The organism is Arthrobacter sp. 10T44 (genome assembly GCF_056393885.1).
The window spans coordinates 222,134-279,804 of sequence record NZ_JBFTGT010000003.1 but is presented as its reverse complement, the minus strand read 5'-3'; the positions used below and the strand labels follow the sequence as shown (position 1 = coordinate 279,804).

Sequence of the window (57,671 nt, the reverse complement as noted above, 5' to 3'; positions counted from 1 at the left end):
TGGAGACATTGACCACCACTCCCCCGGGCCGGACGGCGTCGAGCATGGTGTCCAGCACCGCGTTCACGCCGGCGCATTCGAAGGCCACGTCCGCGCCGGTGCCGCCGGTGAGTTCCAGCACCCGGGCCGGGACGTTCTCCAGGCTGGGGTCCAGCACGTGGTCCGCCACCCCGCTGGAGAGGGCCTTTTCCTTCCGCGCCTGCGTCAGCTCGCTGATGATCGTCGTCACGCCCATGCCCTTGAGGACGGCCGCGGTCAGCAGCCCGATGGGGCCCGACCCGCCCACCAGGGCCACGTCGCCAGCCTTGGCGCCGCTGCGCGCCACCGCGTGGTGGGCCACGGAGAGCGGCTCGATCAGGGCCGCCTCATCCAGCGGGATGTCGCCGATCGGGTGCACCCACCGTTGATCCACCACGATCTTCTCGCTCAGGCCGCCACCGCCGCCGGAGAGCCCGATGAAGCCCATCTGCCGGCACAGGTGGTAGCTGCCGGCCTGGCACATGTCGCAGTCGCCGTCCACAAAATACGGTTCGACGACGACGTTGTCCCCCACCGCGAGGCCCTCCACCCCGTCGCCGACCTCGGACACAGTCCCGGAAAACTCGTGCCCCAGGGTCACCGGTGACTCCTCGTGCGAGAGCGGGTGCGGGTGCCCCGGCGCCGGGCAGAAGATGGGGCCCTCCAGGTATTCGTGCAGGTCAGTGCCGCAGATCCCGCACCACGCGACGTCGATCTTCACCGCGCCGGCCCGGAGCTCCGGCTCCGGGACGTCCTCGATCCGGATGTCCTTGCGGCCATGGAAACGTGCTGCCTTCATGATGGTCCTTCCAATCAGTGGAACGGATATGGGGTTTCACCGGGCCGGCCGGTGGCCGCCGGTCGGGTCCAGCCGGCGGCCGCCGATTGAGCCCGGTCAGCGGGTGTGGTGACTTGGCTGCAGTTCGTAAACAGGCGTTTCGAGTCCTTCCATCCGGGCCTTCAGCTGCAGGGCCAGGTAGGCGGAGTAGTGCCGGCTCTGGTGCAGGTTGCCGCCGTGGATCCACAGGCTGGGTACATTGGTCGGCTTCCACATGTTGCGCAGCTCACCCTCCCATGGACCAGGGTCCTTTGGCGTATCCGAGCCGTATCCCCAGCATTTTCCTACTTTGTCCGCGATTTCGGGAGAGACCAGGTCCGCCAGCCAGCCGTTCATCGAGCCGTAACCGGTGGCGTAGACAATAAGGTCCGCCTCCAGCTCGGTCCCGTCGTCCATCACGACGGCGTTGCCGGTGATCTTGGCGACCTGGCCGGACTTCAGCTTCACCCGCCCGTCGATGAGCAGCTGGGAAGCGCCGACGTCGATGTAGTAGCCCGAGCCGCGCCGCAGGTACTTCACGAACAGGCCGGACCCGTCCACGCCGAAGTCCAGGTCGAAGCCGGCGGCCTCGAGCTGGGAGTAGAACTCCGCGTCCCGCTCGGCCATCTGCTGGTACACCGGTACCTGCGCGCCGGGCAGCACCCGCATGGGAAGCGAGGCGAACAACAGGTCCGCCTTCTCAGTGGTGATGCCGTTGGCGAGCGCCCGCTCCGAGTAGAGATCACCCAGCGCCAGGTCCATCAGCGACTCGCTGCGGGCAATGTGGGTGGAGGACCGCTGCACCATGGTGACGTCGGCGCCGTGCTCCCAGAGATCCGCGCAGATGTCGTGCGCTGAGTTGTTCGAGCCGATCACCACGGCCTTCTTGCCCGTCCAGTCCCCGCCGCCGGGGTGTTGCGAGGAGTGGCGCTGCTCGCCGAGGAAACTTTCGGCGCCGTCGAAGGCGGGGATGCTCGGGTAGCCGGAGACGCCCAGGGCAAACACCAGCTGCTTGGGCCGCAGCGTCACCGGTTCGCCGTTGCGGACGACGTCGACCGTCCATTCCTGCGCGCCGTCGTCGTACGCCGCTCCCACGCACTCGGTGCCGGACCAGTAGTTCAGCTCCATGATCCGGGTGTAGTGCTCCAGCCAGTCCCCGATCTTGTCTTTGGCGGCGAAGACCGGCCAGTCGTCCGGGAACTTCAGGTACGGCAGGTGGTCGTACCAGACGGGATCGTGCAGGTGCAGGGACTTGTAGCGGTTCCGCCAGGAGTCGCCGGGGTTCTGGTTCTTCTCGATGATGATGGTGGGCACGCCGAGGCGCCGCAGCCGGGCGGCGAGGCCGATGCCGCCCTGCCCGCCGCCGATGATCACGCAGTACGGCTGCTCCTCGTAGCCGAGCCGGGCCTCCTGCTCTTCCTTCAGTTCCAGCCAGGACCGGCGGCCGCGGACGATCTGGTGGGCCACGCCCTGCTCACGGCGCGGGCCTTTCTTCTCCTCGAAGCCCTTCAGCTCCTGCATGGTGGTCAGCAGCGTCCAGCACTTGCCGTTCCGCAGCCGGAGGTGGCCGTAGCCGCGGGCGTCGCCGGTCTCGAACGTGATCCAGGCTTCCACGGCGTCGGCGTCCCCGGTGGCGTCCTCCGCGAGCGCCCAGCCCGCGGGCTGTACGCGTTCCAGTGTCGCTTCCAGCATGCGACGGATGTCCGCCTTACCCTCGAGGGTCTTCAGGTTCCAGGTGAACGCCACGAAGTCGCGCCAGTAGCTGTCATCCTCGAAAAGCTCCAGTGCCGCATCCACGTCGCGCCGTTGCAGCGCGTCATCAAAGCGCGCCAGCCAGGCCTGCGCGGCAGCGGTTGGTGTTCCGGTCATCTCCACTCCTTTGTGATGTTGCCAGGTGAGCCCCGTCCCGCCGGTACCCTGCGATATGCTGGGGCGAGCGTGAGCTGCATCACCATTGGAGCGCGCCGGGGGTAACAGCCGCGTTACACGCCCACCGGTCCGGCACTGCCGCCGACTGCGGGGAGGAGCTGAGTGGACTACGGCCTGAGGTTCTCTGACCCGGCACGGTATGCACGGACCCTGCGCCGCGCACATGAACTCGTCATCTCCGGTGTCCCGCGCCCCGAAATCCCCGCCAGCCTGGCCGATTCATGGCACCGGGCCATGGCCTTGGGCATCAGCCCGGACCAGCACAGCCCGCGCCACCTGCACGAGGTGTCCGAGGTGCTGGAACTCCGGCGGGAGCACCGGCTGCAGCGCGTGATGCCGGCCCTGCATGAGCTGCTGGCCGACGATTCCAGGAGCGGCCGGCACTTGCTGGTGTTGACCGATGCCAGCGGCGAGATCCTGTGGCGGGTGGGCAGCCCGGCCGTCCTGCGGCAGGCTGACCGGCTGGAGTTCCTGGAAGGGGCCGACTGGTCCGAGGCCGGGATCGGCACCAACGCCATCAGCGAGGCCCTGGTCACCGGTAGCCCGGTGCAGCTGTTTTCCGCCGAGCACCTGGTCCGCACGCACCACGAGTGGGCGTGTTCGGCGGCGCCCATCATGGATCCGGCGACCGGGCGGGTGCTGGGGGTGCTGGACGTCTCGGGGCCGCTGGACACGATCAGTGCGGACACCCTGCGGATGGTGCGGTGCGCCGTGCGGGTGGCGGAGTCGCTCCTGGGGACGCCCGACGGCGGGATGGCCGACGGCGGGACTTCCGCGGGTGCGCCGTCGGGCCCGGGCGGGCAGCGCCCCCGCGAGCGCCTTCGCGGCCCGGTTGACCCGCTGCCGAGGGCGGCGGTGGCGTCCCTGGAACTGCTGGGCGACAAGCCCGCGGCGGTGCTGGCCGACGGCAGCCGCGTGAGGTTGACGCCGCGCCGCGCGGAGATCCTGGCGCTGCTGGACTCCCGCGCCCAGGGCTGGGCGGCGGAGGAACTGGCCTATGAACTGCACGGCGACGCCGGGACTCCGCAGGCCATCCGCACCGAGATGTTCCGGCTCCGCTCGCTGCTCGGCGAGGCGGTGCTGTCCAACCCGTACCGGCTGGCGGCGGACGTGGCCGGCCGGTCCGACTCGGGGCGTGTGCTGGGGCAGCTGCGCGAGGGCCGGGTGGCTGAAGCGCTGGAATCCTACCGGGCTCCCCTCCTCAGCCGGTCCGGCGTTTTAGCGGTCCAGCTGCTCCGGGACCAGTTGGACCTGGCCGTGGGATCGGCCGCACGCGCCAGCGCCGACCCCGGGCTCCTGATGCGCTGGCTCTCCACGGACATGGGATCCGCCGACGCCGAGGCGGCGGAGGTACTGGGAGCGCTGCTGGGTCGAGGCGACCCGCGGTACCTGGCGTTCCGCGCCTCCGCCGGTGCCTGACCGGGCCCGGAGACAGGCTGCCGGGGCTGGTGGCGAAGCAGAACCCATTGGCCGAAGGGGCAAGGCGGGGGCCGCGCAACAGGTTATTGACCGCCGTATGGGGCGGGGGTAATTTACGAATAGCCGTGCTGTAACCCGTTGAGACGAGGGCGAACCCCGTCTCGGAATCACGCCAAGGCAAACCGCGCAACGATGCTGGGTTGCCAAGGTGCATTAGGTCTCCGCCGCTGTGGAAGCCTGCGGCATAGGCTTTTGCCCTCCACGACCCAGGGCCCCATCGGCTGCTAAACCCATTACCCGGCACGACCCAGCGGCCGTGCCCAGTTGCCCGGGCATGCCCGGCCCGGGTGAATCGGAGTACACGGTGGACAACAGCTCTTTCCAGGCCCTCCAGGAGAAAGTGCGGGGCCAGGTCATCACGAGCGATCACGCGGACTACGACACCGCGCGTGCCGTCTTCAACGGAATGATCGACAAATGCCCCGCAGCCATTCTGCGCGTGTCGCAAGTCGCGGACGTCATTGCAGGCGTGAACTTCGCGCGGGACACCGGATTGGACCTGGCGCTGCGCGGCGGCGGCCACAGCGCACCCGGGTTCGGGACCTGCGACGGCGGCCTCGTCATCGACTTCACTGGCTGCCGGGGCGTGCGCGTGGATCCTGCCAATGCGACAGCACGGGCCGAAGCCGGAGTGACATGGGCAGACTTCAACCACGCCACGTGCGCCTTCGGCCTTGCCACCACCGGAGGCATCATTGGATCAACGGGCGTTGCTGGACTGACCCTCGGCGGAGGCATCGGCTACCTCGCCCGCAAGTACGGGCTCTCGTGCGACAACCTGAAATCCGCGGACGTAGTGACCGCCGACGGGAAGTTCCTGGTCGCCAGCGACACGCAAAACGAGGACCTCTTCTGGGCGCTGCGCGGCGGGACCGGCAACTTCGGCGTCGTGACTTCCTTCGAGTTCAACCTTCACCCGGTGGATGTTCTCTACGGCGGAGTGATCATCTACCTTCTGGAGCACGCCGACGCGGTGGCACGGCTCTACCGGGATTACATCGCCACCGCACCGGAGGAAATGGGAGTGTTCCTGGGCTTCCACCAGGGGCCGCCTGTCCCCTTCCTGCCTGAGGAATATCACGGAAAGCCCGTGGTGGTACTGGTGGGCGGCTGGGCGGGCCCCCACGACGAAGGGGAGCGTCAATGGCAGCCGTTCCTCGACGTCGCGCCCGCCGCCGGCTCCTTCCTGGGTCCCATTCCGTACACGGTGCTAAATACACTCTTCGACCCCATGTATCCCAAGGGCCTGCAGGCCTACTGGAAGTCCGCGTTCCTGCCCCGCCTGACCGACGACGTCGTCCGTGTCGCTGAGAAGTTCGGCGAGGCCATTCCGAGCGTCCAGACGGCCAACCACTTCTATCCCATCAACGGTGCCGTCCAGCGGGTCGGGCGGGACGAGACCGCGTTCCCCTACCGCGACGCCGACTTTGCAGTGGACATTGCCTGCCACTGGGAGGATCCGGCCGACAATGAAGCCAACAGGAAATGGGTGCGCGACTACTATGCCGAACTCCACCCCCTCGGCTCCGGTGCGGGTTACGTGAACTTCCTCGACGCCGACGACCAGCCACACATCGAGGACACCTACGCGGGGAACTACGCCCGCCTCGCCCAAGTCAAGGCCAAGTACGATCCCGGCAACCTCTTCCACATCAACCAAAACATCAAGCCGGCAGGCTGACACTTCAAACAACCCGGCGAGTGCATGCGGTTGGTGCGCCGGGTGGGTCACCGGTTCCCAGGAGCTGAGCATGTGGGAGCAGCAGGACATTGTTGTCATCGGCGGCGGTCAGGCCGGGCTCGCAATGAGTCGGGTGCTGCACCAGCAAGGCCGCGACCACGTCGTCCTGGAGCGCGGGCGGGTCGGCGAGCGCTGGCGGACCGGTTGTCTCGGGGGCGCCCTCCCTACAGGTAGTCCCCGGCGCGTTCGCGGGCGATTTCCAGCAACGTGGAATGGAAGGCGACCTCTGCCGGGGCGTAGACCTTGTCCTGGCGTTGGGCCAGGAGTACCCGCCGCAGGGGCGCGGCCTCGCCGAGGCTGATCACCCGGACGTCCGGGTGCTGCAGGGCCACGGCCGTCTTCGGCACCATGGCCACGCCCATGCCGACACTCACCATCGCCTGCGCTTCCTGGTAGTCGTTGGCCAGGAAGCCGATGGTCGGTTCGAAGCCGGCTTCATGGGCGGAGCGCTGCAGCACTTCGACGACGGGGTGCGCCTCGGCCCGCACGATCCAGGATTCCTTGCGGAGCTCTTCCATCCGGATCTCGTCGCGGTCGGCTAGCGGATGGCTGCGGGACACCAGCAGGACCGTGCTTTCCTGGAAAACCTCCGTGATCCGGATGGAATCGTCGTGAAAGCGGTTCCAAGGGTAGTCCCACAGCAGGCACAGCCCGGTCACTCCGGACTGCAGGTCGCTCACCAGCTCATCGAACCGCGCGCTGCGGAGGGACAGGCCGATCGCCGGGTACCTCTTCTTGAAGGCCCGGATGACAACCGGCAGGAACGAGCCGGCGAGCGTCGGAAAGGTGCCAACCGTCAGCGAGCCCCGCTTGAGGCCGGCGATCTGGTCCAGGTCCGACTGGGCGGCGCGCATCTGCCCGATGACCTTGCGCGCGTGGCCGGCGAGGATCTGCCCCGCCTCGGTGGGCACCACCCCGCGGGAGCGGCGGTTCAGGAGCGGCTGCCCCACTTCCTGCTCGAGTTTGCGCAGCTGCTGCGAAACGGCGGAGGGCGTGTACATCATCAGCTCAGCCGCAGCAGTAATCGATCCCTGCTCCACCACCTCCACCAGCAGAGCAAGGCGCCGGACATCAAACAATTCCTTATCAGGATCGTTAAGCAACGCTTGGCCCTTCTGTTGAATCCGTTCATTCTATACATCCACGCTCCCTTGCGTGGGGTGGCGGGAGCAATTTCCGACGGCGGCAACCCCCGCCGCGGGATCGTGCAAGCCTCAGTGGCAGTGAATTAAGCATCGCTACACTCCCTTGCAGAAATCCAACCTTGTCTTCATTTGTGATCTGGATCAATCTCGAATCAAGCCCTTGAACACCATGGGGGGCAGATCGAAGCAGAACCGAAGCAAGGAACAGACCATGAAGATCGAAGCGGAGTGGATGCGCGGAGGCACCAGCAAATGCTGGGTCTTCGAAACGGAGCAGCTGGGTGAAACCGGGACCAGCCCGGACGTGCTGCTGCCCCGGCTGTTCGGCAGCCCCGACCACCGGCAGATCGACGGGGTGGGCGGCGCCACCTCCACCACCAGCAAGGCGATGATCCTGCACCGCCCCGCCGACGCCGGCATCGACGTCGAATTCACCTTCGCGCAGGTGGGCATCGAAGAGGCCGCCGTGGACTGGGGCAGCAACTGCGGGAACTGCTCGGCAGTGGTTGGCCTCTACGCCATCGAAAAGGGCTGGGTGGTCCCCACCGGGGACGTCACCCGGATCGTCACCCGCAACACCAACACCGGCCAGATCATCATCCAGCGGGTCTCGACGCCGGCCGGCGCCCTGCCGATCGTCCCGCAGGCCCAGATGCCCGGCGTCCCGTTCCCGGGCTACCGGGTGGGGCTCGGCTTCCTCGACCCGGCCGGCAAGACCACCGGCCGGCTGCTCCCCACCGGCTCCGCCACCGACACCATCACCGCCGGCGGCACCCGCTGGACCGTTTCCATGGTCGACGCCGGAGCCCCCGTCGTCATGCTGCGCGCCGAGGAGCTGGGACTCGACCCGGAGCGCCACGCCAGCTGGACCGCCGGACTGGACCTGCAGCTGGACACCCTGGAACACATCCGACGCCAGGCCGCCGTGCGGATGGGGCTCGCGGCGACGCCCGGCGAGGCGGCCCGCGCTGTCCCCAAGGTCGCCGTCGTGGGCGCCCCCGCCCCGTCCGACGCCGAGTCCGACGTCGCCGTCGTCATGCTCTCGATGGGCAAGCCGCACCCGGCCCTGGCCATCACCGGAAGCATCGCCCTGACCCTCGCGGCCCGCACCCCGGGCACGCTGCTGGCCGACATCACCGGCGGCCCCGCCGGCGCCACCCTGCGGCTGCGCACCCCGGCCGGGGTGATCGAAACCTGGAGCGAGGAACGGGACGGGCAACTGCTCGTCGGCGTCGACCGCACCGCCCGCACCATCGCCACCACCACCATCCACCTTCCCGAGGCCCTCGGCACCGCCGTCGACGCCTCCTTTGCCAGCGCTACTCGATGAGGAGAAAGCATCATGACTAACATCGCAGAAAAGACTGCAGAAGAAACCGTAGAAAAGGCGCCGCACCGGGCCGCACCCGGCGACACCCGCGTCGAGCGCTCCCGGCGCCCGGACCGGCGCCGCCGTATCCTGCTGGTGACGGTAGCCGCGATCGCCGTCCTGGGTCTGGTCGCCCTCCTGTTCGGAGGTGGCCTGTTCAACCCCGCGGCCGCCCCTGACTCGGAGCCGACCATGACCGCCACCCAGATCATCCCGCTCGTCATCCTCGTGGTGATGTTCGTCGTCGCCACCAAATGGCCGCTGAACATCGGCGTCATGGGGCTGGTGGCGTCCTTCGGCGTCGGCTACTTCATGCTCGGCATGAGCGACAAGGAAATCCTGGAGGAGTTCCCGGCCAGCATCGTCCTAACCATCATCGGCGTGACCTACTTCTTCAGCATGGCGCAGCGGAACGGGTCGATCGACATCATCGTCCAGACCTGCGTGCGCCTGGTCCGGGGCAAGACCATGCTGCTGCCCTGGGTGTTCTTCCTCCTGGCCGCGGCGCTGACGGCGCTGGGCACCTTCTCCCCCGCCGCGGTGGCGCTGCTGGCGCCGGCGGCGCTGGGCCTGGCGTACGAGTCGCGCATCCACCCGGTGCTGATGGGCGCCTTCGTGATCAACGGCGCCCACGCCGGTGGCTTCTCGCCGCTGTCCGTCGCCGGTGTGCTGGTGCACGACATCGCCCTGAAGAACGGCTTCCCCATCTCGCAGGGCTCGCTCTTCCTGGCCAGCTTCGCGCTGAACTTCATCCTGTCCGCGCTGACGATCGTGCTGTTCGGCCTGCTGGGCAAGTTGCGCGACAAGCACGCCAATGAATACGCCGGCCTGGAGACGCCCCGCCCCGGCCGCCCGAGCGGACAGCAGCTCTTCACCCTGGTCCTCATCGCCGCGATCCTGGTCTGCACGCTGGTCTTCCACATGCCGATCGGCTTCGTGGCCCTGTCCGCCGGCCTGCTGCTGGCCTTCGTCAACATCAAGGAACACAAGACCTTCATCGGCGGCGTGTCCTGGTCCACGGTGCTGCTGGTGGCCGGCATGATCACCTACGTTTCGCTGCTCCAGCACGTGGGCGTCATCGACACCCTCGCCGAGATGGCCCTGGCGCTGGGCGCGCCGCTGCTGATCGCCCTGGTGCTCTGCTACGTGATCGGGGTCGGGTCGGCGTTCGCGTCCTCGACGGCGCTGCTCACCGCGTTCATCCCGATGGCCGGGCCGCTGCTGGCCACCAGCTCGCTCAGCGCCTCCGGCACCGTGGCAGCCCTGGCCATCGCGGCCACCGTGGTGGACGTCTCCCCGTTCTCCACGGACGGCGCCCTGGTGGTGGCCAACGCCCGCGACAACGACCACCAGCGCGTGTACAAGCAGCTGATGATGTACGCCGGAGGCGTGGTCCTGGTGGCTCCCGCCCTGGCCTGGGTGCTGCTGGTGCCGACGGGGGTTATGTAGGCACGCTCGTACCCGCAAGAGGCAGGCCGGCTTTCGGAGCCAGCCTGCCTTTGCCTTGTCGCGACCTTGCGGAGTTGGTGGCGGGCACACCGCCGGCGACGCCGCGTATTGCGAGCCCCCGCCGCTACGGGTGCACCAGCACCTTCACGGCGGTGTCTTCGTGGTCGATGAGGGTGTCGAAGCCCTGCTCTACCCGGTCCTCCAGCGCGATCCTCCAGGTGACTAACGGTTTGAGGTCCATCTTGCCTTCCTGCACCATCTTGATCACCGCGGGATGGTCCCGGCCATCGGAGATCGTGCCGCGCAGGTCAATCTCCTCCAGCACCAGCTTTTGACAGAGGACGGCCGGAATGAGTTTGCACTCCCCCTCGGTCCGCGTCCACAACGCTTTCTGGGCTCTATTGGTTCACGCCCGCGAGATGTGTAGCGAGTAAGCGAGTGTGGGGGACCTGTTCATCACAGTCCCGCGTCAAGAAGCCGCCGCACAATGTCTGTTCCGATCCGGATGCGGTCAACCGTGTCGATTCCGTCCCTCTGTTTGGTCTCGATAATGCCACCCTGGGACGTACCGAGCTCGCGCCGGAGCGAATCGTACAGCTCCGCGAATTCGTCCAGCGCGGGTCCTGACAGTTCGAAGCCCGTCGAAACTGAGCGGATCGCGACGCCGCTGCGCGTGAGCCGCAACCATCGCGGAATGGTCTCGTATCCGGTGAACCAAGGGTCATCGACGTCGTGTGGGTTACCGAGATTACGCCAAATTGCAAGGAGGTAGGGATCCCGGTACTTGCTGTTGAGTGTGCTCGTACCACCGCGGAGCATGCACAGCGAGTAGCCGAGCGCTCCGCCTTCTGAGTAGTAGATTCCTGAGCCCCCCTCGCGCATGGCTGAATATTTCACCATGTAGTACCTCCAATCGAAGTGGAGCTCCGATTCACGCTGGGCGAGCCACTCTGATTGCACAGCCGCTAACGTCGGCTTCAAATCGTCCCCATCATGGACGGCATCTAAGAGCTTGGCAAGAGCGGAGCGCGTTGCGGAGAGCGCCTCACGGTCTGCGCCGGTAAGCAATTCTCGCCAGGCGTTCTCGAAACGCCTGGAGCCCGTTCCGAATTGAAACTTCCTATTGTTTGTCGTCCGTTGATACTCGCCGGCCGCGAGGAGCGCACCCGTGGCCTCAAGCCAGGACTCGGGTTCTGACGCCAGGCGAAGAAACGCGTCGGACCGAGCGTCGAACTTCGCTGGATCTAGCCAGAAGGCGACGATCGATCCACGCAGAAGTTCATGGTCTTCCAAGCGATGAAGTGTCTCAGTGAGCTCTGGGCTTGCGGCTAGGAACTCGCGTTTCAGCAATTCGTCCTCGACCTGCTGCTTGTTGAAGCCGTCAATTTCGTCGAGAGCGCCGTCACGCATAATTCGTTCGACATCTTGGAGCAACCTGGGCATCCGGTCTATGCGTAGCTCGTTCGTGGAAGCTTCTATGAGATTACGCAGGGAGCGGATCCGGGCCTGAAGCGCGTCTGTCTTATCCATGAGATGGAGGAGAATCGCAAAGAGAAGGAGGCTCTGACCGAACGTGAAGACCCTTGTTCTGCCTCTTGTATCTCCAAAGGTGCGGCAGCAGGCGTCAAACAGGTCAATCCGCTGGTCGCGGAAGAACAGCGCAACGCGGTCGGCTTCAACCCCGTCCGGCCGCTCGCTGGCACTCCTGAAGAGCCCGCTAAATACGCCGGTAACATCGCGGCCGACCCATACGTCGAACGCCTTAAACAGGAAGTCCAATGACTCGGCCCGCTTGAGATTGGACCCACCAAATACCCGCTCAGTGCGTCGGCTGAGACGTTCGCGTCGCTCACGAACGTCGGCATCAGGATCGCGCCACTCGCACAACTCGGTGATGAAGCCGATATAGCGTATGAATTCGTCGTCGACTAGGTCGTCTTCACCGCGGAATCCCCAGAGTAAGTCTGACCACACGCCGTCAACTTTTTGCGCAAACTCCTTGGCGCGGTCGGTGGACTCAATGGATTTCTCAAAATGCGCCTTGAAGTTCTCGAACTCAGTCAAGGGCTTCCCACGTGAGTTCATCTTGATGTAAAGGTCCGCAGCCGAGCCCATGTCAGGCCGTGCGAGCAAGAGAAAGGAAACCGCCGGCTCGACCGGGTCTAGGAGCCGAGCCCAGGCCATCTTGGCGTCCGTGGTCCGAAATTGAGTGTGGATTGCGTCGAGCATGACAAGCATGGACTGGATTGTCGGATCGTGGCGCCAGACGAAGAGGTACCACGGCTGATCAATGATCCATGCTGATGGCAGCCCAACGGTGTCTGGCAACGGGGCCATCACAAGCCGTTCACAGAATAGCCGAGCACTCGGCCTGGTGGAGTAAGAGAACTTCGTCCATGCCTGAGGAGAACGAAGCTCCCCCGCTAGCGATGCGAGATACCAGTGCAGCAGAAACAACGTGGTGAGCCGCTGCTGGCCGTCGAGCGGCTCCAGCACACCGGACTTCACTTCGCCGTAAACGAAGTCAAGGTCGACCGGAGCGGGTTTCTCCCCAGCGACGGCCAGATGCAGAACGTCGATGAAGTTCTTGCGGATCTCGCCGACGGTGGCACTCTCGCGGCCCTGCGCATAGTCCCGCTGAATTAGAGGAATCTCGATCGCACGAATCTCATCCCTGTTGTTGGGCAAGAAGAGGCCGGTGAACGTCGTGGACCGGCTTTGGATACTCATGCTTCGCTCGCTTCTTCCGTCAGATACGCGCCGATCTCATCGCGGAACGCGTCGAGATAGGCGCGACGATCCGAGGCGCTCCAAAAGTGGACCTGCTGGGCACTCTCTTCTGTGTAGTACTTCAGGAACACATTTCGCGTACACACAGGTATATACGAACCCATGCGGTCCCTTCGGAGGATTTCAAGCCGCTTTACTTCGAAGACCGCGTTACTCAGCGCGCTATTGTCTCGGCTGTCGAGAAGAGCAAGGTTGTCAATGACGTGCACGTCGCCCTCCGCGCCCTCATCACCGGAAGAGAAGATCATGTTCACCTCGCGCTCCAGTTCCCGGAACGTTTCTCGGCTGATCGTCGGGATCGCGTCGTCAATCCGACGGATAAGGTCGCGACGAGTGCTCTCATCGAGCGGCAAGCCGACTAACGCGTCACGATGCAATCGGAGCCAGCTCGACCACTGCTCGCCCGTATTAAGTGCTTCGGCATTCTGTGCGTGGATGTGCTCCAGCGACCAGGTGCCTGCCGCGTGAGCACGGAACGAATAGCGCTCCGAAGAATGCTGCATTTTGCGAATTGTTTCGACGTTCATCAAGAGCAGTGCCTGTGACGCCTTCTCCCGTCCCGCGTCGCTCTCGTAGGAGAGCCCGGATAGCGCTGTATCCGTCAGGGCCAATTTCGTCTTGATCATGTCATTAAGCGTTATTTCGAAACTGCTCCTGGTCTTGCCCTCCGCGGCGACAACGAGCTCGCTAAAGGGCGTCCTTGTCGCGACCAGATACCCGACCTTATGGTACAAATTTCGGTCCTCGAACCAGCCGAGGATCAGGGAGTGGAGATCAATGACTCTGTTCCAGAAAGTCTTGTAGTTGGCATCGATTTCCGCTCGCAGCGCACTAAACGTGTGAAAGAGCGGACGGTCGCGTCCTCTCGGCCCGCCTGCAAGGGTGTCGAGCAACAGGCTAATGTGAGTCGCCTGGCTGTTCGCGTGGCCCGCGACGAACGCCCAAACCTCAGGCGTGCGGAGATCGCGCTCGAGTGTGTCCCACTGCGCGGCGATCTCCTGCGACCGGTTGGGCTGTCCCGGCGAGCCCATGGCGCGTGTCAGCAGGAGCGCCTTGACGAGTTCGGCATCGGTCAGCGGGATGCGGCCGATGTTCAGCCGAGTGAATAATTCAGTCGCGTTCGTAGCTTCCGGCGCCTCGTACCAGATCACCTTCACGCGGCGTGAAAGATCTGTGTAGAAGTCGATCGCCGCCTGAATCTCCCCGGGCCCCAGTGCCTCAAACCACGATCTGATTATAGAAGCAGCCTGGTGGATGTGGAAGAAGTCGATATTGCGCGTGCTTCCCGCTTCATCGGGGTCCTTCAGATAAGCCTGGCTCCCGGCTCGAGTCTCGTACTCGAGTTCGAACCGCGCATTCGCCGACGGTAGGGATCGACGGATGTCCTGCAGAATCAGGAACAATGTCGTAAGCCGTTGCTGGCCGTCCACAAGTTCCCAACGACCGTCGGTCATGCGTTTCACGACGATCGGTTGCAGATAGTACGACGACTGCTCACGACTATTGGCGACATCTTCGAGGAGACGGGTGACCTCGTCGACGCCCCACCGATATCCGCGCTGATAGGCCGGGATAAAGAACTTGCCTTCTATATCGCCTACGAATCGCTCTTCGAGCAAGCCTGGTGTCGTCACAGTCGTCCGCATGTACGCATGTACGCAACTGTACCCAGTGCTTCAGACATTGAATGCAAGTTCAATAGCGTTTCACCTTTGCTCGCTTTTTGGAGTCCGGCAACGCCGCACCGCCGCGTTCCAGGCCTACTACGAGAACATGCCGCTGCGGGCGTCGTCCGTTCCGGAACAAGCAATCACGTGTGACGCCCCCCCCCTGTGCCACGCCTCCCAGAGAACAGGCCAAAGCGGTCTCTATGGAAATCGAGACAACAGCCATCTTTTGTGCCATCGCAAGTCTTAAGTCGCAGGTCCAGCCGCCACAGCGTGGGCGAACGGCGCGTGAAGTACACGCTCACTCTGGTATAAATCGTTTTCTGCCGCTTAAGCAGATCTAGTTGGTGCTGAGAACGGTTGCCGTGACCGGTCGGTAATCAAGCACGTATTCACTGTCGTCGACCTTATAAATACTGGCATACCGATTACCAAAGGCATCCAAGTCCTCAATCCGGACCTTCGCTCCGCCCGAGAGTCCCAATCGATCACGGAAGTACTTTCCGATCAGGGCGTTGCTCTGGGTACTCTCGAGCGCCTTGTTTCCCTCTTGCGCAACGGCCATTAACATCGACTTTCCGTCGGTTGTGACCAAGTTAAAGTGGACGCCTTTGGGAGGAAAGAAACCGGACCTCGCTACTTCGACCGGAACGGGAATATAGGCTTGGTTCGGCTCCCGCCCTGGGCGCTGCCCCCAGTTCAGCCCACTCCTGTCATGGACCGTTCCCTTGCCAGCTCCTCGGGTAATGAACAGCGGCAGGTCAACGTGATCCAAGCTGGAGAGTGCCACCTGTGCCGACTCGTCACTGCGAGCTGTCTGCACGCTATTGGGCTCTATTTGGGTGTAGAACGACACCAAGTCATCAACATTTTCCGCATCGCACCGTACTGTTTTAAGGGCAGTGGACGCAAAGTAAGCCAGGGCGTCGGGTGCGGATGTCGGCGACATTACCTCAAAATGCCTCGAGCTACGGGTGCCTACGCCAAATCCGTTTTGCGTATAGTTCGCCGACCCCGTCCATGCCGCAACAGGCTCGCCCTTGCGTGTCCATACGTAGAGCTTTGAATGAACGGACACCCCTGCTGTTACATATGAGCAAGAGAAATCGCTTGGATCAGACTGACTTGCAATGCTCTTGAAACCCATGTGCGAGTGGATGGGCAACCCGTCGTAGCCGGTCATGCCTACTATCAGATCCAGGGCCATTCCCCGTTTCGAGATGTCCTTGGCTGCTTCGACATGCCTAGTCACCATAGCGGGAGATGCATAACCAGAAACCGCAAGTAGCCGGTCAGCCCCGTTACGGAAAGGCTCCAGCAGAACCTCGTCAAACAACGATTCAGTCAATAACCCAGTCACAATTGCATCCTACGCGCTAACGACTTCTTTAAGGGCCTCAGGTTCTTTCAGAACATGTACCAGATTAGGCTCCGTTACTGGATAACTAACACCAGCAAAAGATCTAAAGAGCGCTTCGAAGACCACTTTGGCACCCTCAACCGGGACTGCCATTCCGATCTGCTTTCGAACGCTCTCTTTGGCGCCACAGAACTCGAAGTCATCGGGGAACGTCTGGATCCGTGCGCGTTCGCGGTTCGTGAGGGCCCTGGGCTCCTCCCAGTGGTAGACGTGGGTGCCGCCACCCCCGGATCCGGTGACGGTGTAGGAGGGCTTGTCCCGCTCGAGTCGTTTGTAGATTTGGCTGATTTTGGCTCCGGCGACGTTCAGTCGAAGGTCCTCTGGAAGATTTGCCGTGAAGGCGTTCTGTCCCGGAAGGATATGCTGAAGCCTCCGAACCACAGTCGGTGATTGCCGAGTCAATTCATGGTTATAAGCATCCGGACGGATGGGCGGGATGGTCAGGCGGCTACCAACAGAATTGTCGATGTGTGAGTACGCTTCGGTAGCCGGGATACCAAACTGGACATCTAAATCTCGTCTGATACCGACGATGAGAACCCGATGACGTCTCTGGGGGATTCCGTATTGTTCAAATCGGTAGAAATGGGGATAAAGCTCGTATCCGCCCATGGATCCGGCCTGAGCCAAACGGTCCAATATCGTGACGAACGCCAAGCCGTCATTAGAATTTCGAAGCCCGCCCACGTTCTCTGCGACAAACCATTTGGGAGACGAGGAATCCAGGACTCTCGCACCGTACTCGTACAAGGGCCCGAAAGTCCCGTCCATCCCTTTCTGCTCGCCGACTACACTGAAGTCATTGCACGGAAAACCAAAAGCGAACCCATCAACAGGCTTTAGAGCTGCAATGTCGAGCTTTCGAACGTCCTCATGAATTACGGTCGAACCGGTGGCCCCGGGGATATTCCTCAGATAGGTCGCGCACGTATCCTTGTCGTAGTCATTGGCCCAGGCATGCTCCAGCTCGATTCCGCCGACTGCCTCTGCCGCTTGGTGGGCTCCTAGCGCCATCCCGCCCGGTCCACAAAACAGCTCACCCATCTGAAACTTCATTCCACGCTCCTAAAATCAAGTGCCATCATCTCACGGCTGTGAGGACTCGCCCGCGCAGACCTGGTGAGTGGCCAAGCGCCGCGTGTGCCTCTCACGCTGCCTTCCTATCTTCCTCGTCGTCCTGCCACGGCTCGGCGGTAAGTCTTTCCGCCCTGTATACCTCGGAGCTGAGACAATTCCCACGACGACCTTCTTCTCCGCAGGAACCATCAATGTCTGGTCCAGTCGCGTCGGCCCAGATCATCCCGGCGTTCGGCCCTCCGAGGCAAGACCACCACCGGCCCCTCGCCCGGCCGGGTAATGATTCCCCTAACCTCGCCCGCTGAGACTGTCGCCGCTGTCGTCTTAGACAATTTCGCCCGGCCATCACCCGCCAGGCTGTCAGCGTCTACTACCGTTTGAGAGTAGGCCACGCGCGCGACCACGGAGCCCCTCGGCGGGGACTTGGAACTCTGGCGGCGAAAGGCCCTCAGCGTTCAGCGTCACCGATCCAGATGACCTACCCCTCCTGAACACTTATCTACGCCGCTTTGGGTATATTCCATGAGGTCGATGCCGGTCACCCTTGCTGACCGCGGGAACCCAAATTTCCTGGCGGTTTTCCCATTGACGTCCCGCTAGGGCAATCTCTCGGCGACTATCTCCTGTTGGTAGCGCCGCAGCTTCTCCTGGAGTTCGGCGTGATGTCGTCGGAGTGCGTGGCGGGTCGTGAGCGCAACTCCGGCGAGGGCAGCAACCGCGGAGAGGGTACTCGCGATTAAGGTGTCCAGAAGGCGTCAGTCGTGGCTCCAAGTATCGCCTTCAACTTGAACGGTTCGTTTCACAACAAGGACGCCGTCCGCTGGGGCTTTCCGCTCGCTGCCTTGGACGGGCAACGCAGGATGAGGTTGACGTCGTGGCTGGGACTAAGAAGCAGCCAGCGCGATGTCGACGATGGCACGCGCTTGATGGCGAAGCCAAAGCGTCCCTCGAGGCGCATGCTCACTAGGTCGTGCGAGAAATTGGTTTCCTGAGCGGTCCAGGGCCAGCATCGCGACATTACGAATGACGATATGGGCCTGCTGCCAGTCATCAAGGAACCCAGTGCTCGGCGCTAGGTCGTTCGAACCGACCCGCGGTACCCTCCACAGCTTCTCCGCCCCATCGCCCAGCAGGTACTTCCCGGCGGCCCCGGGCTCCCGGAGCAGGTCCAAAGCCTCTGCCTCGACGGGATCCAATACGAGCGCGGCGCCGGGCACTGGCAGTTCATGTACCGAAACGAAAACGGTCCTGGCAAGCGTGAGTACCCGCGGGGGGGGTACGACGTCGGTGATATCAGCTTCATGGCGACCTCATGGCGACAGTGACAATCATGCAGGAGAAATGAAGCACCCAATCACCAAATTCGCCGGAATACTGCTTACCCATGGCGCCACCGCGACCGCGGCTCAGTCGCACGCACCAAGTCTTCCAGCGACTACCGCCCCTGTGCGACCCGGCACTAGCCCAAATTCAAAACGGCAAGGCTGCGTAGCGCGTTCATGACTTGGCGATGTCAGGCCAGCAATGTCCTGACTCGCGAACGAGAACACTTACACCAAAACGCCTGTCTTCACGACTCGCCGTTCCGCGTCGGATTGATCTTCAGCCCCTGCTCATCCAACGCAGCCTATCCTACAACAATGGCCATCATAAGAGCACTTCTTCCAGGCGATGGAAACGCACGAGAAAACCTCACCGAGGTCGACTGCAAATACCAGGTCGTGTCAACAGATTCGCGAGGGTCACTAATTCATTTGGCCACTTATGGTTCTGATTCCCGGCGATCTGAGCCGAAAGTTAGTCAGGTGATCCAGATGGATGAGAACGTTGCCTGGCAACTCGTGGACCTCATAATGAGGACCTACAAATGGCCAGCTGCCGCTGGTGAGGAGGCAGGCTCCTGACCTTTGTCATTCCAAGCAGCGGAATTGATAGGGACGGCGAAGTCGACGAAATAGGCTGATCGTGCAAGCCTCGTTAAATCCACGAATGTTCGGTCCTAACGAACCGGGGGTTCAGGTGTCACCAGTTCTCCGGAAGCCAGTCCGAGTCTGCCTCTGACGTAGGCACCGGAAGCATCTGAGTGTATGCGGCGTCGGCTGGAAGAACTTCAGCCATCTACGAACTTACTAAGATGCGCCGCAAGCGCGCTGCGGCTCGGGGCACTCTGGGAGCGGCAGGACACCTGGGCATCACTGAGCAGACTGTACTCGGTCTGGGTCAATGCCTCGCATACCCGCACCGTCATTGAACTGGGATCGATTGCAATCTGATTTCTCGTAAACAGTTCGGCCACGTCCCTGCGCAGCATCAGGACGTTGAATCCGTCGTCGAGCTTTGCTGGCAACATCCGTTCAATCGGTGTTGCGACGAGGACCGCGTCAACTTTGGACCCCGTGACTGCACACTCTCGCTCAAGCATTCCATGGACGGCTGACGGAACGACCGCACGTCCTTGATCGCTCCTGCCTCTCGCCTCTACCTGACGCGACTCTGGTTCTCTCCCCTGCCTCTCATCGACGACTTTCGAACCCGCAGGGACCAGACGCACCACTTCTTCCGACGAGGACGTGTAGGTTCCCAGGTAGTCATACACCGGACTCGGCGAGTCCATTCGCTTTCTTAGAAACACGAGCACCTGGAGCCCACGCGCATGGTGCTGTGCCAGCAAACGCGCAGTGTCGGCGGGGAAACCGTCGAGAAGCCGGAAGGAGTTCCCCTCTATCGAACAGGGAAACTCCAAACCAACAGCGGCTCCTTGTTCAGCGAGAAATATCCATATGGAGCTGAACCCACTCGGGAGGAAGCAGTCATTGATTACCACGGACCGTGGAACGGAGAACGCGTCCCGAAGCTGCCTTCGGGTGTAGCAGTGTCCTGGCTCCAAGCGCTCCGATGTTAGCTTTACGTTGAGAAATCGGCCTCCAGTCATGACGCCTCCCTTCAGTCGGTGATTCTGTCAGATCTGTACGACACAATACGATCCGGCCGCCACGTTGGCGGGCGCGTCGCGCACCAACAGAGGCACTTGCAAGATGCGGCCGCCTATCATGTGCGAGAGAGCAAGAGTCTGCTGTGCCCGCCGATGGTGGGTTTCAGCACGAGATTGGGGTAAAAACTTTGCAGCAAGAAGTCGTTCAGATCGTTCCGAACGCGAAGCGTTTGGTCCAGGGGTATCGGGACATCGGTTACACGTTCAACGGAGCCGTGGCTGATCTAGTTGACAACTCGATTGCGGCCCAAGCTACTGAAGTCCGAATCGACATGGTATGGGAAGGTCACAACAGCTATCTGGTAATTTCCGACAACGGCGACGGAATGACCCCGCCTCAACTTGAAGAGGCAATGAGGTTGGGGTCCGATCAAGATTATGATACGGACGACCTGGGCAAGTTCGGCCTCGGACTTAAGACAGCCAGCATCTCCCAATGCAAGGTTCTTCAAGTCGGTTCAAGGCGACGCGGCACTGAGCACGCAGTGGACGTTCTCCGGTTCGATATTGACCACATCGAGACGACGAACAATTGGGAGGTCATCCGGCAGGGAACTGAGTCGTTACCAACCATTGCTAGCGACTGGCTGGCCACGACGCACGGAACTGTGATCGTCTGGTCGAACCTGGATCGACTGCTGGGCGGCACAAACAGTATCGACAAAGCACGCAACGCCTTCTTCGATCACCACAACGGGCTCGGCCTGCACCTCGCCATGGTCTTCCATCGTTTTCTGTCTGGAGATGCGCGAACGAAGCATCAACATCCTGATGAGTTCCGCATCATCCTAAATGGTTTGGTGCTAGACCCGTGGGATCCTTTTGCCACTTGGCATGAAAAAACGCAAACCTTGGCCGCTCAGGAGTTCCCTCTTGCAGGCGTGGGGTGGGGCGGCATCGTGGAGATGCAACCGTACATTTTGCCGGCAAGAGAACAGTTCAACGACCCCAAAGAACACGAGCTTCTTTCGGGACCTAAGAAGTGGAACAACCAACAGGGGTTCTACATATACCGTGCAAACCGACTCATTCAGTCGGGTGGCTGGTGCGGGCTTCTGACACCGAACGAACACTACAAGCTGGCCAGGGTGTCGGTCGATTTTCCGCCGCAACTGGATAATGCGTTCGGCATTAACATCGCCAAGATGAGAGTGACACTGCCGGCTCAGATAAAGGACGAAGTGAAGGCCTTTGTGGGGCCCATCCGGAAAGCCGCCGACCTCGCTTATAACGCCAAAGAACGAAAAAAGCTTCCCCCGACAAGTCCGGGTAAAACTCCGCCTCCTTTGACGCCACCGAAACGGCCCGGAGGAGCCATGCCCGGAACTCTGACTGGGACTCCGCAGCAGGGCACCCTCGGACCGTTCGCGCCTTGGCCGGTTGCGACTCTGCAGGAGACTGAACAATCCCGACGCCGGTTGGCCCTTGAATCTGCTGCTAAGGTCACCGGAAATGAATCGGCCCTAGAAGCAATTCTGAAGGCCCTGGCATCAACTGATGAGAGGACTGCACGTGAACTCGGTTGGTGAATTTCAAGAAACCCTGGACAAGTGGCAACGCGTCATCACGGTTCACACAGATGCATTTGGCGGAACCTATTCCGACCATCTGCATCTTGCCCCGACGAACATCCACGATGACCTCAAGCGCAGGTTTGAGGCTCCTCCTGGCAATGAAGACGATGAGACCGAATTTCTCGAACCGATTTCGCTGGTGCCCCGAGGTGGGGGCGCGCGTCCCTGGTTCAAAGACCACGAGTCGTCAGAGGGCTACTACTGGGATCGGCTTCGGACCTTTCTGATAGACAAGAAAGGACGGTCCCTCGACGAGGTCAATTCGTTGCACAAGGAGTCGGACCTGGTGCTCAGCCATCTTGAGGACCCTCTCCTCATAGATCCTCAGGGCGCCCTCGCTCCCTTTGACGTCCGAGGGTTGGTCCTCGGGTATGTCCAGTCTGGAAAGACGGCTAACTTCACAGCGCTTATCGCGAAGGCCGCTGACCGGGGCTACAAACTGGTTATCGTCCTTTCGGGAATCCACAATAGTCTGCGGCAACAGACGCAGATTCGGTTGGACAGAGAACTGGGCCTCGTCGACGGCCCGGACAGCGTAGGCTATCCGACTGCCGTTCAAGAATGGTGGGGCATAACATCTTCTGAAGAAGGCGGTGATTTCAAGCCCGCGACCAATCCGGGACCCCTGGCCCAGGGGTCCCGCGGCCTCATGGTGGTCAAAAAGAACGCGACTGTGTTGCGCCGGCTTGCTAAGTGGCTGGAACGAGTGCCGGCCGACACGCCTACGCTGATAATCGACGACGAAGCTGATCAAGCTTCAATCAATACGGGTACGCCTCTCGCCGAGCAGACCGATCTGACCGCCGAGGACGTGGACGAAACAAGTGATGCCAGCGAAATTGACCCGTCAACCATCAATGGCCTCATTCGCGAGATTACGAACAAGTTTCGACGTGTATCCTATGTCGCCTATACTGCAACCCCGTTTGCCAACGTACTTATAGATCCGGACGCCAGCACCGCTACGCACGGTAAGGACCTGTTCCCAAGCGAGTTCATAATTAGCTTGAGTCGGCCCGCCACATACTTCGGAGCTTCACGCTTCTTTGGAAACGGCGAAGAACGTGAGGGGCAATCCAAACTCAACGTTGTCCGTTTCATTCCGGATGATGAGGTAGCCTCATTGGCCCCGCCGACGTCCATGGCCAGATTGTGGAAACCCACGGTTTCTGATTCCCTGATGTCGGCCCTTCTGAACTGGATTCTCGCGTCTGCTGCTAACGATTACAGGAACGGTACTCAGCTCAGTAGCATGCTGATACATACCAGCTCCAGCATTCAAAAGCAGAATGATTTAAAGACCGCACTTGTGGGCCAGTTCGCAGAGCTAGTTAATCAATGGACCTACTCGCGTGATAAGTTGTCGCAGACCTTGCATGCCATGTGGGATCAGGACTTTGTGCCTACTTCTGCAGATTTCAACAAGTTTCCCCCCATCTCCTTTGAGGACTTGCTGCCGGGGATCGATCATCTGTTGGGATCGCGAACGCCCGTCAAGGTGCTGGCTCTCAACAGCTCCTCCCAGGACATGCTTGACTACGACGCCGACCCTCACCAAAAGCTGATCCTTGTCGGTGGAAACCGACTTAGTCGCGGTCTCACCCTCGAAAACCTGCTAGTTAGTTTCTACGTACGGTCCAGTACGGCCTACGACACTCTGCTACAAATGGGACGCTGGTTCGGATATCGCGGCAAGTACGCCGACCTGACGCGCCTATGGACGAGTGAAGAAATATACGAAAAGTTTAGGCATCTGTCCCTCGTTGAAGATGACCTCCGCGACGAGATAAGCGCGTACGCTGCGCGTGAATTGACTCCGCTGGATATGGCACCGAAAATTCGCGCCCATCCAGCCATGTTGGTGACTGCCCGAAACCGGATGGGGACCGGTTCCCATGTGAAGCTGTCTTATTCTGGTCAACTGATCCAAACCATCCATTTTGATTTGGAGCGGGTGGACATCCTGGAAGCAAATCTTTCGCTCACCAGTCAATTCCTTGGTTATCTTGGTTCACCCGCGGCCGTCGAGAACAACCGGCCTATGTGGCTTAATGTTCCTGTCGATTACATTGTTCCATTCCTCCAACGCTTCCAGGCCGCGAAAGGCAACGAAGGCTTTGACATGGCGAACCTGTCAAATTACGTTCTTATGCAGGCGCAGAAAGCCGAAGAACTGACCAACTGGACCGTTGCCATTGCCGGGAACGCTAGCCCTAACTCCAATTTAGGAACAGAAACCTTCGGAGGCGATTCCTTGCTCCAGGTGAACAGGATCAGCCGCACGCGTTTGAACAGCTCAAGTCAGTCGGTCGGTGCCCTGGTCACCGGCGCCAGCGGCCGGCGTCTTGGCAACTATGTCGAGGCCTGGGGGCTGGACTCAGCACAGTTGAAGAACGCCCAGGCTCTTATAGATGGTGGCAAGGTTACAAAGGTCGGCGCAGCAGTGCGCCTCAGCAGATCGCCAAGTCAAGGCCTGCTTGTGATTTATCCGATCAGCCCATACTCGAACCCTTCTGACAACAGGGACAACCGTGCGCCTTTATTCAGCAACCCCAATAGTTTTCCGACTGTCATTGGAATGGCCTTGTCCTTCCCAACCTCGACCAACGACTTGTCAGTCGACTACGTCGTGGGGCGACCTAGCGCGCGTGCCATGTCGAATCTGCGGGTCACCTCATGAGTGCTGAAAGTAGCATATGGTCTGAGCTAGCCGCTCCAACCGCAGCCTTAAGGGCCAAGCGGCACCCACTGAACCGCCTAGTATGGCTGGCCGTCGATCAGGACTCGCGACGACACATCCTAGTTTCTACGACTTCGAACGAAGCCGGGCAGGCATTACTTCAGACAAAGGCGGTTCGAGCCACAACTCGGGAGCTCCGCATCGCCTCGGAGAACTCCTTGGTCTGGATAGACATTGAATCGCTTGACCCTTCGCAACACGAGGCTTTTTCTAGCCTTGCTTTCGACCTCGCCTCCCGCATCGCGACCGGTGATGAAGCGTTTAAAAGCGCACTACAGGTGTTACATTCCTGGAAGGCCTTCTGGGAAGTAGAAAAGAATAGCCTTTCCGTCCAACAAGAGGCGGGAATCTTCGCCGAGCTGTGGTTCATCCGCTACTGGATGGGTGACACGGCTCCAATTAGCTCTTGGACGGGCCCGGAGATGGCTATTCACGATTTTCGCTGGCCCGGCAAAGCCGTGGAAGTAAAGGCGACCTTGAGTAGGTCCGACGGCTTCCCTGTCCACAGAATTTCCAGCCTGGATCAGTTGGATGACGTCGCTGACTCCACTCTGTACCTATTCAGCATGCAATTAGCCACTGATAGTCATTCTGGTCATACTGTAGAGAGCTTGGCTACCGAGATTGTGGCGGGGCTGGGCTCACGCCACCTGGATATTTCTGAGTTTAGGCGTCGTCTGGCGTTCTCCGGATACAGCGGGGAAGCCAGTGGACCGCGCCCCTCCTTCAGGGTTCTCACGGAACGACTTTATGAAGTAACTCCTGGATTTCCACGATTGACCCGAAGGTCTCTGAGTGGCCCGCTGCCCTCAGGTATCGAGGATGTCGGCTACGCCCTTGACCTAGCCGCTTGTAGCGAGTGGTTGCGAGCAAGCCAACCATCGGAGTTCCGCTCCGTTGGCACCTCTGAATGTAATGAGTCCGATGAAGCCAGTTGAAAGCGTCGTATTTGACGTTGAAGACGCACACGACTCTTGGCAGCTGTCACTGTGGCCTGATGGAGTTGGCCGTATCGTGGGTCGGTCAGGCGAGTTCTCAGGTAAATGGGCCGGACAGCTCCCACTACGTCGTGTTCTGCACGTGTTTTCTGTAGTTTCGACCTTAAATGAACCCTATTTAGCGACTGGTCAAAGTCTTGGTAAGAATTCCCTCCGGACACTAATAACTTTTGCGGGCGAAGATTCCCCCCCGCTCGCCGTGGACACCGATCTGGATGAAGCAGGAGCAGTTCTGTGGACGTTGCGTCAGATGATCAGTGGCCTCATAAAGGAAGGACAATGGTACCCAGAGAAAGGTTACGGCCTTCGGAGCGGTGCCGCATTCGTAAACGCGGCACGGTTTAGACTCTCCACCAAGAATGCCGATGCCACCGCACTGATAAATGGGGACGGAGTTGTAGTCCTGGCGGGGTCAAGGGCAAGCACAGTAACTATGACTTCCCTTAGTGACACCCTTAAAACTCTTCGTGAGCGAATGGTTGAATGGGAACTCTGGGAGACGTTGAACGACGATCAATACGTCATAAGCGCCCACATGTTTTTCCCTACGCCCTCCCAAGCTGCGAGTGCTTTGTGTGGGTCATTGACGAACGGCCTCGACGCGTGGACCGACCCAGACGGCACTAGTATCAGAACTCTCGGCAGCCCCAGTTGACCGGTATAAGCCATTCAAGCGACCCCGCGGGAAGAGCAGATGTTGCGACGCTAGGTGACTACGAGGACGTCCTGGCAGTTGTCTCGCTGTTGCGCGAGACCGACCGGGCTTGGAGGGAGCAAACCCTACAAACTGCTAGATGGGATTCGAGCCACTCACCAGTTTCGGGGGATCCCGATGGACCTTCTCAATCGATCGCCTTCAAAATCGAGCGGTGGTTGCGTGACACAAATCCGGAAGCGTCCGCGGCGGACCCTGTGGAAGGGGACGTCCCCCCTCCCGATGCAGTGCCTACGAACCGCCACAATGACCCCGCCCCTTCAAGAACTCACGCGTCGGGGCCTAACCCTCATACTGAAGGCGACGGCCACGAAACCGACACGACGGGAAGTCTCGAGACGCCCTGGCTCATTTCGCCAGACTCTGATGACGATATACCGCTACAACAGACCATGTCGGCCGGGGCCACCGCTGACCCCGTGAGGGACTACCTGAAGCAGATCGTCAAATTTTCACTCTTAGAAGCCGATCAGGAAGTGGACCTGGCCCTGCGGATCGAGGCTGGGTTGCTGGCGGAGAACAAGCTGGCAACGGACGACGGAATCCTAGACCGGACGTCCAAACGCGAGCTCATGTTCCTCGCCTATGACGGAAGGCGCGCCAAGAACCACCTCTTAGAGGCCAACCTCCGCCTCGTCGTCTCGCTGGCCAAGCGCTACACGGGCCGCGGCATGCTGTTCCTGGACCTGATCCAAGAAGGCAACCTGGGCCTGATCCGTGCGGTTGAGAAGTTCGACTACACCAAGGGCTTCAAGTTCTCCACCTACGCCACGTGGTGGATCCGCCAGGCGATCACCCGCGCCATGGCCGACCAGGCCCGCACCATCCGCATCCCGGTGCACATGGTGGAAGTCATCAACAAGCTGGCCAGTGTCCAGCGGCAGATGCTGCAGGGCCTCGGCCGCGAACCCACGCCGGAAGAGCTAGCACTCGAACTCGACATGACCCCGGAAAAGGTCATCGAGGTCCAGAAGTACAGCCGCGAGCCCATCTCCCTGCATCTCATCGTCGATGAACGCGAGACCGAGCTTGGAGACATCATCGAGGACTCCGACGCCCTGAGCCCGGCCGAGGCTGTCAGCTTTGCCCTTCTGCGGGAACAGCTGCACTCAGTGCTGGATACACTCTCTGAGCGCGAAGCTGGTGTGGTTGCGATGCGCTTCGGCCTCACCGACGGACAGCCGAAAACTCTGGAAGAAATAGGGCAGGTCTATGGACTTACGCGAGAGCGTATCCGCCAGATCGAGGCAGCAACAATGGAAAAGCTTCGCCACCCCTCCAGGTCGATGGTGTTAAGGGATTACTTGGACTGAGGCAGGAAGAGACGATGCCACGTCGAAAAAGCTTAGCGGTGCTGACTTTGTCTTGGCGAACGACGTTCCGTAGGTGAAAAACAAAACACCCCCGGTCCGAAGACCGGGGGTGTCGTCGATGTCGTGACATCGCGTTGTGCGCGGAGGGGGACTTGAACCCCCACCCCCTTTCGAGGACTAGCACCTCAAGCTAGCGCGTCTGCCATTCCGCCACCCGCGCAAGTGGTGTCCCGGGGTCTCTTTCGCTTTGGGCTTACCAGATCCTCCGAAACAGCGGCAACGAGCATAACACGAAGCTACCAGGGCGGGTTTCGTTGTTACATGCCCGAAATGATCGACGACGACCTCCACCAGGCTGTTGGACAGTTCATATGACTGGATGTTCTGCGATATCGGGCCCGCCACGGCCGCGAGCACCTTGGCGAAGCCCACGGGGGGCCTCTGCTTGCGAGGGCCAGCCTGTCCATCTCCCGTAGATTGACCAGGCATACTGTAGGTGGGAATCGACAGTTGAATGTAACGGCGGCTTCCCCCTCTCGCGGCGAATGAGCGGCGTGGAGGCGAAGCTAGCCCAACGCTCCTGACCGCGAAGGGCTTTCCAGCGTTCCTTCCGATAACTTCCGCGCCGTTGCCAGTCACAGATGCCTCCTGCCTCAGAGTGAGACGCCCTCAGCGACATCAGGGTGGAGGGACGCACTTCGCGATCTGGTCACCAGCGGTGAGCTCTCCAGGATGCTCCGGAGGGCCGCGGTCGCAACGCTTCAGAAGAAAGCTTGACTGTGAATAAGGCGCTGTCTAGTGCGCCTTCGTCGGAATCCATTCTCAGCTGGTAGCGGCGGGGCGAGACAGGGCTCCAGTCAAAGTGTCTGATAAACAGAATCCATGACTCAGCCGCACGTCTTCGTAGCCATGGCCGACATCTTGAACCTCCGGTGTGACGCGTGGCTGCTACCGACGGATTCCATGGTCACGATTGAGCAGCACTGGCTGCACGCCCATCCAGACCTGCGGACTATAGCGGCGGCGTCGGCTTCGGCGGAATTCCGAAACGGCAACGCGCTGGCCGAGGCCATCCACCCGTGGCACCCGGCTGAACCGTTGCCCATCATCACTGCCGTCCCCGACGACAGCAACTGGGGTCCCGCCGTCGTTGCCGAACGTCTGGAAGCGTTCGTGCGAAGCGCCGTGTCTGCTCTTCCGAATCCAGACGACCGGCCGTACCGCCTCCTGGCGTTGCCGTTTTTTGGGACCGCCGGGGGCGGCGCCGGGAACCACCTTGGCGCAACCCTGCGCTCGATCCTCGACGCCGCCACCGAACTGGCGGCCCGCTACGGCGTCGACCTCGTCCTGGTCCTGCGGGACCGGGCAGCGTTTTCGTTGGCCCAGAAGCTGAGGCGGGAGGAAGTCGACTGCTCGTCCTGGCCTTCCCTGGGCGCCCTTCTACAGGAGAAAGCCAGGTCGCTTGGCCAGATTGCACGCGCCGGACACCTGGTGCCCTTTCTCGGCGCAGGCATCAGCGTCAGCGCCGGAGCTCCGAGCTGGGGCCAGCTTCTTGACAAGCTGAGGACCGGCATCCATCTCAAGGAAGCCGAAGCAGACGCCTTTCACAGGCTCGGCCCGCTAGACCAGGCCGGGGTACTCGAGCAGCTCTATGCCGACCAGCATGAGGGCCCCGAGGCCTTCGGTCAGGCGGTGGCCGACGCTGTCGACTTGCCGAGATACGGTCTGGCGCCGGCGCTTCTCGCCGTTCTCCCCTCCACAGGGGCGATCACGCTCAACTATGACCGGCTTTTCGAGACCGCCTGCAGCGACGCCCAACGCCCAAGGACTGTCGTCCCGGAAAACATTCCCGCCGTCGGCAATGACTGGCTGCTGAAACTCCACGGTTCGGTGAGCCAGCCTGAAAGCATCGTGCTGACCCGCGACGACTACCTTGGTTACAACAGCAACCGCGACGCGCTGTCCGCGCTCGTCAAGGCGCACCTGCTGACCCACCACTTGCTGTTCGTCGGGTTCGGGCTCGCAGACGACCATTTCCACGAAATCGTCCACGACGTCAGACGGGCGCTCCCGAACAACGCCTCCAAGAACCATCAGATGGGCACGGTGCTCTCGCTCTTCCATGAACCGCTGCAGAAACTGGTGTGGGCAGGGAAACTGGACATCCTCCCCATGTCCGCCCCCGCGTCGGACGCCACCCCGGTTGAGGTGCACACAGCCATAGCGACTGCCGGACGGGAGCTCGAGATCTTCCTGGACATGATGGCCGCCTACGCCACCGACAATCACTCCTATTTGCTGGCCCCCGCCTACAACCAAGGGCTCGCCGACGACGAACTCGACCTGCGACGGCACCTCCTTACCCTGGCGTGCAGAGAACGGTTCGCTGGTACAGCCGAAGTGTGGGGCGTGCTCGACAAGGCTCTCCAAGAACTGGGCTTGAAGGACTTGTCTTAGGAGCGCCAGATCCGGCGTCGGTCCCTTCCCGAGACCGGCGCCTTCACCTAAATCGTCGGAGACGCAGTCTAGGCTGCCGTCCATGGACATCATGCCCTTCCTCGCGATCTTCCTCAGCTGGAGCCAGACACCGCTCGGTATCGCCGTCATCGCTCCCCTCGTAATCTCTTCGGTCATTGCTTCTTTCGTTGCGGTGGGCGCTACATGCGCTCGATCCCCCATCGCTTTGAGCGCTGGCTGGACCGAAAGCAGGGGCAGTTGTTGTGACCGGCCAGCGCCAATTCCGCGGCCCGGTCCTAGCGACTTCTTATCTGGGGCACGCTGGGGCTAATCCCCGTCGGTAGTGACCATGGATACCCCAACGACTGCGCCAGGCTAGTCTCGGCCCCGCAGCCACAACCGCGACGGCCTCCCGCGGGTCCCGCCGGACATCTGTCCGGTTCCCTTCAACTGCGGCTCCATGAAGCGCCGGAACGTGTCACGCATCAAACTCGATCCTGCCACCACCTCGTGCAGCTCCCGCAGATCCCGAAGCGTGAACGGTTCGGCCAGCAGCTCACCAGGATCCGGCGCCTCACGGTAGGCGGCCCGCAGCCACTCCACCGCCTTCGCCACAATCTCGGCGTGGCCGTACGGGAGTCCCGCGATCAGCTCCGGTTCCGCCGTCACGGAAGCCAGCCGGACGCCGTCGGACTTTAGCGCCTCCTCCAGTGCTGCGAGCGGCACCACGTCCACGTGCGCCACGGACAGCACCCAGCCGCGGTCGTCGCGCGCCGGGTCGTCGAAGACCTGGAGCTGGCGCGGCACGCGTCCGGAGATCCCGGCCTTCTCCCGCAGGCAGCGCAGCACCGCGTCAGCCAAAGTCTCCCGCTCCCGCAGGAAGGTGCCGGGAAGCGCCCACTTTCCGTGTTGGTGATCCTCCGCACGCCGCACCAGCAGCACGCAGACGGAACCGTCCGCCACCGTCAGCACCGCCGTGTCCACCGCCACCGAGGGGCGCGGGTAGTCGAGCAGGGACGTTCCGGGGCCGTTCTGGGAATCCTTCACACCATCATTTATCGCAGTCTTGCGCTAAAGATGCAAGCCGTTCATACTGGAGTCAATTAGCGCAGAAATGATCTAAATCAACCGGAGGTTCCCCATGCAAGTCCCACAGCTCCACGTCGGCGCCGGCAGCCGGCTCGGCCCGCTCAGCATCTTCCCCGTCTGGACACCGGGCGCCGGCAGCCTCGGCATCAGCACCGGCACACACGCCGACGTCGCCGTGACCGAGCTCGCCAGCGGCCCCCAGGTCGCCCGGCTCACCGTCACCAACAACGGCCCGCACCCGGCCCTGCTGCTGGAAGGTGAGCTGCTCGAGGGCGGCCAGCAGCACCGGACCTGCGCCCGCGACGTCGTCCTGGGCCCCGGCGAAACCCGCGACATCGACACGTTCTGCGTCGAGGCCGGCCGCTGGGAAGCCGGCCAGACCAGCCACCGCCGGCAGGCACGGCGCGCACCGCTGAACGTCTGGTCCGAGCTGGCCAACGGTGTCGACGGCCGCCGCGGCGGCGACCAGCAGGGGCGGATCTGGGAGCGGGTCAGCCGCTTCGACGCGGCCCGCGGCGCCTCGGTGACCAGCTCCCTGCTGGACCACATGGACCTGTTCAAGGACAACGCGCACAACCGCTTCGACGCCGCCGACGCCCCCGCACCGCTGGAGGGCCAGCGCGGCGTCGTGATCGGTCTGGGCACGCAGCCGCTGCTCCTCGAAGTCTTCGGCACCGGCACGCTGTTCCGCCGGCACTACCGCCAGCTGATCGACTCCGCGCTGCTGGACCTCGAGCTCCTCTCACCCCAGGTGCTGGCCTCCGGTCCGATGCCGGGCCAGCGGGCCCGCGACTTCGCCGCCCACGTCCAGTCCATGGACTTCGGCGCTTTCGACGGCGGCGCCGCGGCGGAAGAGGTCCGCAGCCACGGCGCACTCCGGAGCCGCAACGTCTCCCGCTCCGCCGGCCCGGTGTCCGCCGCGGGCATCGCCGTCGAACTTCCCACCCGCCGCCCCCAGCTGGCCCACCTGACCGGCTGGAACACCCACCACCCCCTGATGGAGCTGGCATGAAACTGACCCCCTTGCAGAATGACCGCGCGGCCGGAGTCCTCGTCGCCCTGGCCGCCGGCGATGCCCTCGGTGCCGGCTACGAGTTCGGCGCGCCGTTGCCGGACGGCGCCGAGGTCACCATGAAGGGCGGCGGACCGTTCGGGTTCGCGCCGGCCGAATGGACCGACGACACCTCCATGGCCGTCCCGATCGCCCAGGCGTTGCTGGAGGCAGCGTCCGACGGCGGGGGCTCCTCCCCCGCGGCTCTCACCATGATCGTCCGGGCCTGGACGGCCTGGGCCACCGAGGCCAAGGATGTCGGCGCGCAGACCAGCGCCGTGATCGCCGCCGCCCGCCGGCTCGCTATCGCTGCGGGCAGACGCGACGTCGATGCTGCCGATTTCAGTGCCGCCGCCGCGGACTTCCATGCCCGCACCGGCCGCAGCGCCGGCAACGGCTCGCTGATGCGCACCGCGCCGCTGGCTCTGGCGTACCTGGACCGCGATCCGGCGTCGTTGATGGCGGCGGCGGGGACTCTCAGCGCGCTGACCCATGCCGACCCCGATGCGCAGGAGGCCTGCGGGCTCTGGTGTGTGGCCATCCGGGGGGCAGTGCTGACCGGGCGGCTCAATGTGCGGGCCGGTCTGCCGCTGCTGTCCGCCGAGCGGGCCGCAGTGTGGCTGGAGCGGATCGAGGTGGCCGAGCGGTCCCGTCCGCGGGACTTCACCCGCAGCGGCTGGGTGGTCGAGGCGTTCCAGGGCGCCTGGAGCGCCATCCACTTCGCGGGCCTGACCGCCTCGGGCCCGGCCCACCTGCGGGCGGCGCTGGAGGAAGCGGTGCGCGGCGGCCGGGACACCGACACCGTCGCCGCCATCGCGGGCGGACTGTTGGGGGCCGCCTTCGGCTACACGGCGGTGCCGTTCGAATGGCGGCGGCGCCTGCATGGCTGGCCCGGTCTCCGGGCGCGCGATCTCATGATGCTCGGCATGGAGCTGGGACGGGGCGAGGGCCGCCGGCCCGCAGCCTGGCCCCGCGCCGGGCACCAGGACTACAGCATGTGGGGCCGCACCGACGCCTTGGTCCAGCACCCGCACGACGACGGCGTCTGGCTGGGCGGCGTCGGCTCCCTTTCACGGGTGGCCGAGTTGGGGATCGACGCAGTGGTGTCGCTGTGCCGGCTGGGGACTTGTGATCTGACCGGCGTGCCGGCGGAGTATCACGCCACGTTCTGGGTGGTCGACTCCCCTGCCGAGGAGGACAACGCGCACGCCGCGTTCGTACTGCGCGACGCAGCGGCCGCCGTCGAGCGGTTCCGCGCCGAAGGCAAGACGGTGTTGCTGCACTGCGTCCGGGCCGAATCCCGGACACCGAACGTGGCGGCGCTCTATGGTGCGCGGGCTGCCGGGATTACGCCGCTGGAGGCCCTGGAAGATGTGCGGCGGTTGCTGCCTGGGGCGAACCCGAATGCGTTGTTCCTGGGGTTGCTGAGGAATGCACAAACGACACCATAAGATGAGCAAATTGCAGGTCTAGAAGTCCAACGGCTGTGCGCGGCAAATGCAGGGGGAATACAGTGCCCGTTTACCTTGAAGAACTCGCCTTGAGCGTCGCCCGGTGTCCGGACCTGTCGGAGGTGGACTTTGGACTTCCGGATGGCAGCACTCATCCTTGTCACAAGATTGTCCATTCTCAGGACATGCACCCTGGCCGATTTCAAGTACCTGAGGCCTGGGCCGGGAACCTCGAAACCGCGCGAATTGTCTATCTGTCTTCCAACCCCGCCATAAGCGTCGGCAACCCTCTCGCAAAGTGGGCCTCCAAACGGCACGCCGAGAAGTACCCGACTGTGGACTGGGCAGATTCCGAGATTGCTGACTTCATGATAAATCGGTTCAATCCTGAGCGCGGCTGGGTGGTGGGGCGACGGCATCGCAAGGTCGACGCCGCAGCCCAACACGGCAGCCCCGTGTACGGTTCCCCTGAACCCTACTGGGGCTGGGTTGAGAAACAGACGAAGTCGTTGCTGGGACCGGACACCGTCTGGTACGACGCAGCCGTGATGACCGAAGTTGTCCACTGCAAGTCCAACAACGAGCAGGGCGTCCCAGAGGCTGCCGTGCATTGCTCGAGGCGGCATATGGACCGAATCCTGGCGGCCTCCACCGCCAGTCTCGTCGTCGTCGTCGGAGGCAAGGCCGCGAACGCGTTTCGCGCCGCGCATCAGGAAGCCCTGGCTGATAGGCCCAACTTCGGCAAGCACTGCCTCGACGGTTTGCCTGATGCCAATCACAACGTGGTTCCGCTGGAAATCGGTGGAAGCATGCGGCTCGTATGCTTCATTAAGCACCCGGGAGCGCGCGGCGGATCCGCGATGCTGGAGACTCAGTATCCCCAGGACATTGAGCGCATTCGGAACGCAGCCAGGGGGCAGCAATGAGATGCATTCCGGAAGAACCCGAATTTGGCGAGGGCCACGTGGCCGAGGAAGCGGTTTGGGAGGCCCTCAAGAAGAGCCTCCCAGACGACGTAGTCCTCGCCCACTCCGTTCAAGTAAGGGACGGACGCGCAGAGCACGAGATCGACATCCTCGTGCTCTGGCCGGGCGTCGGGATGGCTGCCATCGAGGTCAAGGGCGGAAAGGTCGGCGTCGAGAACGGGCAGTGGTACCAGTCTGACAAGGCCGGCGGGCACAACATCCAGAGCCCGGTGGTGCAGTCGCAGGCGTCGATGCACGCTTTCAAGAATTGGCTGGAGAGCCAGCTCGGATCCCGGCTCAGCAGCCGCTTCGCGTACCTGGTTAGTCTCCCCTACACGGATGTTCCGCAGGGCTGGGCCATGGCGGGGTGTCCCCGCTCGCTGATTCTAGACCGGGCAGACACTGAGTCGCTTAAGGACAAGGTGCGCCACGCTATCGAACGTGAAGGCTGCGGGGCCACCACCCTGACGCCGGTATTTCTGGAACGCATCGTTCGGAAGCTTGGCGGCGACCTCGACGGAGGGGCCTCGCAGATTCCCGACCCGCACGAAGCCGAAGACGCCCAGGATCATCTCACCATCAAGCAATCCGTGCTGTTGCGCGCAACCCGGTCTCTTCCCCGCGTCCGCTTCACCGGCGGTGCAGGCAGTGGCAAGACATGGCTCGCCCTGGAGAAGGCGCGGCTGCTCTGCAAGGAAGGGAAACGGGTGGGCCTCTTCTGCTACAACAAGGGGCTGAGCCAGTACCTTCAGCAGCAGGTTTCCGGCTGGCGGCAGGCCCAGCCGGTCTTCACCGGGGAATTTCACGAGTACGTCCGAGCCCTTGGTGTTCCGGACGGGACCGGGACGGACTACTTCGAAGAGGAGATGCCGCGCCTCCTCAAGGAGCTGGCGGGACGCATGGGACTGCACGAGCGGCTGGACGCCGTCGTCGTCGATGAAGCGCAAGACTTTGCACCACTGTGGTGGGAGTCGCTGCTCGCCTGCACCGCTGCCCCTGAGGCCGGCGAGGTGTACGCGTTTATGGACGACCGACAGGACGTCTATCAAAGGTGGACCGGGTCCGGCTCCGACGGCAAGCATCCGACGGCGGACCTGGTCCCGATCCATATCGACGAAAACCTCCGCAACACCCGGAAAATTGCCGAAACGTTCCGGTCCTTCGCAGGCGAACACTTCACGCCCCGCGGCGGCACCGGACTCCCCGTGCGGCGGGTGGAGTGCGACACCGAGAACGCCCTAGATGCGGCGGATGAGTGCGTCGAAGCACTCATGGACGAAGGCTGGAGCCCCAACCAGATCGCGCTGCTCACCACCAAGTCACGGCATCCGGTCCACCAGGAACGGTTCGATGCCGGTTCCATCGCCGAGTACTGGCTGGATTTCCACGCGAACAACGACGTCTTCTACGGCCACGTTCTTGGGTTCAAGGGCTTGGAACGCTCAGCCGTGGTGCTGTGCGTCAACGGGTTCAAGGACATGGAGCGTGCCGCCGAGCAGCTGTATGTGGGCTTGTCCCGGGCCAGGAGCCTGCTGGTGGTGGTCGGGGATTCTTCGCTGCTGGGGACTGCTGGCGGGCGGGACCTGAAGTTGGCACTCGCTCGGGCTGAGGCGTGGCAGCCGGCCTCTGTCGGATTGTGACTCTGGCGGCCGCAGTTCACGCGGGGCTTCAGATTGTCGGTGCTGTGCCCCACACTTCAGGCAGGAACCGTCACACCGCTTGGGGGATGCATGAAAGAGCGAGCACAACAGCTCAACGACAACTACGCCGAGTTCATCGCGCGGCTCGATGCGGCCACGCTCAAGCTCACGGACCGGAATGACTCCCTCAACACCTCTCTCGAGATCCTCACCCTGCTGACCGAGCAGAACCGCGCCGGGCTAACGGCGTGGGAAGAACGGCGGGCGACCCTCAGCGGACAGCTGGAACGCCGCGCTGAGGGTCCGGAAACGGATTCCCTGAAGGAGCTATTTGAGGTTGCCCTCAGGATGACGCCCATGTTTCGCAACCGGGTGGATCGGATCGAACAACGGTTGTCTCTGCTGCGGAAACGATCGGACGAGCTCAGCAAGTCTCTCTTGGAGCTTCGGAAGAGCAAATTCAAGCTGACCACGTCCAGGGTCCTTGCTCAGGAGAAAGCCAATCTGAGCCGGGCCGTAGCGGAGTTATCAGGCACACCGCAAGGCCCTGTTGGTGGTCTTCCTGACGCCGGCCTGTTGGACGACCTCAAGAAGGCTAGGGAAGCGATTGTCCTCGCCGAAGCACTCTTGGAAGTGAAGGGACAATGAAGGACTCGTTGCCTAAAAAGGAGAAAAAACTGCTCCTTTCGTTTACGTCGCTGCAATGGAGCGGGCGGCCAGCGCAGGAGGCCATCTACTCCTGTCTGGGGCTGGGTGTCATCGGGTTCTTCGTTTGCCTGGTGCTCATGATCTTCTTTGCCGGTCTCCGGGACCCCGGAGTCGCGACACTTTTCATCGTCGTTTTCGCCGTTGGGTTGACGACACTGGCGGTCTGGTCAAAAGCGTCCAACGAGAAGAAATTCCTTGCCGCGATCAGCAAGCGCGTCAACGACACCATCGTCGAAATGACCGGCAACCCGAACGACCAACTGTCACTCCCTGACTTCAGGAAGTTCATCGAGAACGAGCGTCGCATTCCGCTGCTAGTTCACGGCGTGCCGGGCCTGGAGCTTCGGGCGGTCCGGCAGGGCGAATCACCGGCGACCGGACCAAAGGAGTCTCCACCGCACCGGAATCCACCGAGGAACTCGTCGTCCACACGCACGCCCGTGGTGACCACAACTCAGGTAGTCGTCGCCATCACCCCTCCCGACTACGGAACCGCCAGCTTTGACCGGCTGCTGCAGGCCACGCTCGACACCGATTGACGTCACTGCTCGGCCACCCCAACGCGTCGCAAGCTTCATTGTCCGACCCGGCCCATATGATCGAGGAACTGTCGCTCCAACACGTCCCGGGGGATGATGTGAACGTTTTGTTTGGCCTGTACCTGGACCGCGCTCCGTGGACCTACCGTGAGTCCGCACTCGGCGCGGTCAGGCTAGGTCCGTTGGGGCTGGCCCAGCTCCTGCAGACCCGGCTCGGGCTCACCGGGCCCGATGCACGCCACTCCACACGGATCAGGCAGTTCATGGCCCGGCTCGCGGAGCAGGACAGCCCGGCGGCCTGGTACCACGGATCGTTTTCCGTCGATCCGTGGTCCACAGCCATCGACCTGTTGAACATGCGCGACGAACTTGTGACCAACGGGTGGACGGGCCTCGCCCCGGACGGATCCAGCGCCAAGCTGAAAGCCCTCGCTACCTTGGAGCAGAGCCGGCTCCCCCTCGACCGCGCGTTCGCCGACTTCCCGCTTGAACTCATCCATGAGCTTGAGAGTGAAGCTACAGCCCACTGGCCACTGGGAATCTCACGGCTTGAACTCCAGCACCCCCGCGCCTCGTTCCCCGCCATCTGGACCCGCCTGATCGGCTCACTGGAGCGCCGCGGCGTGACGGTCATGGAGCCGTCCGTGCCGACGGAACCCGTGGGCGACGTCACCGTCCTCGTCGCGAAGACCGAATGGGAAGCGGCCGAGCACACGGCCCGCTGGCTCGCGTCCGCGACGAGCTCCGCAGGCAAAGCCGGAACTGATCGCTCCGCCGTCGTCGCCTCCACGAGCACCGCCCTGCTGGACCAGGAGCTGCAGCGCCGCGGACTGCCCCGAATCGGTGTCAGCAGCCGTTCCCGCTGGCGGGCCGTAGACCAGATCATTCCCCTCTTCTTCACCGTCATCTGGGGACCGGTGGACGTCCAACTGCTGGGCGAGTTCCTGAACCTCCCGGTCGGCCCCGTCCGGCGCGCAGCCGCCCGGCATCTCCTCCGCGCCCTCGCCGCCCAGCCGGGGACCGGCGGCGATGAATGGCTGAGCGCCCTCCAAAAGATCAGCAGCGACGAGGCCCTCGGCCCAGTTGTCGCGGCAGAACTGGACCGGCTTCTCAGCACCGGCCTGCTGGCGGATGACGGAACCATCACCGGCGCCGCCGTCGTCGAACGCGCGCAATGGCTGCGGACCCAGCTCAGCCGCCGGGTGCAGCTCTACCCACAGCTCGAATCCGTCCTCAGCCAGCTCAACGAATTCACGGCCCTGATCGACGGGCCCGAGCCGGTCACCCGCAAGACCATCGCGCGGATCCTGGAATCCGTCATTCCCGCCAGTGCCAGTCCCCTGGCCGGCGGCGAGGCGGCGCCGTGGGTGACACTTCACAGCCTCGGCGAACTGTGCGACGACGTCGACTCGCTCGTCTGGTGGGGGTGCCAGGACGACGGCCAGGTCCGGTCCCGCCACTGGGACGACGCCGAACGCCAGGCGCTGCTCGGCGCCGGCGTCGTCCTGCCTGATCCCGCTGCGCTGGCAGAGCTGGAACTCTCCGTGGCGGTGAACGCCGCGAGGCGCAGTCGCCGGCTCCTGCTGGTACGCGCCGCGGAGATCGGCGGGGAGCCGACGAAAGCCCACCCTGTGCTGTCCTCGCTGGCCTTCAGCACCCTCCCCTCGCCCCTGCCGGGAACCCCGGAGGAAAACAAGAAGGCGGTGGAGCACGCCATTTCCGCCTTCAGCATCACCCCCGCCGAGCTGGTGCGCGACGGCGTCTGGCGGCTCGCGGGCCGCACCGCCGCGTTGACACCGGTGCCGCCAGCCCGGACCACGCCGACGCCCGCATCCCATGAGCTGGGTCCCCGTCCGGAGTTCATGCCGGACAAGCTCTCCTACTCGCAGCTCAGCACGTTGATTGGCTGCTCAATGAAGTGGGTCCTGGAGAAGAAGGGCCGGCTGAAAGTCGGCGACGCGCAGTCCGTGCCCACCGGGAACACCATGATCGGCACCTTGGTCCACCGGGTGGTCGAAGAACTCTTCGGTGAGCTTTACGCCGCGAACCGGGCCGTGCCCGAGCAGGCGGAGGTCCAGGCCAAACTGGACCAACTCGTGCCGCATTACGCCTCGGAACTGCTCCTGCCGGGCCGCGGCAGCAGACTCGCCGGCCTCCGGCCCATCATCGAGAACTCGGTCATCAAGCTTTTCCAGACCCTGCAGACGCAAGGGGTCTACATCCGCGCCACCGAGCACGAGTTCAGCAAGCCGGCCCTGTTCAACGTCAACGGAACCCAGATCGAAGTCAACGTCTCCGGCTTCATCGATGTCCTGGCCGCGGACCAGTGGGCCGAACCCGTCGTGATCGACCTCAAGTGGACCAACCGTTCGAAGTACCGCCGCGATGAAATCACCCAGGGCGACGCCATGCAGCTGGCCCTCTACCACTGGGCCCTGGACGACGGGCCGGACCCCATGTCCACCGTCGCCGAAGACGCTGCAATGTCCTACTACATGCTCAAGCAGGGCGAGTTCGCTTCGACCAGCAGCCTCTTCGGCCCGGCCCTGGCCAGCCCCGCATCCAGCCGCAGCACCTGGCGGCGGTCGGTCCGCGCCGCCGAATTCTCCATCTCTGAAGTTGTCGGCGGGCGCGTCCTCGCGGCCGGACGACAGGAGTTGGGCTCCCCCGCTGAGCAACGGGACACGGCGACGGCGGACGGCCGGCTCTATCAGAAGCCGCCCTGCAACTTCTGCGACTTCTCCGCACTGTGCGGCCTTAAGGGGGACCTGTCATGAACGACGCACTCGACAACGTCACGATGATCACGGCCAGTGCCGGCACCGGCAAGACCTACAGCCTGATGGGCGAAATCGGCCGGGCAATCAACAGCGGGACGAAGCCCAGCCAGATCCTGGCCACGACCTTCACCAAGAAGGCCGCCGCAGAACTCATCGACCGGGTCCAAGCCGAACTCTTCGGCCAGGAACGCCCCGATGCCGCACGGCAGATGTCCGTCAGCATGGTCGGCACCGTCAACAGCGTCTGCAGCCGACTGCTCCAGGAATACGCGGTCGACGCCGGGCTGTCGCCGGCCCTGCAGGTTATTGCCGAAGACGAACAGCTCCGGATCTTCCAGCTCGCCACGGACACCGTATTCGCAGAATTTACTCCCCGGATCCAGCCCCTCGCCCGCCGGCTGGGACATGACGGCGAAGCCGACATCCGTGGCACCGACACCGACTGGCGCAAGATCGTCCGCGACATCACGGATGCCGCCCGCAGCAACAGGATCGCCCCCTCGGCCCTGACGCACTCCGCCGCGGCGTCATGGCAGGGACTGCAGCAGGTTTTGGGTCCGGCCGGCCTCGACGACCGGGCAACCTGGTCCAACCAGCTCCTCCAGGGGCTCATGGACCTTCGCGGTCTGGCCGCTGAAATCGCCGACTCCGGCAAGACTCCACCGAAGAACCTCCTGGCCTCGATCGCCCTGCTGGAGCCGGTCCTGACCCATGCGTCGCCGGAAGATGCTCCGTGGCGGTTCTGGATCGAAGCGGCGGGCGTCCCCAACGCCAACGCCAAACGACACCTGGAGAGCTACATTTCTGCGGTCGACGTCGAGCTGGCCTCCAACCCCGCATTTCAAACGGAGCTGCGTGAATTCACCGAACTGGTGTTTGCCTGCGCGGCTGCCTGCCTGGACCGCTTCGCGGACTTCAAGCGGCAGTACGGACTGATTGACTTCGCGGACCAGGAAACCCTGGTTCTGGACCTGCTGGAGAACAACCCGGAATTCCGCACCTCCATCACCGGCCGCATCAAGTTCATGGTGGTGGACGAGTTCCAGGACACCAGCCCGCTACAACTCCAGCTGTTCACCAAATTCGCCGAGCTGGTGGAGAAAGTGGTCTGGGTGGGCGACTCCAAGCAGGCCATCTACGAATTCCGGGGCACCGACCCGGAGCTGATGAAAGCCGTTGCCGCCCGGGTTGAGAGCAAGACCCAGCTGCATGCTTCCTGGCGGTCCAAAGAATTCGTCATCGACCTCTCGAACGCGATCAGCCTCGCCATGTTCCCGGAGCTCGGCGAAGACGAAGTCCGTCTGACGGTTCCCGAAGCCCGCCTCGAGGCCGCGCATCCCAAGAACGCCCTGGGCGGCGCCCGGGAGGCTTGGACACTGGCTGCCAAGACCGTGCCGGAGCAGCGGCGGGCGGTCGCCGCCGGCGTCGTGGACCTGATCGAGAGACGAGGTTTCAAGGGGTCTGACGTCGCGGTCCTCGCCCGGTCAAACGACGCCGTGGCCGCCATTGCCGCGGAACTGGCCGCCCTCGGAGTCAAGGCCACCACCAACACCTCCTCGCTGTTCGCCGCACGGGAAATCCAACTGGTCCGCGCCGGGATGGCCTTCGTCGCGTCCGACGACGACACCGTGGCCCTGGCTGAGCTGGCGCACCTGCATCCTGACCATCCCCAGTTCGGCCGCTGGGTCCCCGCACTGTTCGACGCAGAGGAACCCCGGGAGGAGCTCCAGCGCTGGGCCAGCGACCCGCTGGTGTCCGGCCTGGTGGAGCTCCGCGGCCTGGCGACGGTGTGCACGCCGACCGAGATTATGGAAGAGATCACGTCGCGCCTTGGGGTTGCCCGGCTCATCAAGTCGTGGAGCAACCCGGGAACCCGGCTCAAGAATCTGGACGCGCTGCGCTCCCTGCTGGAGCAGTACTACGAATCGTGTGCCGCGCTGGGCAAACCCGTGACGCTCAGCGGGTCGCTCAAGTTCCTTGCAGACGCCGACAGCACCGGGAGCGAGAACTTCGGCGACGACGTCGTGAATGTGCTGACCTACCACAAGGCCAAGGGGCTGGAATGGCCCGCCGTTGTACTGGCAAGCCTCGACACCGAGGTTGTAGCTAAACCGTGGGGCGTAGCTGTCGAGGGCGTCGATGAGATCGACGTCCGCGATCCCCTCGTCGGACGCTGGATCCGCTTCTGGCCCTGGCCGTTCGGCACCAAAGGATTCAAGCCTCTCTCCGGAGCAGCTGACTCATCGGCTGTCGCGCAGCGGGTCCTGGCCCGGCGCCAGGCTGATTCGGCGCGCGTGCTCTACGTGGGCCTGACCCGCTCGGTCAGCGTGACCTGCCTGGCCGCCGCCAAGCCCGCGCCGGCTTCGCTGAACTCGCTTGGAACCGGCCCGATTGTGGAGTGGAGTGAGGGCACCGGGAGCGAAGGAACGTTGACTGTCCAAGGGCGCGACGGCGAACAGACTCTCGCCGTGGAGGCATTTAGCTACGAGCCAGCGGATGGACCCGCCAATACCGACGACGGCGCCAAGGTCGAGTACGAGGACGGCCTGGCAGTCGAAGCGCCGGTTTCGCATAAACCTGCCCGCGTAACCGCCAGCTCCCTGGAGAGCTTCGGCTACGCTGCCGATGTCACCGAGGCGGCCGTCCTTGGCCCGCAGCTGATTCCCCACGGCGCTGCCAACTGGGACCAGGTGGGCTCCGCCATCCACGGTTACTTCGCCCTGCCCCTTGCTGAGATGGATGACTCCATCCGGCTCTCGGCGGCACAACGTCTTCTGGACCGCTGGGGTGCGGCCTCCGCCGTCGGCGCTGACGTTGTGGTGGAAGCGGGTGAGCGAATGCTCGCCTTCCTCCACCAGCAGTACGCTGGCGCGACGGTCACCACCGAGCAATCGGTCGCCTGGCGGAATGCTGACAACCAGCTCATGGAGGGGTGGATTGACCTCCTGCTGGAGACGCCAGCCGGCTATGTGCTGGTGGACCACAAGTCTTACCCCGGCAAGGACCCTGTCGGTCACATCAAGGACAAATACATCGGCCAGATGCGAGGGTATGCCGAAGCGATTGAGTCCATCACCGGGCGGCCCGTCGTCGAAGCCCTGATCCACATGCCGGCACTGGGGAAGGTATTCCGGATTAGCTAAGCCTCACCACCAGCGGTGACGGCACTCCGGGTTTTGGCACGCCCATTTGGGCGTACCGATCTCCGTCTTACCGGTGGCTGGATACTCGCGGATTTCCATGTCGATGCAACATCCGGCGAACTCGGTTTTCGGCATCATCTGGCGGTCCGACGGTCCGATCATCCCGTAGGCAATCCGCCACGCCTCGTGGCCGCACACCGGGCACTTCCGCGAGACGGTGCGCTTCTTCTTCGGTTCCGGGCTTTGAGGCGTCTCGTCGGGAGTCATGGGTGCACTGTAGGCCCGAGCCCTGACAAAGAGCTCGTCCTGGGCGGATTACAAAAACTTCTTCGGGCTAAGAAATTTTTGTAACATTGCGCGAGGTGCCGTTCAAGCGTGGACACTCCGACGGTGAAGCGCGTCTCCTATTGCCTGTTAACAAGCTTGCGCCCCCGGCCATCACGGTCACCGTAGGCTGAGCGGTATGTTCTTTTCATTCGAGCAGCGCACTCATCAACGGCTCATGTCATACCCCCGCCCATGATTGAGCAACCTCTCGTCGAAGAAACCTCACTGATGCCCGGGCCCTGGTGGCAGTCCGCCGTCATCTATCAGGTCTATCCGCGCTCCTTCGCCGACGGTGACGGCGACGGCGTGGGCGACCTCGCGGGCCTCACCGCACGGCTGCCGTACATCGCTTCCCTGGGGGTGGACGGGATCTGGATGACCCCGTTCCAGCCGTCCCCGCAGGTGGACCAGGGCTACGACGTGAGCGACTACTGCGGCGTGGACCCGCTGTTCGGAACTCTTGCGGAGTTCGAGTCTTTGTTGGACCAGGCGCACTCATTGGGGCTGCGGATCCTGCTCGACGTCGTCCCCAACCACTGCTCCTCCGAGCACCCGCTGTTCCAGGCGGCGTTGGCGGCCGGACCGGGCTCGCCGGAGCGGGAGATGTTCCACTTCGTTCAGGGTCCCGGGGGTGACGTGCCCCCGAACAACTGGCAGAGCGTTTTCGGCGGCCGGGCCTGGAGCCGGGCCAACCCGGGCTCGGCGACGGACCCGGACTGGTACCTGCACCTGTTCTCCGCCGGCCAGCCGGACTGGAACTGGCGCAATCCCGCCGTCGGCGACTACTTCGACGGCGTGCTGCGTTTCTGGTTCAACAAGGGCGTGGACGGCCTCCGCATCGACGTCGCACACGCGCTGTTCAAGGCCGAGGGGTTGCCGGATTCGCCGTCGGAGGGCGGCGTGGTGGACGGGCTGCGGTCCAACCCGCAGGTCTCGGACCAGGAGGAAGTCCACGAGGTCTACCGCCGCTGGCGCGCGCTGGCCGAGAAGTATGAGCCGCACCGTCTGCTGGTGGGCGAGGTCAACCTGGAACCGGCCCGCGCCGCGCGGTACACCCGGGCCGATGAGATGCAGCAGGCCTTCGCCTTCGCGTTCGTGGAGCTCGGCTGGGACCCGGAAGCGTGGGCCGCCGTCGGGAACGAACTCGAGGCTGCCCGCCGGGAACACGGCGCGACCCCCACCTGGGCGCTGGAAAACCACGACATCGTCCGTTCCATCACCCGCTTCGGCGGCGGCGAGGTCGGCGCAATGCGGGCCCGGGCCGCGCTGGTGGCGCTGCTGGGGCTGCCCGGGCCGGCGTACCTGTACCAGGGCCAGGAGCTCGGGCTGCCCGAGGTCGACGTTCCGCTGGAGGCCCGGGTGGATCCGATGTGGGCCCGCGGCGGCGTCTGCCGCGACGGCGCCCGGATCCCGCTGCCGTGGACCGAGGATCCAGCGCTGCACCACGGCTTCGCACTCGGCACCGCTGAAGGACCACCCTCCGAGCCCTGGCTGCCCACCCCCGCCGGCTGGGGCAGGCACGCCGTCGAACGGCAGGAGCAGGACGCCGAATCCGTCCTGAACCTGACCAAAGCGGCGTTAGCGCTGCGCCGGAAGCTGTGGCGGGACGCGGTATTCACCGCAAACGACGGCGGCTCCTGGCGTGTCGAGGACGGCAACCTCCTGGTCTGCGAACGCAACAGAGACTTCCTGGTCGCCGTCGCGATGGGCACCGAACCGGTGGAGCTCCCGGCCGGCACGGTGATGCTCAGCGCGGCGTCGCTGGAGCAGGACGGCTGGCTGCAACCGAACAACGCTGCCTGGATACTGACTGGCTGAGGGCGCCAGGGGGCTGACGCAACCGTCGTACTGCCCCGGCCCTCCCCCGACGCCGGGCCGGGTCGGTACGCTCTCTTTCCCTCAGCAGGTGTACCGTGCTTCACTAGTTACATACGGAGGGGAGTATCCCCAGATCCGGCCCGTCGTCAATACGGGTGTCCCAGTACACTCCGGCGGGCAGGGCCGATCATTTCGGCCGGGAGAGACCTCCAGTTGGTTCAATAACTGACTGGAAGCAGGTCCCCATGAACGTTCCCCTGGCCACCACCTCCACCGAAGCATCCCCGTCGCGGCGGCTGTCCGGGACCCGCCCTGCCGTAGTGGTTGTGCTTGTTGGCATCGACGGCGCAGGCAAATCCACGGCGGCGCGATTGCTTGCCCAACGGCTGGCGGGCTCCGGACGGCGCGCGACCGTCGCGAAGAATCCCTGCGGGCGGAGCAAAATGACAGCATGGTCCAGCCGTCTCGGCCTGAGCGTCCCGGCCGGATTGCTAGACGCTGCCGAAACGTCCATCCGCTGCGCCAACGTCCTGCTTTCCCATCTACGGGCCAGATGTTTTTCCGGCGTCGTGATCATGGACCGGTACCTGTACTGCCAGCTGGCATTGAAGCGGGTGAGGGGCCTGGGCCCGGGACGTTTCCTGCCTTGGCTGCTGCGGTTGCTTCCCGCCCCGGACGCTGTGTTCTATTTCGCCGTGCCGGCTGACCTTGCCTTGAGCAGAATCGCCAATCGGGGCACCGACACCGAGGACCTGGAGAGCCTGGCGGCCTTCGACAAGGGCTATAGGGAGCTCGACGATTTCCCATCCTTTGTCATCATCGACGCCGGGCAGTCTTCCGGGCAGATCGCGGAGACGGTTTGGCAGGAGCTCACCCGCTCCTTGGCCCCCGGTCCACCCGACCGGCCCGTCACGCCGTCGCGATGGGCCCATAAGATGAGGCATGGACTTTGAGGACACGCTCTGGACAGTCTTAGGGGCCGGGCTGGTTCTGCTGATGCTCGTCGACGTCTTTCGGACGCTCCTTTATCCCCACGGCTCCGGTCCCGTGGGGCGGGCGATCATGCGCGGGTTCTGGCTAGTATCCCGAAAACTGCGGGGCCGGGGCTCCTTCATCGCAGCGCCGTTGGCCATGGCGGCTGTCATTGGCGCCTGGGCGGGCCTCGCGGCCATCGGCTGGGCCCTGCTGTACTTGCCGCATCTGACGGACGGTTTTGTTTACGGAGCCGGGGTTCCCCTGCGGGCCGACTTCGCCGAAGCCCTCTACATCTCCCTGGTCACTCTTTCCACCGTGGGGTTCGGCGACATCGTGGCAGCGCATCCGCTGCTCAGGCTGGTGGTGGCACTTCAGGCCGTCACAGGTTTCGGTTTGCTGACAGCAACAGTCACCTGGATCCTGCAGATGTACCCAGCCCTTAACCGCCGCAGGGCCCTTGCCCACGAGCTGAACTTGTTCAGGGAGGCTGCAGGTCCTGCAGGTGTACTGTCCGTGGAACCCACGCATGCCGCCGCGTTGTTGGAGTCAATGGCCGGAAACGTAGCCCTCGTGAGCATCGATCTCCTTGCGTTCCACGAAACCTACTATTTCCGTGAAGTCGAGCAGCGCGGCTCCTTGCCGGCCACAGTCGCCTACGCCCAGGAACTGGCATCCCAGGCCCAACGCAGCGACAACCCTGAACTCCAGTTCGCCGGACGGATGCTCCACGCCGCGCTGGATGGACTCGCCGACGTCCTTCGCGGCAAGTTCGGCCATTCAGGAACCACCTCTTCTGACGTGTTCGACAGCTACGAGCTACACCACCGCCACCTGCGGGGCAGGAAACCCGACAGTAACTAGCGTGCGGGCGGGTTGCCGGGCCGCTGCTGCGAACGCTGCTGTTCTGGACGCGTTCGGCGCCCTGTCCAGGGCCGACGTCAGGCTCGAAACCGGCTCCCGCCTTGAAGGCGGGATCCGGTTCCCTCCGGCTCCGTTGCCGGGGGTGGCGATGTTTTCAGTCGTTGAGCGGTGTCAAACTCCTGCCTACGAGCGCTGGGCGATGTTGAGGATGTTGCCCTCGCTGTCCAGGAACCAGGCCGCTTTCCCCCAGGATGCCGTGGCCACGCCGTTCTCCGTTTTCAGGCCGGGGAAGTCATACTCTTCGAAGACGACGCCGCGGCCCCGCAGCTCTTCCATTTCGGCCTCCAGGTTGTCGGTTTCCCAGCCCATCTGGGTGTTCTTGGCCGTCCCCGCATTGTCCGTTTGGTACACGAGGAAGCGGGTTCCCTGGCCGCAGCTGTACATCACGCTGCCCTCCTCCATGGATTCGGAGGGTTCGATGCCCAGCTTGTCCCGGTAGAACTCCTTCGCCCGGTTGATATCCTTCGCGGGGAGGACAGCCATGATGTTTGAATCCTTGAACATGATGAATCCCTTCAGTGCGTCGATGACCGCAATGATGGCGTCGCTCCCCCCGGTTTCGGTCCCCGGAATCATGGTCCGGAGCCCGTGACCGCCCCTCGCGCCGAGCCGGGGCAGCCACCTGGGACTCTTCCACGCCGCGCTACATCATCGCCGGCGCGAGGGGTCCCCGAAGCTTATGTGGCCATTATGGACCGATCCCGTCCTGCGGAAAATGGGCTACCGGTAAACCCAAAGCATCCCCGGAGTGCCGGTTGTCGCCACTTAACCCCGTTGAAGGGCTGCGCGACTAACGCAGCCGTGGCAGAGTGCTGGCATGGTAGCTTTCACCCAGTCCGATGACCTCCAAGGCGCACACTTCACCGACGTGAACCTGCGCGGCGCCCGGTTCGTCCGGTCCGACCTCTCCGGCGCCGTGATGCGCGCGGTCGACGCGGCCGGGGCGGACATCGACGCACCGTGGCTGCTCGAGGCCGGGAACACCCTGCACATCAACGGCGTCGACGTCGTCCCCTTCGTCGAGGCGGAACTCAACCGCCGCTTCCCCGGCCGGGCCGGGAGGCGCGCCAAGGACCCGGACGGGCTCCGACAAGCCTGGGCCGTGCTGGAGCGGACCTGGCAGGCGACGCTGGAGCGGGTTGCGGCGATGCCGTCCGGCACGGTCGATATCTCTGTCGACGGCGAGTGGACCTTCGCCCAGACGCTGCGCCACCTGGTCATGGCCACGGACACGTGGTTGGGCCGGGGAATCCTCGAGCTGGAACAGCCGTACCACCCCATCGGCCAACCCAACGCCGAGTACGAGACCGACGGCTACGATCCGGCCGTCTTCTCAAGTGTCACACCGTCCTACAACGAGGTGCTTGAGGTCCGGGCGGAGAAAGCAACCGTGGTGCGCGACTACCTCGCCACAGTCACGTCGGCAGACCTGGCCGCGGCCCGCCGCAATCCGTGGGCCCCCGACCAACCAGTGACCGTCCGCTCCTGCCTGCACACCATACTCAACGAGGAATGGGAGCACCACCGCTACGCGGTCCGGGACCTGGACGCAATCGAGGCAGGGCTCGCTACCTAAAACCCCTGTCCCGGCTGACGCGAACGCGCACTCACCACCGGCACGTGGAAGTATTCACTTATGACTATGGACAATGATGCCGCCAACCTTCCGGCGCCAGCCGACTCACCCGGCACAGACGCCGCGACCGACGTCGGCCGCGGCTGGGACCACATCGGGGCCATCATTGTCGATGCCACGTTGCAGCGGCGGCAGAACTACCACGAGACCGTCAAACCAAGGGTCGACGCCCTCGTTGCGGCCTGGCCGGACGCCGCCACGACCAGCGGCTTCCGCCAGCGCCTCGACACCGGGACGCTCTCGGACGTTATCGATTGGCCTTCTCCGGGCCGTCTCGCCCAGATGGAGGAAATCACGGGCGTGTTCGAGCGCCAGGGCATCGACACGGTCATGGAACTCCGGGACGCCCTGGGTGACCCGGCCAGGAGAACCGTTCTCCGTGAGGCCCTCGCAGCGGTGCGGCACGTCAGCCCCAAAACGCTGGATTACATCGAGACCCTGAGCGGAACCGACACGGGAGCCTCCGGCATCTAGCCGGGAGAAGCGAGCCGGGCCTTCGGCGGCCGGCGCGCACAGTTCACCCGGAATCCAGCTCCCGGAACACGGCGGTCCACCTGCGTTCCCTAGCGTGGACGGGTCTTCGGCTCAACGCCGGTATCCGTACCCCGGAAGGAACCATCACCATGCGCACAGTCCTGACTGCCGCGGCCGCCGCCGCGCTTATTGCGTCGCTGGCCAGCCCCGCCGTCGCCGCTCCCAACGACGACGCCGGCTCCGCGCCGTCGTCGAACGCTGCGGGAACCGCCACCTCTGAAGTCAGGACCAACGAGCGCAACGGCTCCTTCGACCTCCAGGCGCACCGCGGAGGCCGCGGCGAGTGGACCGAGGAATCCCTGGCCGCCTTCGCCAACGCACTGAAGCTGGGCGTACGTACCCTGGAACTGGACACCCACCTGACCACCGACGGCAAGATCATCGTCTGGCACGACGACACCATCCAGGCCGACAAGTGCCAGGACACCGCGCCGGCCGCGCCGGGCGATCCCGCCTTCCCGTATGTCGGGGACCGGGTGGCGGACCTGTCGCTCGCGCAGATCAAGACGCTGGACTGCGGTTTCACCCAGCTGAAAGGCTTTCCCGAGCAGGACGTGATCGAGGGGAACCGGATCGCCGAGCTCACGGACGTCTTCCAGCTGGCGCGCGAAAACCGGGCCAGCAGGGTCCGCTTCAACATCGAGACCAAGGTCGAGGACGGCAAGGCCGGCGGCGCGGGCATGGTGGCCCTGACCAAGGCCGTGGTCGCCGAGATCCAGGCCTCCGGCATGGCGGACCGCTCCACTGTGCAGTCGTTCGACTGGTCCTCGCTGAACCTGACCAAACAGCTTGCCCCGGAGCTGCCGCTCGTCGCCCTCTCTAGCGGCGACGCGTGGCTCGAGGTCGGCCGGCCCGGCGCCAGCTCCAACCTCGGCGGGATCGACATCGACAACTACGGCGGGTCCCTCGCCAAGGCCGCGGCTGCCCAGGGCTACGACGCCATCTCCCCCACCTTCCGCTCCGTCACCCCGGGAATGATCGCCGACGCCCACAACCTCGGCCTGCCGGTGATTCCCTGGACCGTCAACACCACCGCGGACATGAACCGGCTGATGGACCTCGGCGTGGACGGCCTCATCACCGACTACCCCACGCGCCTGCGCACCGTGATGGACGAGCGCGGCCTGAAACTCCCGAAGGCGTACGGGCCCAGGGCGTGAGCCACCGCCGACACGAGAGGCTGCCCACGATTCCCGAGGAAAAACGTGGGCAGCCTTTTCTGTTTCGACGGTTCTGGTCCCGACGGTTCTGTTCCAACCGGTTCTGGTCCCGACCGTTCTGGTCCCGACGGCGGTCGGTCCGGCCGCCGTCGTGGGTGGTGCCGTCGTGCGTGGGTGCCGCTCAGCCAACGGCCACCGCGCCGATCTGCTGCATGAGGGCCAGGTTGTCGGTGGTGCCCCAGTGCTCGGCCACCTTGCCGTCCTCGACCCGGATGATGTCTGTGCAGTCGAACTCGACACTCTTGCCCGTGGCCGGGATGCCGGCCATCTCACCGCGGTGGGTCCCGGTCAGGATCACGTGGCATGCTTCCATGTTGCCGGCGGTCATTGAGGGCTCAATCGCCTTGACCTTGATGTCCGGGAAGGCGGACCGCATGGTGTTCACGAAGAATTTCACGCCGTCCTTGCCGGACGGCTGCCCGGGAAGGCCTTCCTCGTGATCGACATAACTGTCCGTCGCCAGCTCATCAATGAGGGCAAGATTTCCGCTCTCCACGACGTCCTTGTAAAACCGCTCTATCAATCCAATACCCTCCGACATTTCCTGCTCCTTGTAGGCGAGAGACCGAATTGGATCCCCCAGGCATGTGGCCCGGCGCGGCCGATCAGCCGACGCAGCCGAGGCTCCGTTCCGGGAGCGCCCGGGCATGCGGCACCGGAAAAACCTGTGCCTAAGTAGTGGAGAAGGGGCGAATCGCCTCGTTAAGGCTGAAGGTATGCCCGGGCTTTGAAGGTGTCAAGATGCTCCGGCCACAGCTTTTTGGCTGGGTCCGACACCCAGCTACGGCAAGGGAATAGGCCGCCCACCAGCCGTCGTTGTGAAGGGGCGATTCCGGGTCCGGCCCCCACCACCGGCACAATGGAACCATGCCCCTCACAACTTTTGCGCTCATCCGTCACGGCCAGACCGACTGGAATGCCGAGCGCCGGCTTCAGGGCTCCACTGACATTCCGCTGAACGACGTCGGCCGCGGCCAGGCGCGGGAGGCTGCCGCAGCCTTGTCCGGCGACGAGTGGGACGCGATCGTGTCCTCGCCGCTGGGCCGTGCGGCCGAGACCGCAGACCTGATCGCCGCCGGGCTCGGCCTCAGCGTGGGCCGCCACGTTCCCGAGCTCACCGAGCGCTCCTTCGGCCCGGCTGAGGGGCTGCAGGACGGCCCGGAGCTGGACGCCCTGCGCATCCCCGGCGGTTTCCGCGGCGCCGAAACCGAGGACGACGCCGCCGACCGCGGACTGGGCGCGCTGGAAGCCCTCGCGGAGGAGTTCCGCGGCGGCCGTGTCCTGGTGGTGGCGCACGGGTCGCTGCTCAGGGTCAGCTTGAGCCGCATAGCCGGCCGCCCGCTGCCGCGGGTCGACAACGCCGTACTCAACCTGGCCCACCACCACACCGTCGACGGCTGGCAGCTTGAATACTTCAACGGCGAGCGCCTGGCCGCAGACGCCCTCGCCTGACCGCCGCCGTCGGCGGACCTACGCCAGTCGAAATCACCCCCGTAACCTCCCCGCACGCCGCAACATCCCCGACCCATAACTGGTCCTGTGACCAGGCCGAATCCGCCCGGGATACGCTGCGCGCCGCCCGGCAGCAGCTCCGCGCCCTGGTGGGCTGCGGGCTCCTGGTGCTGCCCGCCGCGTCGCCCTGCGGCGTGAGTATTGTGGGTCCGGTACACCGCGACGCCGACCTCCTCCGTCTTGCCTGCGGGCTCAGCGCACCAACTACGACCCCCCGGCCCCAGCAACGAAAGATGATCCATGCTTAAACGATTGAAGTCCGCCGAACAGGCCCGGCTGCACCTGATCCTGATGCTGGTGCTGACCTTCTCCACCGGGGTTATCGACGCCGTGGGCTACCTCGGCCTGGACCGGGTCTTCACCGGCAACATGACCGGCAACGTAGTGATCCTGGGCATGGCGCTGATCGGTGCGGACAACCTGCCGGTGGTAGGCCCCTTGATTGCCTTGGCCTGCTTTATGCTCGGCGCCGTGGTGGCCGGCCGGGCCCTGCGCCCTGAAGCCGCGGGCTGGAGCCGCAGGACCACGGGTCTGCTGACCGCCGTTGGTCTCACCATGGCCGCAGTGGCCGTGGTCCTGTTCTTCCATGCCCCGCATGCCGGCGACCCGGTCACCCTGGCGATCACCGGCGCGCTCGCCGTCGCGATGGGAATCCAAGCAGCCACCGCCCGGCACCTGGCCGTCAAGGACGTCACCACCGTAGTGGTCACCCGACGCTGACCGGCCTCGCCGCCGATTTTCGGCTGGGCGGCGGGAAGGGCGGCCACTCGGGCCGACGCCTCAGCGCCGTCGTGCTGATCCTGGCCGGCGCCACCGCGGGCGCGGCCCTGCTACTCGTGCACCCGGGGCTCGGGGTGCTGCTGACAGCGCTGCTCACCCTCATCGTCGCGGTGGCCGGCGGGATTGCCCGGACCCGGACCGACGACGGGGCCACCGACGCCGCAGCGCCAGCGGCGTCGATGGCAGCCAACCGCTAGACCCGGGGCCGGGTTGGGGCGGCCGGGTTGGGCCGGGCCGGGCGGGGCCGGCCCAGCCCCGCCTCAGACCGACGAACGCTCCCCCACCAACCCCGCGAAGAACGCGGCGAGCTCCGCCGTCGCCGTCAGCGGAAGCACGGTGGCCACGTACTGGTCCGGCCGCACCACCACCACGACGCCGCCGCGGTCCAGGCCGCGCTGCTCAAAGATGTCCGCCCGCGGATCCGCGGCGTAGACCTTCTCGAGGTAGTTGAGCTGGAACGGCCCCACGGCAGGCTTGAAGACTGCCGGCACGGCGGTGATATCCACCTCCGTGTGCTCCTGCTGGTAGATGACCTTCAAGTCGAACCAGGCGTCGCGGTCCAAACCCTCCGGGGTGGCGGCGAGCGGCGAATCCGGCGCCTCGGCCAGCCAGGCGGCCAGGTCCGTGGTGGGCGACGCCGCCCCCGCCACAGCCTGGTCCGCGAAGACGTAGATCCGCCACCGGCCGTCCGCCGTGGCCTGGTGGCCCAGGTGCAGCGGATTGGTGTCGCAGACCCGCACCACGGGCGCGGACTTGAAGCGCTTGCCGATCGGGAAGCCGGTGGCCAGCTCCTGGTGCGTAGCCTCGCCGATCAGCATCGACGGGGTGTACTGGGTCATGAAGCCGGCCGGGAACTCCGCGGTGCTGACGTAGAAATCCTCCAGCTGGGACGGGCTGTCGAATTCCTCCGGCTTCTTCGCCATCAGCGTCGACCATTCCTTGTCGAAGTCGATCAGGTTCTTCGCGACCACCTGGCGCTCGGCTGAGTAGGTGGCCAGCAGGCTCTCCGGGCTGCGGCCTTCCAGCACATGCCCCAGCTTCCAGCCGATGTTGAAGCCGTCCTGCATGGAGACATTCATGCCCTGGCCGGCCTTGGCGCTGTGGGTGTGGCAGGCGTCGCCGGTGATGAACACGCGCGGGGTGCGGGTGCCGCGCTCCTCCGGGACGACGTCGTCGAACCGGTCGGTGAGGCGGTGGCCCACCTCGTAGACGCTGTGCCAGGCGACGTTGCGCACGTCCAGGGTGTAGGGGTGGATGATGGCGTTCGCCTTGGCGATGATCTGCTCGATGTTGGTGCTGCGCACCGCGCCGGCGTCGCCCTCCGGGACCACGCCCAGGTCCACGTACATCCGGAAGAGGTGGCCGCCCTCGCGCGGAATCAGCAGGATGCTGCCGCCGGCGCCCGAGGTGATGGCGCATTTGGTGCGGATGTCCGGGAAGTCTGTGTTGGCTAGCACGTCCATCACGCCCCAGGCGTGGTTGGCCTTGTCCCCCGCCATGGTGCAGCCGATCGAATCCCGCACCTTGCTCCGGGCGCCGTCCGCGCCCACCACGTACTTGGCCCGGACGATGCGTTCCGTGCCGGCCTCCGGTCCGGAGGTGTGCGCGAGCGTCACGGTGACGGGGTACTCCCCCTCGCCGACTTCCAGCCCCACGAATTCGTAGCCGTAGTCCGGTTTCATCCGGGTGGGGGCGTTGGCCATGACTTCGGCGAAGTAGTCCAGGACGCGGGCCTGGTTGACGATCAGGTGCGGGAACTCGCTGATCCCGGCCGGGTCATCCAGGGTGCGGGCGGCGCGGACAATGCGGGACGGGTCCGCGGGGTCCGGCTTCCAGAACGCCATCTCCGTGATCCGGTACGCCTCGGCAATGATCCGCTCGGCGAAGCCGAAGGCCTGGAACGTTTCGACGCTCCGGGCCTGGATGCCGTCGGCCTGGCCGATGGCGAGCCGGCCCGGCCGGCGCTCCACGATCCGCGTCGTGATGTCGGAGAACTGGGAGAGCTGCGCGGCGGCGACCATGCCCGCGGGCCCGGTGCCCACAATCAGCACGTCGACGACGTCGGGAAGCTCTGCCGGGCGGTCGACGCCGACGCCGGCGGCGGGCTGGACCCGCGGGTCCCCGGATACATAACCGTGGTGGTGGAAGTGCACGGGATTTCCTTACGTCGTTGTAGGGCTGGCTGCTGCCGTCAAGATCGATTGTTCGATAATAGAACTCACTGTTCTATTATCGAACCGCTGAGTTGACTATAGGCGCCCCGAAGGCGCGCAGGCAAATATTTTGTGGCTCCGCTCACACATAGCCCCCGTGGTGCGGGGGCGTCAAGGGCTCCGTCGGCAGTGCCGGCCAGACCGCCCTAGGCCGGCCGGCGCTCCCGCCAGAGCAGCGACACGACGAAGACCACCGCGCCGAGGCCGAGCATGACAAACACCATCAGCCCCCAGTTCGCCTGGCTGACTCCGGTACCGTAAAAAATGCCGATCAGCACTGTCGCGGTGATGGCGCCGAGGTAGCGGCAGGTCTGGTAGATCCCCGCCGCCACACCACGCTCCTCCAACCGAGTGGAGAGGTACATGCCCTGGCTGGACGCGATACTGACCACGCAATACGGGACCCCCAGCAGCGCCGTCATCGCCAGCACCAGCGGAGCGGCCAGGGACGCGGTCAGCAGCCACATGGTTCCGGACGCGGCGATCAGCAGCACGACGCCGGCGATCAGCACCCGCCGGACGCCGAAGCTGTCGATGGCGCGGACCGCAAAGGGTGTTCCGACCACCGAGATCGCGGCGAGCGGCAGCATCAGCAGGCCCACGATTCCCGGGTCGTAACCGCCGGCGGTCTGCAGCAGCTGCGGGAGGCCGAAGAAGGCGAAGTAGTAGACGCCGTTGAACAACGCGAAGCCCAGGTACACCAGCAGCAGCGGCCGGTTGGTCCCCAGCAGCCGCAGGTCCAGGAAGGGCGGGCTGAAGCGCAGCTCCCGCACGGTGAACAGCACGGCGAGCAGCAGCCCGCCGCCCAGCAGCCACCAGCGGTAGGCGGGCAGCACATTGAGCAGCGCCATCATCACCAGCACCAGGGCGCCGATGAACGCGCCGATGCCCGGCAGGTCCGAGTCGCGGAGCAGCTCCGACACCTTGCCGCGTTCCCGCTCAACGTCCGCCGGGGCGAACCTGCGGACCACCAGGATCGCGGCCAGCGCCAGGGGCACGTTGATCAGGAACAGCGCCTGCCAGCCCACCAGGCTCACCAGCAGTCCGCCCACCACCGGTCCGACGGCCGCCGCCGAGGTGTTCGCCATCTGGATCCGGCCCAGCGGCCGGGTGGATTTGACATTTGCCTGCCGGGCCAGCGCAGCAACCATCACGACGGCGCTGGGATACGCCGTCGCGGTGCCGAGCGCCATAAAGGCCCGCGCCACGCAGAGCAGCGCGAAGTTCGGCGCGAAGGGGGCCAACACGCAGGTCACGGCCATCAGGGCCATGCCCAGCAGGAACAGCCGGCGCGGGCCGAAGCGGTCCGCGAGCCGTCCCATCAGCGGCTGGCCGGCCGCCGAGGTGAGGTAGAAAGAGGTGACCACCCAGGTGACCGTGGCGACGTCGAGCGCGAAATCCGCGCGCAAGACCACCAGCGCGACGGCGATCATCGAGGAGTTCAGCGGGTTCAGCGCCGTGCCGAGGCTGAGCCCTGCGATGGCGATGCCGGTGCGGGGAGAGTTGCTCACGGCAACAGTCTGTCCTACGACGGCGGCCGGCACCGAACCCGCCCGCCGTCGCGGACCAGTTGGGCCGTCACAGAACGCAGGCTTGGCGGGTAACGCCCCTACTGACCCGGCGCCCGGTAGGTGGGTGTCTTCTTGACCGCTTCGTCGATGTCTTCCACCGTCATGAGCGGCTTCAGCCGGACGTTGACGTTGCCGGTGGCATTGATCATCAGCGAGAGTGCTGCGGCATCGGCGTCGCTCGGGGCCTCAAGGACACCCAGGACGTCGGTGTCCCCGAAGGCGTAATAAAAGCACTCGAGCGATCCGCCCACGGATTTGAGGGCGTCCATCAGGGCGTCGCGGCGTTTGCTGCCGCCCTCGCGCATCAGTCCTTTGATTCCTTCGCCCAGGTAATTGGCTTCAAACAGATACTTGGTCATGGCAGTTCCTGTCCCGTGAAGTCCAGGACGCGGTCATCCCCGGGCGTGCCTGGCGCCCCGGCGAGGGAGGGTCCTGGAGCCGGTCCCGGAGTGGGGCCGTCGAGGCACAGCGTAGGCCCGCTCCGTCACACTGACAACGGGTTCCGGAAAGTCCGACGGCGGCATCCGCCCACCCGGGCCGGAGCCCGGTGTCACGTCAGAGGACCTTGGAAAGGAACGCCTTGGTCCGGTCATGCTGCGGGTTGCTGAGGAGCTGCCGGGGAGGTCCGGCCTCCACCACCACACCCTCATCCATGAAGACCAGGGTGTCCGCGACTTCCCGGGCGAACCCCATCTCGTGGGTCACCACGATCATGGTCATGCCGCTCTTGGCCAGCCCCTTCATCACGTCCAGGACTTCGCCCACCAACTCCGGGTCCAGGGCGCTGGTCGGTTCGTCGAAGAGCATCAGTTTCGGGTCCATGGCCAAGGCACGGGCGATCGCCACGCGCTGCTGTTGGCCACCCGACAGGTGCGCCGGATAGGCATCCCCCTTGTCCTCCAGCCCCACACGCTCCAGCAGTTCCATAGCCCTGGCGGTGGCCGCTGCCTTGGACTGTTTTTTCACCCGCATGGGCGCAAGGGTGATGTTCTCCAACGCGGTGAGATGCGGGAACAGGTTGAACCTCTGGAAGACCATTCCGATGTCCTGCCGTTGGTGCGCTGCTTCACTTAGCTTGAGCTCGTAGAGCTTGTCGCCCTTTTGACGG

The 57,671-nt window shown here is 64.1% G+C and carries 42 protein-coding genes, 1 tRNA gene and 1 pseudogene (2 of these 44 running past the window's edge); 26 read left to right on the top strand and 18 right to left on the bottom strand.

Annotated elements, in window-relative coordinates; translation table 11 throughout:
• Positions 1–817, bottom strand: partial view of a 2,3-butanediol dehydrogenase gene (locus AC1DBL_RS07805; RefSeq protein WP_476925844.1) — the 5' portion only. 239 nt of this gene lie to the left of the window's left edge; only the first 817 of its 1,056 coding nucleotides appear in the window; the start codon lies at positions 815–817; its stop codon lies beyond the left edge, outside the window.
• 96 nt (positions 818–913) lie between these two features.
• The gene (locus AC1DBL_RS07800) at positions 914–2,704 is read right to left on the bottom strand and encodes an NAD(P)-binding domain-containing protein (RefSeq protein WP_476925843.1); all 1,791 of its coding nucleotides are present in this window, start codon (positions 2,702–2,704) and stop codon (positions 914–916) included.
• Positions 2,705–2,866: 162 nt separating this feature from the next.
• Here AC1DBL_RS07800 and AC1DBL_RS07795 point away from each other — a divergent pair, with 162 nt between their 5' ends.
• Both AC1DBL_RS07795 and AC1DBL_RS07790 read left to right on the top strand, forming a co-directional pair.
• Positions 2,867–4,183 carry a GAF domain-containing protein gene (locus AC1DBL_RS07795; RefSeq protein WP_476925842.1) on the top strand — a complete coding sequence of 439 codons (1,317 nt, stop codon included), beginning with the start codon at positions 2,867–2,869 and terminating at the stop codon, positions 4,181–4,183.
• A 364-nt stretch (positions 4,184–4,547) separates the two neighbouring features.
• A complete protein-coding gene (locus AC1DBL_RS07790) occupies positions 4,548–5,924 on the top strand; it encodes an FAD-binding oxidoreductase (RefSeq protein WP_476925841.1) in 1,377 nt (458 codons plus the stop codon).
• Between the two features lie 224 nt (positions 5,925–6,148).
• On the opposite strand, the gene AC1DBL_RS07785 is transcribed toward AC1DBL_RS07790, so the two are convergent.
• Positions 6,149–7,087, bottom strand: coding sequence for a LysR substrate-binding domain-containing protein (locus tag AC1DBL_RS07785; RefSeq protein WP_476925840.1), 939 nt, complete (start codon positions 7,085–7,087; stop codon positions 6,149–6,151).
• 253 nt (positions 7,088–7,340) lie between these two features.
• On the opposite strand from AC1DBL_RS07785, the gene AC1DBL_RS07780 reads away from it, so the two are divergent.
• Together AC1DBL_RS07780 and AC1DBL_RS07775 are read left to right on the top strand one after the other, a co-directional pair.
• Positions 7,341–8,459 (top strand): PrpF domain-containing protein, encoded by a 1,119-nt coding sequence (locus tag AC1DBL_RS07780; protein ID WP_476925839.1) that lies wholly within the window; start codon positions 7,341–7,343, stop codon positions 8,457–8,459.
• A gap of 231 nt (positions 8,460–8,690) precedes the next feature.
• Positions 8,691–9,947 carry an SLC13 family permease gene (locus AC1DBL_RS07775; RefSeq protein WP_476925856.1) on the top strand — a complete coding sequence of 419 codons (1,257 nt, stop codon included), beginning with the start codon at positions 8,691–8,693 and terminating at the stop codon, positions 9,945–9,947.
• A 124-nt stretch (positions 9,948–10,071) separates the two neighbouring features.
• Here AC1DBL_RS07775 and AC1DBL_RS07770 read toward each other — a convergent pair.
• From AC1DBL_RS07770 to AC1DBL_RS07745, 6 genes and pseudogenes are all read right to left on the bottom strand, one after another.
• Positions 10,072–10,281: pseudogene (locus tag AC1DBL_RS07770) on the bottom strand (2,3-butanediol dehydrogenase); the annotation flags it as partial.
• Between the two features lie 122 nt (positions 10,282–10,403).
• Positions 10,404–12,677 carry a DUF262 domain-containing protein gene (locus AC1DBL_RS07765; protein ID WP_476925838.1) on the bottom strand — a complete coding sequence of 758 codons (2,274 nt, stop codon included), beginning with the start codon at positions 12,675–12,677 and terminating at the stop codon, positions 10,404–10,406.
• Entirely contained in the window at positions 12,674–14,383 is a 1,710-nt protein-coding gene (locus AC1DBL_RS07760; protein ID WP_476925837.1) for a DUF262 domain-containing protein, read from the bottom strand. Before AC1DBL_RS07760 ends, AC1DBL_RS07765 begins: the two co-directional genes overlap by 4 nt.
• A 361-nt stretch (positions 14,384–14,744) precedes the next feature.
• Positions 14,745–15,752, bottom strand: coding sequence for a restriction endonuclease PLD domain-containing protein (locus AC1DBL_RS07755; protein WP_476925836.1), 1,008 nt, complete (start codon positions 15,750–15,752; stop codon positions 14,745–14,747).
• A gap of 21 nt (positions 15,753–15,773) precedes the next feature.
• Positions 15,774–16,880, bottom strand: coding sequence for a DNA cytosine methyltransferase (locus AC1DBL_RS07750; RefSeq protein WP_476925835.1), 1,107 nt, complete (start codon positions 16,878–16,880; stop codon positions 15,774–15,776).
• Positions 16,881–19,011: 2,131 nt separating this feature from the next.
• A complete protein-coding gene (locus AC1DBL_RS07745) occupies positions 19,012–19,251 on the bottom strand; it encodes a hypothetical protein (protein WP_476925834.1) in 240 nt (79 codons plus the stop codon).
• A 725-nt stretch (positions 19,252–19,976) separates the two neighbouring features.
• Here AC1DBL_RS07745 and AC1DBL_RS07740 point away from each other — a divergent pair.
• From AC1DBL_RS07740 to AC1DBL_RS07725, 4 genes are all read left to right on the top strand, one after another.
• Entirely contained in the window at positions 19,977–21,422 is a 1,446-nt protein-coding gene (locus tag AC1DBL_RS07740) for an ATP-binding protein (RefSeq protein WP_476925833.1), read from the top strand.
• Entirely contained in the window at positions 21,406–24,147 is a 2,742-nt protein-coding gene (locus AC1DBL_RS07735; protein ID WP_476925832.1) for a Z1 domain-containing protein, read from the top strand. The genes AC1DBL_RS07740 and AC1DBL_RS07735 overlap by 17 nt, the downstream gene beginning before the upstream one ends.
• Entirely contained in the window at positions 24,144–25,145 is a 1,002-nt protein-coding gene (locus AC1DBL_RS07730; RefSeq protein WP_476925831.1) for a PD-(D/E)XK motif protein, read from the top strand. The genes AC1DBL_RS07735 and AC1DBL_RS07730 overlap by 4 nt, the downstream gene beginning before the upstream one ends.
• 801 nt (positions 25,146–25,946) lie before the next feature.
• On the top strand, positions 25,947–27,233 hold the full coding sequence (locus AC1DBL_RS07725) for an RNA polymerase sigma factor (RefSeq protein WP_476925855.1): 1,287 nt from the start codon (positions 25,947–25,949) through the stop codon (positions 27,231–27,233).
• 137 nt (positions 27,234–27,370) lie between these two features.
• Here the strand turns inward: AC1DBL_RS07725 and AC1DBL_RS07720 are convergent.
• Positions 27,371–27,453, bottom strand: a tRNA-Leu gene (locus AC1DBL_RS07720).
• A gap of 662 nt (positions 27,454–28,115) precedes the next feature.
• On the opposite strand from AC1DBL_RS07720, the gene AC1DBL_RS07715 reads away from it, so the two are divergent.
• A complete protein-coding gene (locus tag AC1DBL_RS07715) occupies positions 28,116–29,690 on the top strand; it encodes an SIR2 family NAD-dependent protein deacylase (RefSeq protein ID WP_476925830.1) in 1,575 nt (524 codons plus the stop codon).
• A gap of 375 nt (positions 29,691–30,065) precedes the next feature.
• Here AC1DBL_RS07715 and AC1DBL_RS07710 read toward each other — a convergent pair whose 3' ends face one another.
• Entirely contained in the window at positions 30,066–30,737 is a 672-nt protein-coding gene (locus AC1DBL_RS07710) for an NUDIX hydrolase (RefSeq protein ID WP_476925829.1), read from the bottom strand.
• A gap of 94 nt (positions 30,738–30,831) precedes the next feature.
• Here AC1DBL_RS07710 and AC1DBL_RS07705 point away from each other — a divergent pair, with 94 nt between their 5' ends.
• From AC1DBL_RS07705 to AC1DBL_RS07670, 8 genes are all read left to right on the top strand, one after another.
• On the top strand, positions 30,832–31,791 hold the full coding sequence (locus AC1DBL_RS07705; RefSeq protein WP_476925828.1) for an ARPP-1 family domain-containing protein: 960 nt from the start codon (positions 30,832–30,834) through the stop codon (positions 31,789–31,791).
• Positions 31,788–33,281 (top strand): ADP-ribosylglycohydrolase family protein, encoded by a 1,494-nt coding sequence (locus tag AC1DBL_RS07700; protein WP_476925827.1) that lies wholly within the window; start codon positions 31,788–31,790, stop codon positions 33,279–33,281. The genes AC1DBL_RS07705 and AC1DBL_RS07700 overlap by 4 nt, the downstream gene beginning before the upstream one ends.
• Positions 33,282–33,343: 62 nt before the next feature.
• Entirely contained in the window at positions 33,344–34,207 is an 864-nt protein-coding gene (locus tag AC1DBL_RS07695) for a hypothetical protein (RefSeq protein ID WP_476925826.1), read from the top strand.
• Complete coding sequence (locus AC1DBL_RS07690; protein WP_476925825.1) at positions 34,204–35,886, top strand: nuclease-related domain-containing DEAD/DEAH box helicase; 1,683 nt, start codon at positions 34,204–34,206, stop codon at positions 35,884–35,886. Before AC1DBL_RS07695 ends, AC1DBL_RS07690 begins: the two co-directional genes overlap by 4 nt.
• Positions 35,887–35,976: 90 nt before the next feature.
• Positions 35,977–36,534 carry a hypothetical protein gene (locus AC1DBL_RS07685; RefSeq protein ID WP_476925824.1) on the top strand — a complete coding sequence of 186 codons (558 nt, stop codon included), beginning with the start codon at positions 35,977–35,979 and terminating at the stop codon, positions 36,532–36,534.
• Positions 36,531–37,133, top strand: a complete 603-nt coding sequence (locus tag AC1DBL_RS07680; RefSeq protein WP_476925823.1) for a hypothetical protein — start codon at positions 36,531–36,533, stop codon at positions 37,131–37,133. Before AC1DBL_RS07685 ends, AC1DBL_RS07680 begins: the two co-directional genes overlap by 4 nt.
• A 98-nt stretch (positions 37,134–37,231) precedes the next feature.
• Entirely contained in the window at positions 37,232–39,910 is a 2,679-nt protein-coding gene (locus tag AC1DBL_RS07675) for a PD-(D/E)XK nuclease family protein (protein WP_476925822.1), read from the top strand.
• Positions 39,907–43,056 carry a UvrD-helicase domain-containing protein gene (locus AC1DBL_RS07670; protein WP_476925821.1) on the top strand — a complete coding sequence of 1,050 codons (3,150 nt, stop codon included), beginning with the start codon at positions 39,907–39,909 and terminating at the stop codon, positions 43,054–43,056. The genes AC1DBL_RS07675 and AC1DBL_RS07670 overlap by 4 nt, the downstream gene beginning before the upstream one ends.
• 3 nt (positions 43,057–43,059) lie before the next feature.
• Here the strand turns inward: AC1DBL_RS07670 and AC1DBL_RS07665 are convergent, their stop codons facing one another.
• Positions 43,060–43,323 (bottom strand): hypothetical protein, encoded by a 264-nt coding sequence (locus tag AC1DBL_RS07665; RefSeq protein ID WP_476925820.1) that lies wholly within the window; start codon positions 43,321–43,323, stop codon positions 43,060–43,062.
• Between the two features lie 252 nt (positions 43,324–43,575).
• Between AC1DBL_RS07665 and AC1DBL_RS07660 the strand changes: the two genes are divergently transcribed.
• The 3 genes from AC1DBL_RS07660 to AC1DBL_RS07650 all read left to right on the top strand — a co-directional run bounded on the left by AC1DBL_RS07660 (position 43,576) and on the right by AC1DBL_RS07650 (position 47,037).
• Positions 43,576–45,201, top strand: a complete 1,626-nt coding sequence (locus AC1DBL_RS07660; protein ID WP_476925819.1) for an alpha-amylase family glycosyl hydrolase — start codon at positions 43,576–43,578, stop codon at positions 45,199–45,201.
• A 245-nt stretch (positions 45,202–45,446) separates the two neighbouring features.
• On the top strand, positions 45,447–46,154 hold the full coding sequence (locus AC1DBL_RS07655; protein ID WP_476925818.1) for a dTMP kinase: 708 nt from the start codon (positions 45,447–45,449) through the stop codon (positions 46,152–46,154).
• Positions 46,144–47,037, top strand: coding sequence for a potassium channel family protein (locus AC1DBL_RS07650; protein ID WP_476925817.1), 894 nt, complete (start codon positions 46,144–46,146; stop codon positions 47,035–47,037). The genes AC1DBL_RS07655 and AC1DBL_RS07650 overlap by 11 nt, the downstream gene beginning before the upstream one ends.
• Before the next feature lie 183 nt (positions 47,038–47,220).
• Here the strand turns inward: AC1DBL_RS07650 and AC1DBL_RS07645 are convergent, their stop codons facing one another.
• Positions 47,221–47,601: a VOC family protein gene (locus AC1DBL_RS07645; protein WP_476893191.1), complete on the bottom strand. Its 381-nt coding sequence runs from the start codon at positions 47,599–47,601 to the stop codon at positions 47,221–47,223.
• Positions 47,602–47,914: 313 nt separating this feature from the next.
• On the opposite strand from AC1DBL_RS07645, the gene AC1DBL_RS07640 reads away from it, so the two are divergent.
• The 3 genes from AC1DBL_RS07640 to AC1DBL_RS07630 all read left to right on the top strand — a co-directional run bounded on the left by AC1DBL_RS07640 (position 47,915) and on the right by AC1DBL_RS07630 (position 50,427).
• Complete coding sequence (locus AC1DBL_RS07640; protein ID WP_476925816.1) at positions 47,915–48,673, top strand: DinB family protein; 759 nt, start codon at positions 47,915–47,917, stop codon at positions 48,671–48,673.
• A gap of 60 nt (positions 48,674–48,733) precedes the next feature.
• The gene (locus tag AC1DBL_RS07635) at positions 48,734–49,207 is read left to right on the top strand and encodes a hypothetical protein (protein WP_476925815.1); all 474 of its coding nucleotides are present in this window, start codon (positions 48,734–48,736) and stop codon (positions 49,205–49,207) included.
• Positions 49,208–49,356: 149 nt separating this feature from the next.
• Positions 49,357–50,427, top strand: a complete 1,071-nt coding sequence (locus AC1DBL_RS07630; RefSeq protein WP_476925814.1) for a glycerophosphodiester phosphodiesterase family protein — start codon at positions 49,357–49,359, stop codon at positions 50,425–50,427.
• Positions 50,428–50,608: 181 nt separating this feature from the next.
• On the opposite strand, the gene AC1DBL_RS07625 is transcribed toward AC1DBL_RS07630, so the two are convergent.
• Positions 50,609–51,028: an ester cyclase gene (locus AC1DBL_RS07625; protein ID WP_476893073.1), complete on the bottom strand. Its 420-nt coding sequence runs from the start codon at positions 51,026–51,028 to the stop codon at positions 50,609–50,611.
• A 326-nt stretch (positions 51,029–51,354) separates the two neighbouring features.
• On the opposite strand from AC1DBL_RS07625, the gene AC1DBL_RS07620 reads away from it, so the two are divergent.
• From AC1DBL_RS07620 to AC1DBL_RS07610, 3 genes are all read left to right on the top strand, one after another.
• The gene (locus tag AC1DBL_RS07620) at positions 51,355–51,939 is read left to right on the top strand and encodes a histidine phosphatase family protein (protein ID WP_476925813.1); all 585 of its coding nucleotides are present in this window, start codon (positions 51,355–51,357) and stop codon (positions 51,937–51,939) included.
• Between the two features lie 300 nt (positions 51,940–52,239).
• Positions 52,240–52,719: a YoaK family protein gene (locus AC1DBL_RS07615; protein WP_476925812.1), complete on the top strand. Its 480-nt coding sequence runs from the start codon at positions 52,240–52,242 to the stop codon at positions 52,717–52,719.
• Positions 52,720–52,790: 71 nt separating this feature from the next.
• A complete protein-coding gene (locus tag AC1DBL_RS07610; RefSeq protein WP_476925811.1) occupies positions 52,791–52,976 on the top strand; it encodes a hypothetical protein in 186 nt (61 codons plus the stop codon).
• A gap of 63 nt (positions 52,977–53,039) precedes the next feature.
• On the opposite strand, the gene AC1DBL_RS07605 is transcribed toward AC1DBL_RS07610, so the two are convergent.
• The 4 genes from AC1DBL_RS07605 to AC1DBL_RS07590 all read right to left on the bottom strand — a co-directional run.
• Entirely contained in the window at positions 53,040–54,932 is a 1,893-nt protein-coding gene (locus AC1DBL_RS07605) for an FAD-binding monooxygenase (protein WP_476925810.1), read from the bottom strand.
• Positions 54,933–55,138: 206 nt separating this feature from the next.
• Positions 55,139–56,503 carry an MFS transporter gene (locus AC1DBL_RS07600; RefSeq protein ID WP_476925809.1) on the bottom strand — a complete coding sequence of 455 codons (1,365 nt, stop codon included), beginning with the start codon at positions 56,501–56,503 and terminating at the stop codon, positions 55,139–55,141.
• A 98-nt stretch (positions 56,504–56,601) separates the two neighbouring features.
• Positions 56,602–56,922 (bottom strand): GYD domain-containing protein, encoded by a 321-nt coding sequence (locus AC1DBL_RS07595; RefSeq protein WP_476893080.1) that lies wholly within the window; start codon positions 56,920–56,922, stop codon positions 56,602–56,604.
• Positions 56,923–57,118: 196 nt separating this feature from the next.
• Positions 57,119–57,671, bottom strand: partial view of an amino acid ABC transporter ATP-binding protein gene (locus AC1DBL_RS07590; protein WP_476909160.1) — the 3' portion only. The gene runs 215 nt beyond the window's last position; only the last 553 of its 768 coding nucleotides appear in the window; its start codon lies beyond the right edge, outside the window — the gene reads right to left on this strand; it ends in the stop codon at positions 57,119–57,121.

Coding starts and splice junctions, on each gene's coding strand:
- AC1DBL_RS07715 (WP_476925830.1), top strand. CDS start 28,116: ATGACTCAGCCGCACGTCTTCGTAGCCATGGCCGACATCTTGAACCTC.
- AC1DBL_RS07760 (WP_476925837.1), bottom strand. CDS start 14,383: ATGCGGACGACTGTGACGACACCAGGCTTGCTCGAAGAGCGATTCGTA.
- AC1DBL_RS07615 (WP_476925812.1), top strand. CDS start 52,240: ATGCTTAAACGATTGAAGTCCGCCGAACAGGCCCGGCTGCACCTGATC.
- AC1DBL_RS07745 (WP_476925834.1), bottom strand. CDS start 19,251: ATGTTGCCAGCAAAGCTCGACGACGGATTCAACGTCCTGATGCTGCGC.
- AC1DBL_RS07775 (WP_476925856.1), top strand. CDS start 8,691: ATGACCGCCACCCAGATCATCCCGCTCGTCATCCTCGTGGTGATGTTC.
- AC1DBL_RS07655 (WP_476925818.1), top strand. CDS start 45,447: ATGAACGTTCCCCTGGCCACCACCTCCACCGAAGCATCCCCGTCGCGG.
- AC1DBL_RS07750 (WP_476925835.1), bottom strand. CDS start 16,880: ATGAAGTTTCAGATGGGTGAGCTGTTTTGTGGACCGGGCGGGATGGCG.
- AC1DBL_RS07690 (WP_476925825.1), top strand. CDS start 34,204: ATGAGATGCATTCCGGAAGAACCCGAATTTGGCGAGGGCCACGTGGCC.
- AC1DBL_RS07620 (WP_476925813.1), top strand. CDS start 51,355: ATGCCCCTCACAACTTTTGCGCTCATCCGTCACGGCCAGACCGACTGG.
- AC1DBL_RS07705 (WP_476925828.1), top strand. CDS start 30,832: ATGCAAGTCCCACAGCTCCACGTCGGCGCCGGCAGCCGGCTCGGCCCG.
- AC1DBL_RS07700 (WP_476925827.1), top strand. CDS start 31,788: ATGAAACTGACCCCCTTGCAGAATGACCGCGCGGCCGGAGTCCTCGTC.
- AC1DBL_RS07780 (WP_476925839.1), top strand. CDS start 7,341: ATGAAGATCGAAGCGGAGTGGATGCGCGGAGGCACCAGCAAATGCTGG.
- AC1DBL_RS07645 (WP_476893191.1), bottom strand. CDS start 47,601: ATGTTCAAGGATTCAAACATCATGGCTGTCCTCCCCGCGAAGGATATC.
- AC1DBL_RS07595 (WP_476893080.1), bottom strand. CDS start 56,922: ATGACCAAGTATCTGTTTGAAGCCAATTACCTGGGCGAAGGAATCAAA.
- AC1DBL_RS07670 (WP_476925821.1), top strand. CDS start 39,907: ATGAACGACGCACTCGACAACGTCACGATGATCACGGCCAGTGCCGGC.
- AC1DBL_RS07625 (WP_476893073.1), bottom strand. CDS start 51,028: ATGTCGGAGGGTATTGGATTGATAGAGCGGTTTTACAAGGACGTCGTG.
- AC1DBL_RS07650 (WP_476925817.1), top strand. CDS start 46,144: ATGGACTTTGAGGACACGCTCTGGACAGTCTTAGGGGCCGGGCTGGTT.
- AC1DBL_RS07635 (WP_476925815.1), top strand. CDS start 48,734: ATGACTATGGACAATGATGCCGCCAACCTTCCGGCGCCAGCCGACTCA.
- AC1DBL_RS07640 (WP_476925816.1), top strand. CDS start 47,915: ATGGTAGCTTTCACCCAGTCCGATGACCTCCAAGGCGCACACTTCACC.
- AC1DBL_RS07630 (WP_476925814.1), top strand. CDS start 49,357: ATGCGCACAGTCCTGACTGCCGCGGCCGCCGCCGCGCTTATTGCGTCG.
- AC1DBL_RS07685 (WP_476925824.1), top strand. CDS start 35,977: ATGAAAGAGCGAGCACAACAGCTCAACGACAACTACGCCGAGTTCATC.
- AC1DBL_RS07660 (WP_476925819.1), top strand. CDS start 43,576: ATGATTGAGCAACCTCTCGTCGAAGAAACCTCACTGATGCCCGGGCCC.
- AC1DBL_RS07680 (WP_476925823.1), top strand. CDS start 36,531: ATGAAGGACTCGTTGCCTAAAAAGGAGAAAAAACTGCTCCTTTCGTTT.
- AC1DBL_RS07800 (WP_476925843.1), bottom strand. CDS start 2,704: ATGACCGGAACACCAACCGCTGCCGCGCAGGCCTGGCTGGCGCGCTTT.
- AC1DBL_RS07665 (WP_476925820.1), bottom strand. CDS start 43,323: ATGACTCCCGACGAGACGCCTCAAAGCCCGGAACCGAAGAAGAAGCGC.
- AC1DBL_RS07765 (WP_476925838.1), bottom strand. CDS start 12,677: ATGAGTATCCAAAGCCGGTCCACGACGTTCACCGGCCTCTTCTTGCCC.
- AC1DBL_RS07730 (WP_476925831.1), top strand. CDS start 24,144: ATGAGTGCTGAAAGTAGCATATGGTCTGAGCTAGCCGCTCCAACCGCA.